Source organism: Rhizorhapis sp. SPR117, from assembly GCF_021742065.1.
The window spans coordinates 1-56,201 of the sequence record NZ_JAKKIE010000025.1 but is presented as its reverse complement, the minus strand read 5'-3'; the positions used below and the strand labels follow the sequence as shown (position 1 = coordinate 56,201).

The following is a 56,201-nucleotide window of genomic DNA, read 5'->3' as shown; positions in this document are numbered from 1 at the left end:
TCTGGGCGGCACCTGTACCCTTCTGGGAACCTCGACAAACATTCTGGTTGACGGTGTGGCACGCAAAACCGGGCTTGCGCCTTTCTCGATTTTTGAAATTGCGCCGGTAGGCATAGTGGTGGCGATCATTGGCGTCCTCTGGCTCGTCATCGCTCATCGCTGGCTACCCGTTCGCCAGACGGTGGCTGGATTAAGCGCCGTCAACGACACCAAACGGTATGTCGTTTCCATATTCATCGAAACCGGTTCGCCCTATATCGGCCTCAACCCCACCGGGATCGACATATTGAATCGGGGCGAGCGGCAACTCGTCGATGTTCTGCGTGGCGATGAATCGCTCAGGCGCGACTGGGGCAGATGCATCCTTCAGGAAGGTGACATCATTGTTTTGCGGACCTCTGCGAATGATGTCCTTACACTGAAGGAACAGGGGCGAGTAGCGCTGAAGAAAACAGCGAAGAACCCGCATTTGGTGCCGCTGACGTCACGCAATTCGATTCTCGTCGAAACGCTCCTTGCGCCTGGCGCCAATATCATTGGTCATACCTTGAACAGTCTCCGCCTGCGCCGTCGCTATGGCGTTTATCCCATCGCGCTGCACCGCAAGGGGACAAATCTGGACGAACGGTTCGAAGCCACGCCTTTGCAAGTAGGCGACACCATGTTGATCGAAGGCGCCCAGGAAGATCTTCAACGGTTGCTTGACGATCAACAACTGATGAACATTGCCGAACCCTCCTCACGCGGGTTCCGCAGGAACAAGGCGCCCATTGCCATTGCGGTGATGGTGAGCATCATCGTAGCCGCCGCCTTTAATTTCATGCCTCTTGTCGGGCTTACCATTTTGGGTGTGGCGATCGTGCTCGGAACGCGCTGCATTGAACCTGAAGAAGCTTTCAGGGCTGTCGACTGGCGCATTTTGGCCCTGATCATAGCTATGCTTGCGATTGGCACCGCCCTGGAACGCACCGGATTGGTTGAAATGATCGTCGGGACGATCGCTCCTTTCCTGGGCACCGTTTCCCCCGTGATCGCATTGGCCGCCATTTACCTGCTCAGCCTCACCCTGACAGAACTGGTCACCAATAATGCCGTCGCGGTTGTCGTAACGCCCATTGCCATCAGTTTGGCCAATGCGCTGGGCGCAGACCCCCGCCCCTTCGTCGTCGCGGTCATGTTCGCGGCCAGTGCGAGCTTTTTGACGCCCATAGGCTATCAGACCAACACGCTGGTTTATGGTGCTGGCGGGTATCGGTTCTCGGATTTTTACAAGCATGGCTTGCCGTTGACCATCATCGTGGCGGTCGTCACCATTGTCATGATCCCGATGATCTGGCCGCTATAGCCTGCCCTGTGCGCCATATGCCTTGACTCCGGTCTTGCCCGATGCCAACGGAGCAACCTCTTCCGCCACAGGCGGGCGCGTAGCTCAGTGGTAGAGCACACCCTTCACACGGGTGGGGTCGCAGGTTCAATCCCTGCCGCGCCCACCACTGACAGCATCGAAAAATGACAAAAAAAGCGCACTCCCGCAGGAGCGCGCCTCTTGTTGAGCGATGTGGAATGTCGATTACATCAGCTTCCAGGTAAATGGCAGAACCACCGAAGTCGATCCGCCGGGAGGGGCCGGGAATTTGCCGACCTTTGCGGGTAGCGCCAATGCTTCGCGGTCAAGAACCGATGAACCCGATGGCCCGACCAGTTCCACCGAACCAAGCGAACCGTCAGCAGCCACCGTCAATTTGACCTTCGCCGTGCCTTCATCACCGCGCATCTGGGCCGCACGAGGATAGGTCTGTTTGGCAGCGATCATCCTGGCGATGTTGCGCTGCCAGTCGGCGGACTGGGCATGGGCTGGCGCGGCAACGATCATTGCACCAGCAAAAACAGCAATCAGATTTGCGAATATTCTTTTGGACATCTTATACCTCGGCTTTCTCTTTATAATGCCCGCTTGCACTGCGGTAATTCCTGTAATCCACTGTTTTATAGGGTATTATTTTCACAAAACCTTGCCTTTGTTCACATGTTCTCCCATTCATCCTCCCGATGTTTAAGGGCGAGATTGCCATGCTGCATCGGCACCGGCGCCCGGGATACCCTTGTCCTTTCGTGTCTGGCGTTCTGACCCAGTTCGAAGAAAGAAAGCTGTTCGAAAAGCCGCTCTGTCTCGGTGGACAGATTGCGCGCACCCGCTGTGCTTTGCTCGACCATCGCGGCGTTCTGCTGTGTGACCGTATCCATGGAAGCGACCGTTGCACTGATTTCATGCAGGCCACTGGCTTGCTGTTCAGCCGCCGTAGCGATTTCTTCCATCAGGCTTGAAACATGCGTGACTTCGGCCACGATCTGTTTCAGCGCCTCGCCGGAATTTTCGACCAATGCCACTCCATCGGCAACCTGCGCACCCGATGTCGCCACCAGTGCGCGGATTTTGGCCGCAGCTTCCGCCGATCCTTGTGCCAGCAGGCGAACTTCTGCCGCGACAACACCAAAGCCTGCACCCGCGTCACCGGCCCGCGCCGCCTCCACGCCCGCATTGAGCGCCAGCAGGTTGGTCTGGAAAGCAAGCGCATCGATCGTTGAAATGATGGCGTTCATTTCGTTGCTCGATGCCTCGATATGCCGCATCGCTTCCACCGCGCGCTTGGCCGTCGCATCAACCTCCTCAGCCGATTTACGAGCAATGCCCACGCGCTCGCTGGTCTGCCGCGCATTGTCCGCAGCCAATTTCACAGATGCCGTAAACTGTTCCAGCGTGGTTGAAGTCCGGGCAAGCGATTCCGCCTGCCTTTCGGTACGGCGTGAAAGGTCGTCAGAAGCCTGCGCGATTTCGTTGGTGCCGATGCGGATGGTGCTGCACCCTTCCACGATCTCGCTAAGCGCAGCTAACAGGTGCCTGACCGCTTCATTGAAATCGACGTGCAGCTTGGCAAGCGGCCCATCGGCATCGTCAGCGACCTCATGTGTCAGGTCTCCCTGCGCCAGAGCGGCCAGTCCCGCGCCGATGGCGTCGATCGTTATCTGGGTCTGGCGGGCACGTTCATGTTCAGCCGCCGCGCGTTCCTTGTCGGCCGCAAATAGCGCCTTGAAACCGTCCAGCGCTTTTGCAAGCTGGCCGATTTCGTCCCGGCGCTCCATGCCGGGCACCTCAACCTGCAGGTCGCCCTCCACGACACGGGAAATGACTTGGCTCATGCGCTTCAACGGTCGAGCAATCACGCGCATCATCAACAGGCTGAGCAGAAAGGAAAGCACCAGTGCGCCGCCCAGCGACGCCAGGATCATCGTGCGGGATTTCTTGAAAATAGCATCGCTCGCAGAGGAATTGGCATTGCCGCCCTTCACGTTAAGATCGATGAGCTGGAGAATGTCGTCCTCGACCAGATAGAACATGTCGAGGGATTCACCCTTGAAAAGGTCTGTCGCACCCGCTGTGTCACCCGCGTTGGACAACGCGATCATTTGATCGGTCAGCTTGCCATATTCGGCCCAACTGGTGCGGAGATTGTCATAAAGCGCCGTTTGTTCAGGCGTGAACACATGTGGCTTGTAATCCGTCAGCAGGCCGGTGATGGCCGTCCGGGCGTTTTTCAGCTGGATTTCCGCCTTGCGCTTGCCGCTTGTATCGGTCGCCATGACGTGACCGCTTTGGGCAATGCGATATTGCGACGTGTAGGCGTGAAGATCACCAATCAACTGCGTCGCCGGTAACCAGTTCGTGCGCATCTGTGCCGACAGATCATTGACTTGCGCAATTTTTACCACAGCAAAAGTCCCGATTCCGGCGATCATTGCCAACAAGCCGGCAAACGCCATCATCATTTTTGCTGAGATGCTTAGATTTTTCCTCATCTCGAATTCCCTTTGTCATGGCCTTCCACGCACAAAACGGACCCAAGCTGATAAAGTTAAATGGAAAAATCGCGCGGACGTCATACATCGGAAGCCAGATGCACCGCCTCGCTGAAATCGCTGAAAGTTCAAACCAAGGATATACAGGTCACGGTGTCTTAACCGCTTCTCATTGGCCGGATATTTCGGTTGCGAACCAAAAAACACCTAATTTCACACGCACTTACCATCAACAAACCATAAAAAACTTGTTGCAATTTAGTAGGTGAAAAGAGATTTAGGATTTGGTGGGGAAGCCAAAACCAGCATGACTAACGGTATATAGTGGTGGATAGAGCGTTGCAGTGGGGGTCGGTCCAGCATTAATGACTATTTCGTGGAAGCCAGAAGCTGTGGCGGGGGAGCCACTGGAACACATCGTCATCGGGGACAGCGCAGCCATATGCAAGGTCAGGGATCTGATCCGGCAAGTCGCAAAATCGGACGCTTCGGTCATGATTACGGGACCATCGGGAAGCGGTAAGGAGATTGTCGCAACTGCCATTCATGGTGAAAGCCAGAGGGCAAGGAACCGTTTTGTCGCGGTCAATTGTGGCGCCATTCCCAGGGACTTGCTGGAATCAGAGCTGTTCGGTCATGAAAAGGGCAGTTTCACCGGAGCCATCGCCCAACGACGAGGCCGCTTCGAGGATGCCCATTCGGGGACATTGTTTCTTGATGAAATCGGTGACATGCCCGCCGACATGCAAGTCAAGCTGCTTCGCGTGCTTGAGGCTCGACAAATTGAACGGGTTGGCGGCAACGGTGCCATCGATATCGACACGCGGATCATTTCGGCGACACATCAAAATCTGGAAGAGCGTATCGACACGCGCCAATTTCGTGAAGATCTTTATTACAGACTCGCGGTCTTTCCCATCCAGTTGCCAGCTCTGAGCGAACGGCCCGAGGATGTCCCCGCACTGATACAATATTTCCTGAAAAAAATGTCGACGCCTGAAACCGTACTGGGCTTCACTTCCGCCGCCATGGAACGTCTTATCACGCATGAATGGCGGGGCAATGTGCGGGAACTGCGCAACGTTGTCGAACGCGCCATTATCCTGTTTCCCAACATGCAGATCAATTCCGATCAGGTCGATACGCTGTTTCGGCGGCGCTACAGCAATGCCCCGACGACCGAAACCGGCGCCGATCCTGTCCGCAACGACGTGAACAAAAACAGTTTAGCCGGACATGCTGTTTCAGCCGAAAACTGGGCCGATGGCGATACTGCCATAGATCTGAAACAGCATCTTGCTGAAATCGAACGCCGATATATCGCCGCCGCGCTGACCAAAGCCGAAGGTGTGATCGCCGACGCCGCTCGTCTGCTTTCCATGCAACGCACGACGTTCATTGAGAAAATGAGGCGGCTGGACATACAGAAGGACGAAGCGCGCCTCAACGCCTGACATTACATCCGGTCAATTCGCGCGGCTGTCCGCCATCGCAAGGATATGGTCGAATTCCGCTTGCGTAAGCTGCGCCACGGACAACCGCGATTGACGCAGCATCTTCATATCCGCAAGCGCCGGATCAGCCTTCATTTCCTTCAATGTCACACCACGCGGCAATTTGCGTTTCGGCGCAACATGCACAGCGACCCAGCGCCCACTGTCATCGGTGCTGTCGGGCTTGGCTTCTTCAACGACTTCCATGATGCCAACCGCTTCCAGACCTGTCTGGCTATGATAGAAGAGCGCCAGATCGCCGTTTTTCATCGCTTTCATGTTGTTTGACGCCTGCGCATTGCGCACACCATCCCATTCCGCCTTCCCCTTTGCCACCAGATCATCCCAGGAAAAACAATCCGGTTCCGATTTCATCAGCCAATATTGCCGCTTGCTCATCCTCGTTCGCTCCTTTCCGGTGACGGCGCATGACAGGTGCGCGCCGACGCGATAAACATATCCCGGTACAAAGGAAAATACATGGCCATTATCGACCAGGTGCCGGTTCTTTCGATGGACGAAGGCGCTACCCCCGCTTTTGCCCGCGCCATCGGCGAATCTTTCGAACGATTTGGTTTTGCCATGGTAAGCGCTCACGGCCTCGACCCTGCCTTGGTCCAAAAGGGCTGGACGCTCGCCAAATCTTTTTTTGCGCTGCCTGAGACAACCAAACGGACCTATCGGATCGAAGGCGGCGGAGGGCAGCGCGGCTATACTGCCTTTGGCGCCGAAATTGCCAAGGATGCGACCGACAACGACCTTAAGGAATTTTGGCACGTTGGCCGTGATCTACCCAATGGCCACCTGTTTTCCACAGCGATGCCCGCCAATATCTGGCCATCGGAAATTACCGGCTTCAAGCCGCTGTTCCAGGATCTGTTTGCGGACTTCGACCGTGTCGGTAGTCAGATCCTGTCGGCCATAGCCATCTATCTGGGGCTTGCGGCCAACTGGTTCGATGATCCTGTCCGTGATGGCAACAGCATTTTGCGCCTTCTCCACTATCCGCCGGTATCGTCTGACGCATCGGGCATACGGGCTGGCGCGCATGAAGATATCAACCTTATCACACTGCTTTTGGGCGCGGAGGAAGCGGGGCTGGAGTTGCTCGACCGCGATGGCAACTGGCTGCCCGTCAATCCGCCTGAGGGCGCTCTGGTCGTCAATGTCGGTGATATGTTACAGCGTCTGACCAACCACCGCCTGCCCTCAACCACCCATCGTGTCTGCAATCCACCGCCAGAACGGCGTGCCCATTCGCGCTATTCCATGCCTTTCTTCCTGCACCTGCGCCCTGACTTTGTAATTGAAACGCTCACGAGCTGCGTGGACGCCGTGCATCCTGACCGCTACCCCGAACCGATCACCGCCGACGCTTATCTGATGCAGCGCCTGCATGAGATCGGATTGCTATAAATCGGATTGTTATAATAGGGCCGGAGCAGGTTTGTCGCTCAACAGAATGATCTGTCCCGTCACCATTGCCGCCCCGGCGAACCAGTCTATCGCAAGCGCCAGCCTGTCTGTCTGCGCCGATTCCACCACAATGGCATTTATCCTGCGCGCAGGCGCCTGCGCCACGGCAAGTCCTTGCACCTGGAGCGAAAGTTCGGACAAATAGAGGTGCGTCGTCGCAGGCGCCACCAGAACAACCGAACCTTCGCCATCCCCGGCCTGAAAATCGGCAGGCGGCAGCGCACCGGCGCGCAAAAATTCTACCCGTATATCGGCATTGACCTTATCCCCGACAGTCCAGCCCATCGCCTTCAACCCTCGCGCGACTTCACGTGCCAACGGCAGTTGGGCATCGCTCAGCCACGCCTGTTTCATTTGCGCGCGCGCCCCATAGTGATGCCAATCGATTCTCCGCGCTCCGACAGGGCCAGCTTCACGATTTTTACTTCGACATGCCGGACCTTGCGATCCTGAAGGAGCACCGTCTCAATGATATGATCTGCGACTGCCTCGATCAGGGTGAAATGCCGGTCGCGCGGCAAGGCGGTGGATGCCGCGTGCTTCAGGTCCATATAGTTTTTGGATTGGCTGAGCAGCGTATCGGGCGTGTAATGCGCCGCCATTTCCAATGTTGCACGCACGCTGATGCGCAACGGTTGCGGCAGATGGGTCTCCTCCGAGTAAATGCCGGTCAGCACATCGACGTCAAGATCGCTCACTTCAAGGACCAGATAGTCTCTATGCTCATTCATGCCGCCCATCGTCCTTCCAATGGAATTACCGCTTTTCATTTGTGCCAAAGGCGCTAAAAGCCGCGCCCTCGCGGCGCTGATGCACGCGAAATACTGGAACTGCAAGAATTGACGCACATAATAGCCCTCGCCACCCAAAGTGACAGCGCCATTGAGGCCTTGCTCGACGCGGCTTTTGGCCCTGACCGATTCAAACGGACGGCCTATGCGATCCGCCGTGGCATGGAACCCCTGCGCCATCTGAGCTTTGCCGCACTCGACACTGACGGTACATTATCCGGCCTGCTGCAAAGCTGGCCCGTCGCGTTGCGCGATCACAGCGGCAAGGAATGTCCGCTCGTCATGGTCGGCCCCGTAGCGGTATTGCCTGCGCTTCAGCAGAGCGGCATCGGCAAGCTTTTGATGCAAAGATTAATGGCTGAAGCGCGCCAACAGCAGAGTGATCCGTTGATGATGATTGGCGATCCGGAATATTATGGCCGCTTTTTCGGTTTTTCAGCGGCAGAAACAGGCGGCTGGAAAGCCCCCGGTCCAGTCGAGCCGCACCGGCTGCTAGCTCAGTCCGTTGATGGCAGTCCGCTGCCGCCAACAGGCACGCTTGGTCCGCGTACAGGCTTGTCTCGCGTAGCATGATGCGGCGATAAGTATTTACTTATTCCCACCTGAAAAACGTGGCAAACGGTGTTAAGTTTAGGCTTAACACCGGGCAAGCTTTCCCTTATCACCGACAAATGGCCAACATCACCCTTCGTCAGCTCGAAATCTTTGTTCAGGTTGTCCAGCATGGCAGCTTTCGAAGCTGCGCCCGTCAGGTCGGCGTGTCGCAAGTGGCCATCAGCGACCATATCAGGCAACTGGAAGAACGGTTGGGCCATGCATTGTTTAAGCGTGTTTCTGGTGGCCCATCCACTCTGACCCCAGCAGGCGAACGCGCCTTTCGTCACGCATCGCAGGTGCTTTCAGCCATGGCCGGACTGATGCAGGACATGACGGGCGCAGAGGCGGATACATCGGACAGCAAGCTGGTCATCGCCGCACACAGTGCTGTTTTGCGCTATTTTCAAGAAACCCTTGCCCAGTTTGAAGAGGATCATCCGAACATCGGCATCGAACTGGACCTCGACACTTTTACGGCAGCGCCCCTCGCTCAAAAAATGCGGGAAGGCACTGTCGATATCGGCTTTTTCTACGCTCTGGAGGCTTCACCCCAACTGGAATCAACGCTGATGTGGCATGAACCGCTCGCCCTTTTCGTATCGCGGGATCATATATTGGCACAGCAGGAGCAGGTATCTGTCGACGACCTGCTGAATTTTCCGGTCATCCGGCTTGGCGCGACCAATCCTCAAGGTCTGTTGATCGATGAAGCGATGGAACAGGCTGGGCTGAGCCGCTGCGCCATAGCTCTTGAAACCGACAATTATGGTGAGATCCTGACCGGCGTGCGCAACGGGCTGGGCTTTCTCTGCATGTTTGAATCGTCCGCGGGCGATCTACTCAACCTTGGCGGTATGAAGCGCATCGCATTCAGTGGAGCTTTACCCGATATAGAAGTCCGCCGGGCCATAAGGCCGCCCTGGCGCGATGACCCGGTTGTCGCAAAACTGTTGCAAAGCCTGTGATATAAAAAGGGCGCCGCAATGGGCGCCCTTTTCCTTAACCATATTGGCTGGTTCAGCCTTTTTTGAGGGTAAGGCCGCCAAAGCGCTTGTTGAAGCGCGCGACCTGGCCACCCGCGTCCAGAAGACGTTGATTGCCGCCCGTCCATGCCGGATGCGACGTTGGATCAATGTCGAGCGTCATCGTATCGCCTTCCTTGCCCCATGTGGAGCGCGTCTGGAACGACGTGCCGTCGGTCATCTGGACGGTGATGAGATGATAGTCGGGATGCGTGTCTTTTTTCATGTCGATCTGCTCCGAGTGTGGCTGGTTTCCGACCAGCCGGTGGATGCGTAAAATTCAGCGAAGAGCGGCCCCTAGCGGCAAATGCCGCCAAAGGCAAGTACCCGGATCAATGGCGCGTCAGGCTGGTGCGTCGGCAATCATCGCGGTGAATTCGGCCTCTGCGGCCAATTTGCCTTCAACCATCGCCTTGCCCGCAAATTTACAGACGGAACCGCGATCCTTGGTGATTTCGACATGGAAATCCACTAGACATCCCGGTTCAACGGGTGAACGAAACTTCGCGCCATCGATCGCCATGAAATAGACAAGCTTGCCTGATCCAGCCAGTCCCAGCGATTCAATAGCCAATACTGCCGCTGCCTGCGCCATCGCTTCAACCAGCAATACGCCCGGCATGATGGGTCGTTCAGGGAAATGCCCCTGGAAAAAAGGTTCATTGATCGACACTGCCTTGACCGCATGAATGGACTTTTTCAACTCCATCGTCACCACGCGGTCGATCAGCAGCATCGGGAAACGATGCGGCAATGCTTGCATCACCGACCGAATATCCATGGGCCCCTTGACGACGCCTTCTGTCGCAACCTGCTCCGTCACAAATACTTACCTGCTGGGGGCGTTTGCGGCGGGCTGCTGCTGCTGTTGTTGACCGGGCTGCCAGCCTGCGGGCGGGACGATCTGCGCGCTGGGAACCAGCGTGTTGAGTTCCGCCGTCACTGCATCGGTAATGTCGGCTGTGGGCTGGTAAGACACAGTTGCTTGTGGCTGCAGCACCAGATCAACCTTGCGCTTGACCATCGCCGTCTTCAGCGCATCGTTCAGTTTTGCCGTAATCTGTTCTTCGACATAAGCCTGGGCCAGACCAATCGGGCGTCCCAGCGTCGCAAGTTCCTGCTGGATAGCTGCACGGCGCTGTTGGAACGCCTCAACCTTGGGCTGTAACGTGGCGCTGTTCGCACCTGCCGTTTTCTGCAACGACTGGATTTCATTGGCCTTGGTCTGCAACTCGCTGTCCAATGTCGCCTTGCGCGCATTGAATGCATCGATCTGCGCCTTGTATGTCGTTTGCATGGACGTCATTGCGTTGGTGAATGCATTTGTCTTGCCGACCGCCTGTTCCAGATCGGCCACTGCTATGCCCATTTTGGACTGAGCGACCGCAGGGGTCGTCATAACGGCAATACCGGCAATCGGTGCCACGGCCAGCGCCGCAGCCTTCAAAATCATCTTCATCAGAATTGTGTCCCTACATTGAATGTGATCAATTTTGTGTCGTCGCCCGGCTCTTTTAACAAAGCCTTGGCTATATCGATCCTGAACGGACCGAAAGGTGAGTTCCAGTTGACGCCAAAGCCCACAGAAAGGCGGGGCTTGAGCGTATCACCGAAATATTCTTCTTCGAATGCGCCTCCTGCGTAAGTTGCGTCGTATCCCGAAGGTGGTGTATCGCAACTCCCGATGGCTGGCGCGCGCACCGTAGACGTCGTTCCCGTGGTCCCTGTCATCGGCGATACCGTGCAATAACCGGCAAAATTGGTCAGCACCGGATTTTTGAGGCCCGCGACCGCGCCGGCATCGACGAATATGGATGGCCGCAGCCCCATTTCCTTCGCGCCAGAACCCAACGGAATTTCCAACTCCGCCCGGGCCTGATAATATATCTTGCCACCCAGCGCATCGTCCTGCGTGTTATTGCCAGAGGCGCGCTCGTACACCCCATCGCCATCGGCGTCGCTGAGAAAGAACCTTTTCACTCGCGGTCCGATACCACGAATATCAAAGCCCCTCATCTGCGGCTCGCCAAGGAAGAAGCGGTCGGTCAGACGCACCTTGTCAATCGGTTGGTTCGCATCGTCAAACCGCTGCTTTTCCAGCGAATGAATATATCCAGCCTCACCACTCAGCGAGAAGATAAAGCCGCTGCCGACATTCCAGAATTTGTCCGCATCGATCCGGGTGCGCACATATTTGACGCTGCCACCCAGACCCGCCACATCTTGCGATAAAGTGACGCTATGCCCCTTGGTGGGACGAATGCGGTTATCCCGCCTGTCATAGATCAGCGAGTAGCCGAGCGAAGATGTCGTCCGTTTACCAATAGCATCGCATAGATAGCGGCCGGCAAGGATGGGGTCGCATTGCAGCACGCCGTTAGCATCGGGCGAATAGAAAGTGTCCTTATCGAGCGTCACATCATCGAAGCTCAGGCCATATCGCAACGCCAGCGACATATATTCGGTCAGTGCCAGACCTGCGCGGATCTGGAATCCGGTCGTGGTCTGCTCATAGGTGGTATTGCGGTCGTTATTATTGAGATAATTGAAGCTGTTCAAATCCCGCCGGAAAATATCGCCGCCCAGCGCAATGTTTCGATCGAACAGATAGGGTTCTGTAAAGCCAAGTTCGACGGATTTGGAATAGTTGGAGTAATTGACGCTGGCGCGCAATTCTTGACCTTTGCCGCGGAAATTGCGTTGACGGATGGACGCGGAAACGATGAAGCGTTCAAGGCTGGAAAAGCCCGCCGACAATTGCAGTTCGCCGGTCGATTTTTCCTCTACATTGGTTTCAAGCACGATGCGGTCAGGCGCGGAACCGGGCTTTTGTTCAACCTCCAGCTTTTCCTGGAAATAGCCCAGCGATTTGATGCGATCGGCCGAACGCTTCACCTGAAAACTGTTGAATGCGTCCCCTTCATGCAAGCGGAATTCGCGGCGGATCACCTTGTCCTGCGTCAGTGTATTACCGTTGATGTCGATCCGTTCAACATAGACGCGGGGCGCTTCGTTCACACGGAAGACCAGCGACATTGTCAGATCGTCTTTGTTGCGTTGAAAATCCGGGTTGATGTCCGCAAAGGCATAGCCGAACAAACCCGCCGTTTCGGTCATGGATGTGACCGTATCCTCGACTTGCTTGGCGTTGTACCAGTCGCCTTTCTTCATCGGCACCAGCTTTTGAAGCGTTTCGGGCTGCAGATCACGAATCTCACTTTGCACCGATACATCGCCAAATTTGTAGCGATCCCCCTCCTCCACCACATAAGTGATGATGAAGTCGCGCTTGTTCGGCGTCAGTTCGGCAACCGCGGAAATGACGCGGAAGTCGGCATAGCCTTCGGTCAGATAAAATTGCCGCAATTTCTGCTGATCATAGGCAAGACGATCGGGGTCATAACTTGTGCCTGAACTGAAAAGACGAAAGAAGCGCGCCTGCTTGGTCGCCATCTCGCTGCGCAGATCACCGTCAGAAAATTTTTCGTTGCCGATGATGTTGATCTGCCGGACCTTGGATTTCGGTCCTTCGTTGATTTCAAAGATGATATCGACGCGGTTCTGGTCAAGTTGCACCATCTTGGGATCGACACTGGCCGCAAACCGCCCTTGCCGCCGGTACAGTTCAACGATGCGGGCAACATCAGCCCGCACCCTTGACCGCGTAAAAATCTGGCGCGGGGCCAACCTGATCTCAGGCTGGATCTTGTCGTCCTTCAGGCGCTTATTGCCCTCCAGAACAACACGGTTGATGACGGGATTTTCCTTGATCTCAATCGTCAGATTGCCCTGATCGTCACGAATCTGGACGTCTGCGAATAATTCAGTTTCGAACAAATCCTTGAGTGCGAGATCAAGCGATTCGCGGTTATAGGGCTGCCCCACACGCAGCTTGGTGTAAGACAACACCGTGTCGGGTTCCAAGCGCTGTGCCCCTGTGACCGATATGGAACGGACGGTACTCGCTTGCGCAACGGGTTGAGCCGCGGCGGCGGGAGTCTGCGGCGGCGGAGCCAGTGCCGGTTGGGCGAATGCTGATCCGGTGAAACCCGCCAATACGGTGCCGGTCAACAAGGCAACTGTCAGACGTTGGTTGAAGTTGCTGCATAGTGTCGCTGTCACGCGTTTTTCTACCTTCAAAAACAAAAATCCGGCCTGCGCCGAAATGCCCGAGCCTTCCCTGCCCGATGCACGTCAGCCAATCAAGCCGGACAAACCCTTCCAGACACCGAAAGACGATAAATCGTTAAATGTAACAAACAGCATCAGTGATAACAGCAATGCCAGGCCGGAACGATAGGCCCATTCCTGAACCACCGGACTGACCGGTTTGCGCGCAATTGCCTCGATCCCGTAAAAAAGCAGATGACCGCCATCGAGCATAGGGATTGGCAATATGTTGATGAACCCCAAGTTAATCGAAATGAGCGCCATGAAGAAGATAAACTGCTCTGCCCCTCGCCCTGCCTGTTCGCCCGAAATTTGCGCGATCTTCAACGGCCCGCCCAGTTCGTCGAGCGATCGACGCCCGCTAATCACCTGGCCAAGCGTACTTACCATCAGCCGAACGATCGCGCCTGTTCGCTCGATGGCAACGCCGGGTGCCTCAATGAGCGATACATCGCGCAATTCCGATGCGGGACTTTGCACCCCGATCAATCCGATCCGGTATTCATTGCCGAACCGGTCGATCTCGGTGCGTACACCGATCCGGACAGGGAGGTGGACCACCGCTCCGTCCCGTTCGATGGTGAAATCCGCATTTTCGTCCGGGCGATAAAATACTGCCTGCGATAGTTGATCAAAACGTTCGATCTTGCGGTCGTCGATCGCCAGAATACGATCGCCAATCCGCATCCCTGCCTGCTCGGCCGCGGCCCCTTCGATCATCGTATTGACGACAGGCGGCGTAACGTTCTGGCCATAGAACATGGCAAAACCGGCCAGTATGACGATCGCGAACAGGAAATTGATTGCCGGACCCGCCGCAACGATCAACGCGCGTTGCCACAAAGGTTTTGCGGGAAAGCATTCCGCGCGTTCATCGGGCGACAGATGAAGCCATTCCGTGCCGGGCTGGCTGGCCGCGTTCATGTCTCCTGCAAATTTCACATATCCGCCGAGGGGAAGCGCCGCGAGCCGCCAACGTGTACCGCGCTTGTCGACCCAGTGGGCCAATTCCTTGCCTACACCGATTGAAAAGGTTTCGGCCTTTACGCCAAACAGGCGCGCTACCAGATAATGCCCCAGCTCATGCACAAAAACGAGTGGCCCGATCACGGCGATAAACGCCACAATAGTCAGCACTATGCCGGGACTGTCGGTCAATTGCGCCCTCTCTCTAAAATCGTGTCCGCAACTTTGCGCGCCTCACGATCGATCATGAATATGTCCTCCACCCCCTGCGGCAGGGCGGGACTGTAGCGATTAAGCGTTTCGGTCACAATCATGGCAATTTTAAGGAAAGATATTTTTTCCCGTAGGAATGCTTCGACCGCGACTTCATTGGCGGCATTCAATATCGCAGGGCAGGCGCCGCCCGCCACGATGGCCTCCCGTGCCAACTTGATGGCGGGAAAGCGTTCCTCATCGGGCGCTTCGAAATCGAGTCTGCCAATGGCGATGAGGTCCAGCGGCGCACAAGGCGTTGCAATCCGTTCCGGCCAGGCAAGTGCATGCGCAATCGGGATGCGCATATCGGGCGATCCGAGTTGCGCCAACGTCGAATGATCGCGAAATTCCACCAGCGAATGAATGACCGATTGCGGGTGCACCATGATCCCGATGCGATCCAGCCCGACAGGAAAAAGATGGTGCGCTTCAATCAGTTCCAGGCCCTTGTTCATCATTGTCGCGCTATCGACGCTGATTTTCGCACCCATCGACCAATTGGGGTGTTTCACCGCCTGTTTCGGCGTGACTGTAGCCATTTGTGCACTGGTAAAGGTACGAAAAGGGCCGCCGCTCGCCGTCAGGGTAATCCGTGCGACCTCTTCTATCCGACCGCCGGCGAGGCACTGGAAAATGGCGTTATGTTCGCTATCCACGGGCAAAAGCGTGGCACCCGAAGCCTGAGCTGCTTGCATCATCATCGCGCCGGCCGACACCAGGGATTCCTTGTTGGCAAGCCCCACCGTGCGTCCGCGCTTCAATGCCGCCAAAGTGGGGGGCAGACCAGCACAGCCGACAATCGCGGCCATGGTCCAATCCGCTTCCAGACCAGCGGCATCGACAAGCGCCTGCGCCCCTGCCGCAACTTCTATGCCGGTGCCTGCAAGAGCGTCCCGGAGCGCTGGATAACAGCTCTCATCGGCAATGACAGCGATCTGCGCCCGATGGTGTCGTGCCGCCTGCGCCAGTGCTTCAACATCACGATTCGCGGTCAGCGCAACAATGTCGTAATTTTCCGGATTGCGGCCAATCAGGTCCAGCGTCGATTGCCCCACCGAACCGGTGGCGCCAAAAATGGAGATGCTCCTGGCTTTCATCGTCACACGAAATACCCGCTGGCGACCAGAAGGGCCGCGACAGGGGCAACAGAGACAACGCCGTCCAACCGATCAAGGACACCGCCATGCCCGGGCAACAGACTGCCGCTGTCTTTTACGCCTGCCCTTCGTTTGAGCCAGCTTTCATAAAGGTCGCCCAATTGCGCGACGATCGCCAGTAGCCCGCTTGCAGCAGCCAATGGGAGAGGAAGCCCAAGCCAGCCGTGCAGAATGAACCCGAACAGCAACGCAGCCAACACGCCCCCAGCAAGTCCGGACCAAGTCTTGCTGGGACTGATCCCCGGCGCAAGCTTGGGACCACCCAGACTCCGACCGGCAAAATAAGCGCCAATGTCCGTCATCCACACAAGCCCCAGTGCCCAGAACGTCAGCAACAGACCATCCGGGCGATCCCGCAAAAACAGCAGCGCCAATATCGGTAGCCCGGCATAAAAAACGCCCGCGCCCAAACGCGGCGACTGCCCAGTCACCGTTACGAACAGGAACGCACCCGCAAGCAATCCAATGGCGAGATAAGACGGCCCAGCGGCGAGAGGCGCCATGATTGCCAGCGGCACGCAGATCGCGAACATGGAAAGCCGTTTGTCATGATCCGGTGCCTTCGCCAGATCCGCCCACTCGCCTTGCATTAACACACCCGCTAATGCCGCAAGCATCCAGAAAATGAATCCTCCGGCAACCAGCGCGCCAACCGCAAGGGTGATCAGTGCAACACCGATCACAGCCCGCGTCTGCAATTCTCCTGATGACTTGGGTACTGGCTCAACCATGTTCAAAACCGGTCATAGACCACCATAGCGCCGCTCGCGCTGGCCAAATTCCACCAGTGCCTGTTCCAGAATGTCGCCATTGAAATCAGGCCAGAGCGTGTCGGTAAAATACAGTTCGGCATAGGCCGCCTGCCACAACAGAAAGTTCGACAGGCGTTTTTCGCCCGACGTGCGGATCAACAGGTCTAGCGGCGGCAAATCTGCGGTATCGAGTTGCGCCGCTATATCATCCGGACCGATGGTCGCGGGGTCCAGCTCCCCAGCGATGGCTTTGCGCGCCAATGCCTGCGCCGCACGGGCAAGTTCGTCCTGCGCGCCGTAATTGAGTGCAATGGCAACGGTGGTGGGACCATTGCCGGCGGTGCGTGACACCGCACTGTCGATCATCGCAACAATCGATGGCTCCAGCGCCCGATAATTCCCGATGACCTTCAAACGCACATTATTGGCTTCGAACTCGGCCAGATCCCGTTCGATGAAGTGGCGCAGCATACCCATGAGGTCGCTGATCTCGCTTTCCGGCCTTTTCCAGTTTTCAGAGGAAAACGCATAGAGGGTCAGCGTTTCCAGCCCCATGTCCCGCGCCGCACGCGCCGTCCGCCTGACCGCTTCCACGCCTGCCTTGTGACCCGCAACGCGCGGCAGGAACCGCTTTTTTGCCCAGCGGCCATTGCCATCCATGATGATGGCGACATGGCGCGCACCGTGCGTGCGATCGGCGGGAACAGGATCGGAAGAGTGTTCTTCGGCCAATTGTACAAAGCGCCGCCTATTGGCCAAGGATTTCTTTTTCCTTGGCCTGGGTTACAGAATCGATATCGGCGACGGTGCTGTCGGTCAACTTCTGGACCTCGGTTTCCAGGCGCTTGCGCTCATCCTCGCTGATTTCGCCTTTCTTCTCGTCCGCCTTCAGACTGTCCATACCATCGCGGCGGACATTACGCACCGCGATACGCGCCTTTTCAGCATATTGGCTGGCAAGCTTTGCCAGTTCCTTACGCCGTTCCTCGGTCAGGTCAGGTATAGGCAGACGGATATTCTGCCCATCGACAATCGGGTTCAGGCCCAGCCCCGCTGAACGGATAGCCTTGTCCACCGGCCCCACATTGTTTTTATCCCACACCTGAACGGTCAGCATGCGTGGTTCGGGCGCGGAAATGGTGGCCACCTGATTGAGCGGCATCGACGCACCATAAACCGTGACATTGACGGGTTCCAGCAAAGCCGTATTCGCCCGTCCGGTACGCAGGCCCGCCAGATCGCCCCTCAGCGCCTCGACCGCGCCAAGCATACGACGTTCCAGATCGGCCTTGTCATATTGGGCCATGTTCAGCTCTCCTCATTTCGCACGATCGTCGCCGTGCCGTCCCCGCTGAGAACCTTGGCAAGATTGCCGGTTTCGCGGATGTTAAACACAACGATGGGAATATCATTTTCACGGCACAGGGCAACGGCACTGGCATCCATGACTTTCAGATTATCGGAAAGCACCCGGTCAAAGCTCAGGCTTTCATAGCGCGTCGCGTCCGCCACCTTCTTGGGATCGGCGTCATAGACACCGTCCACGCTCGTTCCCTTGAACAACGCGTCACACCCCATTTCGGCCGCGCGCAAGGCAGCGGCGGTGTCGGTCGTGAAAAACGGATTGCCGGTCCCCGCGGCAAAGATCACGATCCGCCCCTTTTCCATATGGCGGACAGCGCGACGGCGAATATAGGGTTCGCACACGGACGACATCGGAATGGCCGATTGCACACGGGTTTCATGTCCCATGCGTTCAAGTGCGTTCTGCACCGCAAGCGCGTTCATTACGGTCGCCAGCATTCCCATATAGTCGGCGCTGGTGCGGTCAAAGCCTTTGGCAGCCGCTGCAAGGCCGCGAAAAATATTCCCGCCGCCAACCACCATGCACAGCTCATGCCCTGCTTCTTTGGCGGCAGCGATTTCTCCGGCAATGCGATCGACCGTTTCGGGGTCGATGCCGAACTGACCGGAGCCCATCAGGACTTCGCCTGACAATTTCAGCAGGATGCGATGGAAGCGCGGGCGAGTCATGCGGGAAAAGTCCATGTACCGATAAAGGAATGGCGCGCACCTTAGTCAGTGCGCGCCATAGTGCCAAGCGTTGTTACACGCCTTTTTTCCGTTATCGCAATCGTTCAGGCAGCGCCGACGGCAGCGGCCACTTCCGCAGCGAAATCGCTTTCTTCCTTCTCGATACCTTCGCCAAGCTGGAAGCGGACATAGCCGGTCAGCGCGATGGCTGCACCAGCGTCCTTGCCCGCCTTGGCAACCACGTCCGCAACCGGCGTCTTGTTGTCCATGACGAACAACTGGCTGAGCAGTGCATTTTCCTTGGCGAACTTGGCAATCGCGCCGTCCACCATCTTGGCGACGATTTCGGCGGGCTTGCCCGATTCGGCGGCCTTTTCAGCGGCAATGGCGCGTTCACGCTCGATGAGGTCGGCATCAATGTCGTCGGCCTTCAGCGCCAGCGGAAAAGCAGCGGCAATGTGCATTGCGATCTGCTTGCCCAATGGCTGCAGCACGTCGGCAGGCGCTTCGCTTTCCAGAGCGACGAGCACGCCGATCTTGCCAAGACCGGGGGCGGCGGCGTTGTGAACATAATCCACGATCAGGCCCTTGCTCACCGACACTTGCGCCACGCGGCGCAGCGACTGATTTTCACCGATAGTCGCGATGTTGTTGGTCAGGACGTCCTGGACCGAACCACCGCTGGGATGGGCCTGATTGGCCAAGGCTCCAGCATCGGCCACACCTGATTCCAGCGCAATTGCTGTTACGGAGCGGACGAAATCCTGGAACCGCTCGTTCTTGGCGACGAAGTCGGTTTCACTGTTGACTTCAACAGCAGCGCCCTTCGTGCCAGCGACAGCAACGCCGACAAGTCCTTCAGCGGCGGTGCGGCTGGACTTCTTGGCGGCAGCGGCCAGCCCCTTGGTGCGCAGCCAATCGACCGCGGCTTCAATGTCGCCATGGGTTTCGTTGAGCGCCTTTTTGCAATCCATCATGCCGGCGCCCGAGCGTTCGCGCAGTTCCTTTACAGTTGCGGCGGTAATCTCGGCCATCGTTTATTCCTTCATATTCAATGGTTGTGAATGCAGGCAGGACGCCCATCAGAGCGCCCTACCCACCAAGCATTGCAGTTTTGCGAAGCCGTTCAGGCTTCAGCGGCAACTACGACTTCTTCTTCAGCCGGCGGTTCGGCCATCGCGCCCAGATCCACGCCTGCATCGGCAGCCGCGCCCTGACCGCCACGGGTGGCGGCGGCGGCGACGGCATCGCAATAGAGGCGGATTGCGCGGCTGGCATCGTCATTCGCCGGAATCGGGAAGGCAATGCCGCTTGGATCGACATTCGAATCGAGGATCGCAACGACGGGGATACCCAGCGTGTTGGCCTCCTTGATCGCCAGCTCTTCCTTGTTGGCGTCGATGACGAACATCACGTCGGGAATGCCGCCCATGTCACGGATACCGCCCAGAGACATCTCCAGCTTGTCACGTTCGCGGGTGAGCTGCAGGATTTCCTTCTTGGTCAGGCCCTGAATATCGCCTGAAAGCTGTTCCTCAAGCGTCTTGAAGCGCTTGATCGACTGCGAAATCGTCTTCCAGTTGGTGAGCATTCCGCCCAGCCAGCGATGGTTGACGAAGTGCTGCCCCGACCGGCGAGCTGCCTCGGCAATCGGGTCCTGCGCCTGGCGCTTCGTGCCGACGAACAGAACCTTGCCGCCACGGGCCACGCTCTGCGACACGAAATCGAGCGCGCGCGCGAACAGCGGCACCGACTGCGACAGGTCAAGAATGTGAATGCCGTTCCGCTCACCGAAAATATACGGCTTCATGCGGGGGTTCCAACGGTGGGTCTGATGGCCGAAATGTGCGCCGGCCTCAATCAATTGCTGCATCGTGACGACAGGTGCCGCCATAATCTTTCTCCTTCCGGTTAAGCCTCTGGGAATCAGTGACCGCGCTTACGCCCGGCACCGGGATGTGCGATTCCCATGTGGAATAGGAGGCGGGCCTTAGCCCCGAGCGTCGACAAAGGCAAGACTTGACATGCGCAATAAAATAGAACAAACCATGAACACAGTTGCTGAAGCGAGAATGTTCGGCCTTTCAGGCGCGAAAATCCGCCGGTCAGCAGAATGATTGATGAAAGGGACGCATATGTTTCATATCGTGGCTTCATGCATTTTCGCAGGCGCATTCGTCGCAGCCATGACGGTCATCACCGTCATGTTTTCTACTTATCGGGAAAAAATGATCGCGGCCCTGACCTTTCAGGCCCAACCCCGCCGCATCGCCCTTTGGCAGGTCCCGGCGCGCCGCGCGCCCCGTTCTGCCCGCCCGATGATACGGGCGCGAACACGCTTCAGTCGCCCCAAGACAGCCCGCCTCAATCCCGCAGCCGCTTGACCTTGGCATAGCTGGCAACGCCAAGGGGTATCAGCGCCAGATACAGAATGCTGATCCCCAGCAACGTCAGCCAGGGCGCGGTGATCAAGGCCGCGCTCAAAAGGCCGGCCAGCGCAATGGCCTCCAGCCGTATATTCTTGCGCAACCGGAGCGAACTCCAGCTATAGGTCGCGACATTGGATATCATCAGGAAGGCGATCAGGGCGACCCAGGGCGCCACCACATAGGAAGCCCTGAAAATGTCCAGCCCTGTAGAAAGCCACAGATAGACCGGCACAAAGGCAAGGCCAGCCCCCACAGGGGCCGGAACACCTGTCATGAAGCCCGCCGATTTATGCGGCTGATCGTCCGCATCGATATTCGCGTTGAACCGCGCCAGCCGAAGCGCACAGCACACGGCATGGGCCAATGCAATGATCCAGCCGAATTTCGGCAGATATTGCAAGGACCAGAGATAGATGACAATCGCTGGCGATACGCCAAAGGCAATGACATCGGACAAGGAATCAAGTTCCGCTCCAAACCGGCTTTCTCCCTTGAGCAGCCGCGCAATGCGTCCATCCAGCCCATCCAGCACGCCGGCAAACACAATGACAGCCAGCGCCTTTTCCCATTCGCCCGCAACCGCGAATCTGACGCCGGTCAGGCCAAAACACAGCGCCATGGCCGTCACTGCATTGGGCGCCACTTGCCGCAGACTGATGCCGCGTCGCGTTCCCCGCATGAAACGGCGCTCTGGCCCAGTCACTGCGACACGCCCATCACCGGCGTTCCGTCACCAAGCTTTGCCAGCACTGTTTCTCCAGCCACCGAGCGTTGACCCAATGTCACGCGCGGCGCGGTTCCATGGGGCAAATAGACATCGACCCGGCTGCCAAACCGGATAAGCCCGATCCGTTGCCCCCCTGCGACGATATCGCCCGGTTTTACAAAGGGCACGATCCGCCGCGCGACCAGACCCGCGATCTGGGTAAAACCGATCCGTACACCATCGCTGCGTTCAACCAATATATGCTGCCGCTCATTATCCTCGCTCGCCTTATCCAGATCGGCGTTGAGAAATTTGCCCGCAATATAGATGACCGCCTTGATCGTCCCGCCAATCGGCGTGCGATTGATGTGCACATCGAACACGCTCATGAAAATCGAAATGCGGGTCATTTCCGCGTCACCCAATCCATCGGGACCCAACAGTTCGCGCGGTGGCGGTACATTCTGGATCAGGGTGATCAGTCCGTCCGCAGGGGCGATGATCAGGCTGTCGTCCAGCGGCGTTGACCGCACGGGATCACGAAAAAAAGCAAGGACCCAGACGGTCAAAATGATCAGAGGCCATGTCAGCAACGGCACGAAAAGCCAGGCCAATACCGTAATTGCCGCTGCGATCGCACCGAATTTGCGCCCCTCGGGATGGACGGCCGGAAATCGCCATTTGACGCTGCCAGTCGGTGCTACATAAGTATTTTTTGCTGTCATGGGCATTCTTTAGGGACTCATCTGCGCATATACAACGGCCCACAGCACCGGCGATGGCAGGAATCTTTGGACGTTGAACGGGAAGTTTGGGTCTTGGTGTTGATCATTGCACAGGCTTTGCCTAGACGCCTTTGCAAACTCCTGTCCCCAGTAGAAAGCGAAGAAGACGAATGGCGAAGATCAAGGTAAAGAATCCGGTTGTTGAAATTGATGGCGATGAGATGACACGGATCATCTGGCAGTGGATCCGCGAACGCTTGATCCAGCCTTATCTGGACATCGACCTGCATTATTACGACCTGGCCGTCGAAGAGCGCGACCGCACCGACGACAAAATCACTGTCGATGCTTCCAATGCAATCAAGAAGTATGGCGTCGGCGTCAAATGCGCCACGATCACGCCTGATGAAGCTCGTGTCGAGGAATTCAAGCTCAAGAAAATGTGGAAATCGCCCAACGGCACCATCCGCAATATTCTGGGTGGCGTTGTTTTCCGCGAACCCATCGTCATCAAGAACGTGCCCCGGCTGGTTCCGGGCTGGACCGATCCCATCGTCATCGGTCGTCATGCCTTTGGCGATCAGTATCGCGCGACCGATTTCCTGGTCCCCGGCTCTGGCAAGCTGCGCCTGGTGTTCGAAGGCGACGACGGCAAAACCATCGACGAGGAAGTGTTCCAGTTCCCATCCTCGGGCGTCGCCATGGCCATGTACAATCTCGACGAATCGATCCGCGACTTCGGTCGTGCTTCAATGAACTATGCGCTCGAACGCCAATGGCCACTGTACCTTTCGACCAAGAACACAATTCTGAAAGCCTATGACGGCCGCTTCAAGGATCTGTTCGAAGAAGTCTTTCAGGCCGAATTCAAGGCCAAATTCGACGCCGCCGGTATCGTTTACGAGCACCGCCTGATCGACGACATGGTCGCTTCCGCCCTGAAATGGAGCGGAAAATTCGTTTGGGCCTGCAAAAATTACGATGGCGACGTGCAATCCGACACGGTGGCGCAGGGCTTCGGCTCATTGGGCCTCATGACCTCGGTGCTGATGACGCCGGACGGAAAAACCGTGGAAGCCGAAGCGGCGCACGGCACCGTCACACGTCATTATCGCATGCATCAGCAAGGCAAGCAGACATCGACAAACCCGATCGCGTCGATTTTCGCATGGACCGGCGGCCTGAAATATCGTGGCAAGTTCGATGAGACGCCATTGGTCACGAAGTTCGCTGAAACGCTGGAACGCGTTTGCGTCAAGACCGTGGAAGACGGCCATATGACCAAGGATCTGGCCATCCTGATCGGTCCTGATCAGCCCTGGATGACGACCGAACAGTTCTTTGAACAGATCCGCGTCAACCTGGAAGCTGAGATGGGAAGCTGGGCCTGAATGCCCCAACGGATTGATCCTGCATGACCACTACCGGACGGAAACGCCTTGAAGTACGCAATGCGCTTCCGTCCGATGTGCGCGCCATCTTGCGGCTGATCGAGCGCGCCTACCCCAATCTGCCTAATTATTCCGCCGCCACTGTGCGCGGCCAGATCAACAATTATCCGCAAGGCGCCTTCCTCGCCCTCTACGACAACAAGGTCGTGGGATATTGCGCCGCCATGCGCGTCAGCAAGGCCATGGCCTTCGGCCCGCATGACTGGGAAGAAATTACCGCCAATGGTTTTGGGACGCGCCATTCACCTGCGGGTGAATGGCTCTATGGCTATGAAATGTGCGTCGATCCTCGGCAACGGGGTCTACGCATCGGCCAGCGGCTCTATGACGAACGCAAAGCACTGGCTGAAGAGCTTGACCTGCATGGCATCGTCATCGGTGGTCGGATGCCCGGTTTCCAACGCAACAAGCGCAAAGTGGACGGCCCGGAAGACTATCTGGACAAGGTCGTTCATGGGAAGTTGCGCGATCCGGTTATCAGCTTTCAGCTCAAAAACGGCTTTGAAGCCCTTGGCATATTGAAAAATTATCTGCCCGAGGATACCGCTTCCAATGGCCATGCCGCCCATCTGGTGTGGCGCAATCCCTATATCAATCCCGACGAACCGCCGGAATTTCGTGTCCCTCGCGGCGTTGAAAGCGTGCGCCTCGCCACCTGTCAGATGCAGGCTCGCGCCGTGGAAAATTTTGAGGAGTTCGTCCGCAACATTGAATATTTTGTCGATGTCGCCGCCGATTACCGATCGGACTTCATTGTCTTTCCAGAACTTTTCACATTACCATTGCTGTCCTATGAAAAGAAAAAGCTCGATCCCAACGAAGCGATCGACCGTCTGACCGCCTACACGCCCCGGCTGACAAAAGAGCTTAGCCGCATGGCGCTGGAATATAACATCAACATCATCGGCGGATCGCATCCGACGCGGGCTGATGACGGCGACATCCAGAATGTAGCCTATGTGGCGCTGCGCGATGGATCGATCCATTCGCAGGAAAAAATCCACCCAACCCCGAATGAATCCTTCTGGTGGAACATCAAGGGCGGGGATTCACTGGATGCCATTCAAACCGATTGCGGTCCGATCGGTGTCCTGATCTGCTATGACAGCGAATTTCCCGAACTGGCCCGGCGACTGGTGGATCAGGGTGCGCGCATCATCTTCGTTCCCTTCTGCACAGACAGCCGTTCAGGCTATATGCGCGTGCGCTATTGCAGTCAGGCCCGCGCCATCGAAAACCAGTGCTATGTCGTCATGTCGGGCAATGTCGGCAATCTGCCCAATGTCGATAATATGGACATACAATATGCCCAAAGCTGCATCCTGACGCCATGCGACCTGCCCTTTGCCCGTGATGGTATTGCGGCTGAAGCGAGTGAAAATGTCGAAACGCTGACCATGTCGGATGTCAACCTTGCCGACCTGAGCTGGGCGCGGGCCGAAGGGACGGTGCGCAACCTGCGCGACCGCCGGTTCGACCTCTATCACATCGATTGGGACAGTACACCATCAGGCCATGACCATCCCACCAGCGGCCCTGCCCCGGCTGGCACACATAATAGTCCGGGCGGCGGCTAATCCGGATTTCTACATCATCAGGCGCTGACAAACCCGGAAAAACCCGCTTTAAGGGAAAACATGGCCCTTGAAGTCAGCAATCACGGATTTAGCGACGCTCTGGTGATATTGGGCGCGGCGGGACTTGTCATTCCCGCCTTTGCCCGTTTCCGTATCAGCCCGGTCATCGGCTTCATCCTGGTCGGACTGCTCGTTGGGCCCGCTGGGCTGGGTTCACTGACCGCACAATTTCCGTGGCTCTATTACATCACGATCACAGATGCGCATGCGATTGAGCCCTATGCCGAATTCGGTATCATTCTGCTGCTTTTCTCCATCGGTCTCGAACTCAGTTTCAAACGCCTGTGGTCAATGCGAACATTGGTTTTCGGCGTCGGCGCGGCAGAATTACTCATATCAGGCATCGTAGTCGGCCTGGTGCTGAACCAGATGGGGCAGAGTGCCGCCGGGGCGATCGGTCTGGGTCTTGCCCTTGCCCTGTCGTCGACGGCGCTGGTGCTGCCCATGGTTGGTACGCGATCGGCAGTGGGCCGATCCGCTTTCGCCATGCTGCTGTTCGAAGATCTCGCCATTGTGCCCATCATATTCGCGCTGGGCGCGATGGCGCCCAATGCACAGGACATGGGCTGGGGCGGCTTTGGCAGCACTTTGTTGAAAGGCGGGCTGACCATCATCGTGATGTTTATCGCCGGACGCTTCTTTCTGCCCCGCGTCTTTTCACAGGCGGCGCGCACCAAAAGCCCCGAGATATTCCTCGCCGCCAGTTTGCTGGTCGTCATTGCCGCAAGTCTGGCCACCACGATTGCCGGCCTGTCGCCCATTGTTGGCGCGTTGCTTGCCGGATTGCTGATTGCGGAAACCGAATATCATGGCGAAGTGGAAGTCATCACCGCGCCGTTCAAAGGGCTGGCGCTTGGCGTATTCCTGATCACCGTAGGCATGAGCCTGGATATCCGGATCATCATCGCCAATTGGATCAGTCTGGTCGCGGCGGTCGTCGCCGTCGTACTGATCAAGACTATTGTCACGACCACCTTGCTGCGGATCAGTGGCGCACGACGCAGCACCGCTCTGGAAGCGGGCGTGCTGATGTCATCCCCATCGGAGACGACTCTGATCGTATTGTCTGCGGCGACCGCGGCGCAACTGATCCTGCCGTCAACCGCCGCATTCTGGCAGATCGTTACGGCCATTGGCCTGACGATCACCCCGCTTTTGGCAAGGGTGGGACATGACATTGCCCGGCGCATCGACATGGGTGATGAACCTGCCTTCATTGCAGAAGGCGATGGCCCGGTCGCTATCATCATCGGTTTTGGCCGGGTGGGTCACATGGTCGCCGATATGCTGAAAGTCCATAATCAGCCCTATATCGCCGTTGAATCCGATGTTGACGCCGTCGCCGAAGCCCGGCGCGAGGGCTACCCGATCATATTTGGCGATGCTTCGCGCCCTGAATTACTGGACAAGCTGCGGCTGGGCCACGCAACGGCGCTGATCCTGACGATGGACGATCCGGTTCTGTCGGTGCGCCTTGTCAAACGGGTGCGTGGATGGGTGCCTGACCTAACCATCGTCGCGCGTGCCCGTGACACGGAACATGCCGCTGAATTGTATAAAGCCGGCGCCACCGACGCTGTGCCCGAAACACTGGAAAGTTCGCTGCAACTATCCGAAGCGGCTTTGGTCGATCTGGGCGTCGCCATGGGGCCGGTGATCGCGTCCATCCATGAAAAGCGCGACGAACTGCGGAAAAGGATCAAGGCTGCGGGCAATCTCGACCGCGACCCGATACTGCGGCATTTGCGAATCGATGAGGCTAGTTAGCCGCCGCTATATCTTCGTCTTGCTTCTTGCTTGACCTGCGATCGGTGAACCAGATTGCAACAAGCGTGATTTCATAAAGCAGGATCAGCGGCACCGCCAACATAAGCTGTGAGACGACGTCGGGCGGCGTCAACACGGCGGCCACGACAAACGCGAACACGATCATGTAACGGCGCAAACCGACAAGCTGTTCCCGACTGACCAAGCCCGCACGATTAAGCAGCATCAACAACACCGGCATCAAAAAACTGATGCCAAAAGCGAGAATGAACTGCATCACCAGCGACAGGTAGCTGTCCGCGCTGGGCAACGCCTCTATAGCAAGCCCGCCAGTCGTGCCTTCAAAGCTCAGGAAAAAGTGAAAGGCCGTCGGCATAACGACATAATAGGCCAGTGCCGCACCCAAGAGGAACAGCACGGGCGTTGCAATCAGGAAGGGCAAGAACGCCCTTTTTTCCTTTGTATAAAGACCTGGCGCCACAAAGGCCCAAAGCTGATTGGCGATGATCGGAAACGACACGAAAAAAGCCGCGAACAGCGCCACTTTCACGTCAACGAAAAAGGCTTCGTAAAGCTTCGTGAAGACCAACCGCCCCTTGCCTTCGCCAAAAGCTTCGGTGAGGGGGTAAACGAGGAAACCGAATATCGCACTGGCGAAATAGAAACATACGGCAAAGGAGACCAGCAGGGTTCCCACACACCAAAGCAGCCGCGTGCGCAGCTCGATCAAATGGTCGAGCAACGGCGCGCGGCTGTCGTCAATATCGCTCATACCGCCGAACCATCCTTTGCTGCCGGGCTTGAAGGCGCGGAAACGTCATAGGGATCGGCCGACGGCAAGTCGCCAGCAACAGGTGCTTCTTCACCCTTGGCAGGAATCCTGGTTACATCGGTCGACGGCTCGGCCAAAGAGTCTGTAGCGTCCGTTGAACCTTCATCGGTTGGCCATTGCTGCATGATCCGCTTATTCTCAGCGGCCCATTTCTTTTCCATTTCTTCCAGTTCAGCTTCCCGGACCATCGTATCGAGGCCGGTGCGGAAATGTCGCGCCATGCCTCGCGCCTTGGCAACGATCTGTCCGACTTTATAGAGCGCGCGCGGCAAATCCTTCGGGCCTATGACAATGATGGCCACGATTGCGACGAGCAGAAGCTCGGTTGAACCGATATCAAACATCTGGCTCTGTTATCCGATAATGTGACGGCGTAAAGCCGATCAGCCCTGCTTGTGCTCTTCCGTTACCGATTGCGCCGTTTTTTCCGAAGCGGATTGGGAATCAATGCGGCTGGCGGGTTTTACAGGGGGGCTTTCCTCGTCATCGGTAAGCCCCCTTTTGAAGCTTTTCAAACCCTTGGCCACATCGCCCATCATGTCGGAAAACCGGCCTTTGCCAAACAGCAGCATCACGACGATACCCACAATCAGCCAATGCCAGATGCTAAGGCCACCCATTTCAATTCTCCTTGTGCGTGTGTCCTATCTAGGCGTCTTCGTCGTCACTTTCCAGTGCCGATTGCCCAGCCGCCCCCTCAAGCGCCAGATCGACCGGGTCAAGCAATCCGGCTGCCCGCAGGTCATCGATACCCGGCAGGTCGCGGCGGCTGGCAAGGCCGAAATGCGACAAAAATTCGCTCGTGGTTGCAAACAGCAATGGCCGCCCCGGCACTTCGCGGCGGCCAGCAGGCCGGACCCAGCCTGCCTCCATCAACACATCGAGCGTACCCTTGGCAACCTGCACACCGCGTATAGCCTCTATTTCAGCGCGGCTGACCGGCTCATGATAAGCGATGATCGCCAGAGTCTCCATGCCTGCGCGGGAAAGTTTGCGCGGTTCTTCTTTTTCCTGACGCAGAATATGAGCCAGGTCAGGCGCGGTCTGAAAATGCCAGCGCCCGCCGCGCTCGACCAGATGGATACCGCGGGCCGCATAATCCTCCGCCAATCGGGCCAGCGTCTCTGCAATATCTCCCTGATCTCCGGCATAGTGCCGAATTTCGGCGATAGTCAGCGGCTTGTCGGAAGCGAACAGGGCTGCTTCGATCGCACGCGCAAAATCGTCGGGCTGGATCATGGCGCAGCCGCCTCAATCCCCACAGAGCGCAGGAACAGCGGTTCGAAGATACCATCCTGCATGATGTCCACCCGCCCCTGCCGCGCCAGCTCCAGCGCCGCGACGAAACTGCTCGCCAGCGCCGATTTGCGCAATGCAGGCGTGGCTCCATCGGGAAGGAAGCTTTCCAGTTGCGTCCAATCCAGACGCGTGCCGACCAGCCGTCCAACCCGCTCGATCGCTTCCTCCAGTGTCATCACCGCACGGCGGGCAACGATGTGCATCGCGGGCTGGGTCCGCGCACGGATCTGTCCATACGCGGCCAGCAGGTCGAAAATCGAAGCATCCCACGCGGTCTTGCGAACCGTGCGCAGCCCTTCTGGTGCCGGACGAACGAACACGTCCCGGCCAATCCGGTCGCGTGCCAGCAATCTGGCCCCCGCCTCTCGCATTGCATTCAGCCGCTGCAACCGCAATTGAAGACGCAACGCCAATTCTTCAGGCGATGGATCAACTTCGGCGTCCCGTGGCAGCAACAGCCCGGATTTAAGGTAAGCAAGCCAGGCCGCCATCACCAGATAATCCGCCGCCAGTTCCAGCTTCAGCTCGCGTGCGCCCTCGATGAAGGCCAGATATTGCTCGACCAATGCCAATATGGATAGTTCCCGCAGATCCACCTTCTGCGTGCGGGCCAGCGCCAGCAAAAGGTCCAGCGGCCCTTCCCAGCCGTCGACGTCGACCGTCAGAACATCCGGTGATCCCGGCATCATCGCAGGGCGGTCCATTATATCCGCCCAATCGGCCGCAACATCATTCATGCGAGCGCCAACAGCGCGTCGCGCTTTGCGACAAGTTCCGCAAAGGGACGCTCCTCCATCGGTTGGGCGATAGCCGCCATCGCGCGATCAAGGCGCGCGCGCGATTCCGGACGAATCTCGTCGAGCGCATTGGCAATGCCCTGCATCTCATCCATCCGGCCCCAGCAATTAAGCGCCAGATCGCACCCCGCCGCAACGACTCCGGCTGCCAGCGCGGGAATGTCGCCCTTCAATGCTTTCATGTCGAGATCGTCCGACATCAGCAGGCTATCAAAACCGATGCGGCCGCGGATGATGTTTTCGATAACCACAGGCGACAGGCTGCAGGGACGTTCCTTGTCCCAGGCAGTATAGATGATGTGCGCCGTCATTCCCATCGCGGCGTCATTCAGCGCGCGGAACGGCGATATGTCAATTTCCAAAGCGGCCTCATCGGCATCCACGACCGGCAAATCCAGATGGCTGTCGACCATGGCCCGACCATGTCCGGGCATATGTTTGACGATGCCGCTCACCCCGCCGCGCTGCAGCCCATCCAAAATGGCCCGACCCAGCGCCGCGACCCTCAAAGGCTCGCCGCCCAGCGCACGGTCGCCGATAATATCATTGGCGCCCGGTTGCCGCACGTCGAGCAATGGCAGCGCATCCACGTTGATCCCGACTTCACGCAACATGACGGCTATTGCCTGCGCATTATTGCGCGCGGCCTCTATCGCACTGACCGGAGCGATGTCGTACAATCTGTCGAATGCTGCGCCAGGAGGGAAGGCAGGCCATAGAGGCGGCTGCATCCGCGCCACGCGGCCACCCTCCTGATCTATCATGATGGCGACATTTTCGCGCCCATGCAGCGTGCGCAGCGTATCGGTCAAAGCACGAAGTTGGTCCGCATCCCCCACGTTGCGCTTGAAAATAATATAGCCCGCAGGGTCCGCCTCCCGAAAAAGCGCGCGTTCATCATCGGTCAGCACCAGGCCGGAAAGACCGAAAATGACGGGTTTCATATGACGCGATTACTTTCCAACAGGACGGATCGAATATTCAGTTCGGCACTACCAGACAATTTTCGCCTGCCACCTTCAACTTGCCGCAAAGCGTTTTCGCCTGCGCATTGGACGTGGCCGCGGCACGCAAACGGTACAGGGTCGCACCATTGACGTCCACGGGAGAGATCGATTTTCCCATCTCTGCAAGATAATCGAAACGTTTTGATAATGCCGTCCACGCCTGTTCCGCCCCACTGTGCGATCCATAGGCGCCAAGCTGGATCATCGCGCCGCCAGCGGCGGCAGGCTTTTGTGCGGTTTTGGATGTTGTGGGCACAAGCTTCGTGTTGTCCGCAACCTGTGCCTTCACCTTGGCCGACGGAGCCGCTGGCGCAGCAGATTTGGGAGCGGGCGGCGGCGCAGGCTTGGCCGCTTCGGTCACTGGCGTTTCGGGAAGTTGCCCCGGATCGATCTTGCCGCCGCCTTCCAAGCCTTCGCTCGTTGCAAAACTGGTATCGCCTTCGCCCTGAAATTGCCGGGCATCGGGGTTTTCCGCAGGAATCTTGTAGGCCCCCTCCGGGGCAGCGATCAGCGTGCCGTCACCATCAGCGGAACGATCGGATTGCAACCAGTATATGCCACCGATAACGCCCCCCAGAAACACCAGGCCCGCAACGATCAGCAGGACAAGGCGGATGATAGAAACCCCCTCCTCGTCATCGGCATCGTCAACAGCCTCCAGCCAGGGCAACCGGTCTTCATCCTGAAGATCCAGACTCTCACGGTCGTAATCGGTCATTACTGCATCTCCGAAAGGGCCTGCACCCCCATAAGCGCCAATCCGTTACGCACAATCTGCCCTATTCCACCGGCCAGGAAAAGCCGTGCCGAAGTAGTAGCTGCATCACCCACAATGACCATCCGCAATTCAGGCCGGTCATTGCCCATATTCCAGAATGCATGAAAGGCCGCCGCCAGATCGCCCAGATAGAAGGCAATACGATGCGGTTCATGACTTTGCGCCGCAGATTCCACAATCCTGGGGAACTGCGAAGCCAATTTTATCAGCGCCAACTCCTCTGTCCCAAGCAGGGACAGCTCAGGCGGCGACAGGTTCATACCCGCCTCCCGAGCCTTGCGTTCCAGCGAACAGATGCGTGCATGGGCATATTGCACGTAGAAAACGGGATTGTCCTTCGACGCTTCAACCACCTTGGCGAAATCGAAATCCATCTGCGCATCAGCCTTGCGCGTCAGCATGGTGAAACGGACGACATCCTTGCCGACTTCTTCGACAACATCCGCCAGCGTCACGAAATTTCCCGCCCGCTTCGACATCTTGACCGGCTCGCCATCGCGCAACAGACGAACCATCTGCACCAATTTGACGTCAAAGGGCACAGTGTCATGGGTCAGCGCGCGCACGGCCGCCTGAATCCGCTTGACCGTACCGGCATGGTCCGCACCCCATATGTCGATCAACTGATCGGCGGACTGCGCCTTTTGATAATGATAGGCCAGATCCGCGCCGAAATAGGTCCAGCCGCCGTTCGATTTCTTGATCGGCCGGTCCTGATCATCGCCAAATTGCGTCGAGCGGAACAGCGGCAACTCGACCGGTTCCCAATCCTCAGGCGCTTCCCCCTTGGGCGCTTCCAGCACCCCGTCATAGACGAGGTCCCGCGCGCGCAATTCCGCTGCGGCCGCTTCCGGCTTGCCCGCCGCCTGCAATTCCGCCTCGGACGAGAAAACGTCATGATGAATGCCAAGCAGGGCCAGATCCGCGCGGATCATGTCCATCATCGCCGCGACCGCTTGCATACGGAACAGCGTCAGCCATTCGGTTTCAGGCGCGGCAACATAGGCACGTCCATATTCGGCAGCCAGTTTTTCGCCTACCGGCTTCAAATAATCGCCGGGGTACAGTCCTTCAGGAATCTCCCCGACATCTTCGCCCAACGCCTCGCAATAACGCAAATGCGCGGAGCGGGCGAGCACATCCACCTGACCGCCCGCGTCGTTGATATAATATTCACGCGTAACCTTGTACCCGACATATTCCAGCAGGGTCGCCAGCGCATCGCCCACCACCGCGCCTCGGCAGTGGCCCATGTGCATGGGTCCGGTAGGGTTGGCCGAAACATATTCGACATTGACCCGCACGCCCTGGCCCATGTCGGAACGGCCATAATCCTCACCCTCGGCATGGATAGCGGCGAGTTCCGCCCGCCAGGTCGAATCGGTCAGGCGCAGGTTGATGAAACCGGGTCCTGCAATCTCTCCGCTCGCCACCTCGCCAAGTGCGGTCAGTTTTTCGAGAATTTTTTCAGCCAGCGCGCGAGGATTGGTCTTTGCGCCCTTGGCGAGCACCATCGCGGCATTGGTGGAAAGGTCGCCATGTGCTGGATCGCGCGGCGGTTCGACCGCCACGGACTTGCGTGGCAGGCCCGGCGGCAATGTGCCGTCCAGTTCCAGAGCATCGAGCGCCGCATTCACATGCGCGGCGAAACGGGCGTAAAGTGTCAAAGCATGGCCTTTATATCTGCCGGCTGGCGACAGAGCAGGACGCCGCCTAGCCGCTGAAAATCAACGCGTCACATTATATTTGAGCTGGTCCTGGGTCAGATTGAACCCGACGAGCAACTCAAAACTGGTTCGTTGCAACGCCGCGCGAACCGCAGGATCAGCCATGGGATCAACCGCGGCATCGGAATCGCCCGCCTTACGCTTGCGCGTGATGCGTTCCTGTATGTCCGCAGGCAATGTGGCCTGTCCCTTGTCCACATAGGATTGCGCCGAATCACTTGCGCTGGCGCGATATTGGCCATCTTCGAAATGCACCGTGACCTGACCGACACGCTTTGACACCACGGCCGTTCCGCCGCGCATGACCGTTGCGAAATAGGGCAGGGTCACGTCGCGCGCGCCAGTGGGGTCGCTGCGTCGGGCCAGCACGTCGAATGTCGCCTGGGTGTAGATTTGCGCGCCGCTGTCATCGCAGGTCGACCGCAGGTTCGTTATATTGGCGACTATGTCAATCGCCCGCGCCTCGCGACTTTCGGGTGGGTTGAACAGCGTAATGTCCCCGGTATAATTAGGAATCCCGACCATGGGGCAGGCCGAGCGCGCGGCGACAATGCCGCCTGTAACATCGATGTCGCCAACCTTGGCGCAGCCGCCAAGCGACAAAAGGACGAGGCTGGCGGTGAAGGCTTTTTGAACTGACACACTATATCCCTTGCAAAGGCGTTCGGGCTTCTTATCCGCGCGGCAAGAGACACGCAACCGAAAGGAACCGGCTTTTGTTCATGCGCAGAACAGACTACAGGCTCTTCCCATGATCCATTGCGAAAGCAACCACCCTTCCCTGAACATTTTGATCGCGGCGCCGCGCGGCTTCTGCGCCGGCGTTGATCGCGCCATTACCATTGTCGAACGCGCCATCGAGAAATATGGGACACCCGTCTATGTTCGGCACGAAATCGTGCACAACAAATATGTGGTCGACAATCTGAAGGCCAAGGGCGCAATATTCGTGGAGGAACTGGACAAGGTTCCTGATGGCGTGCCCGTGGTTTTTTCCGCGCATGGCGTGCCCAAATCCGTACCGGCCACAGCAGAGGCGCGGGGACTATCCTATCTGGACGCGACCTGCCCGCTGGTATCGAAGGTGCATCGGCAGGCCGAACGACAGGTAGAGGGCGGACGCCATATCCTGTTCATCGGTCATAAGGGTCACCCTGAAGTTATCGGAACCTTTGGTCAGGTGCCCGATGGCACGATGACGTTGATCGAAACCGTGGACGACGCCAGGGCCTTCATGCCCAAGGATGCCGAAAACCTGGCCTTTCTGACCCAGACCACCTTATCGGTTGACGACACGGCGGCCATTGTGGCGACACTGCAACACCGTTTTCCAGCCATCGTCGCGCCCAAGGGGGAGGATATTTGCTATGCTACATCCAACCGTCAGGCCGCGGTCAAGGCGATCGCTTTGGCTTGCGACCTGATGCTGGTGATCGGCGCACCGAACAGTTCCAATTCTCTGCGCCTGGTCGAAGTCGCCGAACGCGAAGGAACCCCGGCCCATTTGATCCAGCGCGCAACAGATATCGATCCCGCCTGGATGACTGGCGTGCGCACATTGGGCATCACCGCAGGCGCGTCGGCGCCAGAGACTTTGGTGCGCGAAGTCGTCGACCATCTGGGCGAACGCTTCGCCGTTACCGAGAAACAGGTGGAAACGGCGCGTGAAAATATCGCCTTCAAACTGCCTCGCGGGCTGGAGGCGGCGTAAGCGCGCATGGCAGTTTATACGCATGTTCCGGCCGAAGATATGGCCGCATTCCTGACACGCTATGATGTTGGCGAGTTGCTGTCGGCCAAAGGCATTGCCGAAGGCGTGGAAAACAGCAATTACCTGCTTGAAACCACCCGGGATCGCTTCATTCTGACTCTCTATGAAAAGCGGGTGAATGAAGCGGATCTGCCCTTTTTCATGGATTTACTCGATCATCTGGCGGTGCGCGGATGCAAGGTGCCACGGTTCATTGCCGACCGTGAGGGCAATCAACTGCAACAGCTTGCGGGGCGCCCGGCCTGTCTCATCGAATTCCTGACCGGGATTTCGGTGACCGAGCCAACTCCCGCACAAAGCCACGCCGCGGGCTGCGCTCTTGGCGAACTGCACACAGCAGCAGCCGATTTTTCAGGGCGCCGCGCAAATGCTCTCGACCTTGTCGGCTGGCACGATCTGGCGGACAAATGCGGTGTGCATTTCGATGACATAGCACCCGGTCTTGCGCGCCGCGTAGCAGATGAGCTTGTTTATCTGGACGCGCACTGGCCAACCGGCCTGCCTCGTGCGGTTGTCCACGCCGATCTGTTTCCCGATAATGTGCTGATGCATGGCGATGAAGTGACCGGCATCATCGACTTTTATTTCAGTTGCACCGATGTGCGCGCCTATGACGTTGCCGTGACCCACGCTGCCTGGTGCTTCGATTTCGACGGTCGCAATTATCATGCGGATCGCGGTGCGGCGCTGGTTCGGGGCTATGAGGAGGCATTTGGTTTGAGCGCAGAAGAACGGCAGGCTTTTTCTACATTATGCCGGGGAGCAGCGCTGCGTTTCCTGCTCACGCGGGCCTATGACTGGATCAACACGCCGCCCGGTGCGCTGGTGACACGCAAGGACCCGCTCGCCTTTCTGCGCCGGCTGGATTTCTATGCCGGTGCGAAGCCAGGTGAATTGACCGGCGCATGACCGTAGAGATATTCACCGATGGCGCGTGCAAGGGCAATCCGGGCCCCGGCGGCTGGGGCGCCCTGATCCGCTATGGCGACAAGGAAATGGAACTGTCGGGCGGAGAGAGCAACACCACCAACAACCGCATGGAACTGATGGCCGCGATCGAGGCGCTCAACGCACTGAAACGTCCCTGTCAGGTCGTTCTGTCGACCGACAGCAATTATGTGAAGGACGGCATCACCAAATGGATCTTCGGTTGGCAGAAAAACGGCTGGCGCACCGCTGATCGCAAGCCGGTCAAAAATGCCGATCTGTGGCAGGCGTTATTGGAAGCGACCCGACGCCATAGGATCGAATGGCAATGGGTAAGGGGCCATAACGGCCACCCGGAAAACGAACGTGCAGATCAATTGGCCTGCAACGCGGCAATGGAAATGGTGCGCTAACCGCCGAAGATCATCCGCTCAAAGACGGATTATCGCCCCTTGCGCCACTTGGTCCATAAGTGCCGCGCCAGCATCAGCGGCGGCATGCGCAGCCAGTGCGAGCGCACATAGAAGGCAAGCCGCGCCAGCTTTTGCGTTTCCCGGCCCCACTCATCACGGGCGAGCAAGCGACGGATATAGAATCGGTCGGAGAGAGTCAGGTCCGCTCCGGCACCATAAAGATAGGACGACAGCCTGACAGCGCGCTTCAGATGCGCCGCAAGCTGATGGCGCGCCGCCCGTTGCTCCAGTCGCTCCGCAAATGCGGGGTTAGTGCCAAAATCATCCAACAGGCAATGCAGATCCCATAAATTCCGCAAGCCCCCGGCTAGGTCGCCATCAGCAAACAGGTGCGCAATGCAATGCAGCACCATATCCTCGGGCGCCAGGACGGACAGGCCGTTGTCCAGTTTCAGACGGTCGGCGATCATCGCATCGGCATCGGGCCTCTGTCGCGCGGTCAATGGCAATATCGTATGATGCACATCGATCATCCGGTCGCGCTCCTTGTGGATGAGCGGCGGCAATTCATGCATCCAGCGGCGATAATATTGATCGTCATAAGGATCGGGCTTCACCCATTCCCAACCGGCGGAGATCAACGCCTTTTCCACCCTCGTTAGCGCCGGGCGCGGGACCATGATGTCAAGATCGCCAATATGTCGGCCCACTCCGGCCCGCAATCCGGCGGCCACATACGCCGTGCCTTTCAGCAGGATGACCGGCGCATCGACCCCAGCCAGCGCGACGCGGGCACGATCGGCTTCCCACAACGCCTGCCGCCTCACAAATGTGGCATGGCGGCGCGCATCCAGCATCATCCGCTCAACAGCGGCAGGCAGGGCAAGACCGCCAAATCGATAGGCAAGACTGCCGATCAATTGTTCCGCCCGTGCCATGGCGATCAAGCCGTTCCACCCCGCCATATCGAGATCCGTGACCGACGCCGGGTCGCGCAGTGCCTGTACCAGCACAAGCGCACTCATGTTGCCGCATCCCATAACCGTTCGACCAGCGACAGCGCCTCTTCCCCCGATCCATAATCGATGGCGTGCGCTGACACGGTTTCGACAAATCGGGCCAACGCTGTAAAGCCTGCTTCGCCCAGTGCGACATAATTGGTCGACGCCTGCGTCAAACGAATGAAGCTTTCGCTTTTCATCACTGGCCGGACCGCGGGTGAAAAACCGAATCGCGGAAAAAGCAGCATGGCGGGCATAGCGCCCTCCCCCATCCGTGCAATTGCATCAGGACAGGGGACGAGGTGGCGGATGTCGCCCTTCGGCGTGGCTTTCATCAATGGGCCAAAGCGCGACGGATCGGCACACTGCCCCATCACGTTTATGGCGCCGTTCTTCAGTGAAATAAGGCGGGGAAATGCAAAAATTTCGCCTTCTTGCACATCAAGCAACGCGAATTCGTCGCCCATGAGCCGCCAGCCGCGTTCACCCAACATCGCGGCCAGCGTGGACTTGCCCGATCCCGATGCCCCGGTCATCACCAGCGCGCGCCCGTCCTTTTCCACACAGGACGCATGCAGCAACATATGCCGCCGCCAACCAAGCGCCATTTGCAGGTTCATGCCCATTTCCGCCGCCAGCAAGCCCTGCGCGAGCGGCAGTGGCGCGGCATCAGGCAGCATATAGTCGCCCGCAATGGCAACCGATGGCCGCAACCACCGCCGCAACGGCGTTGCGGGCTCCAGACGCACGGAAAAATCGACCAGCCCGCCCTCTGGCGCGGGATAGCTCTCATATAACCGGCGCAAATGTTCGACAGGCGCAGCCCAGGCCGAACCAATGCGAAAGGAAGCAGGGCCTATGCGGACGGAAAACTCATATCTCACAGCCGTTCCACCAGCCCCAGCCCGGCCAATTCCTCCAGCCGTGCCGCAATGACCGCAACCTGTGATCCCTCTTCTTCCAAAGCGAGGTCGAAACGGTCGGACAGGCGCGACAGGATTTGGGGTGCGCTCAACGCCTCATCCCCCATCGCCGTCAGTATTTCCGGCACTGGTGCGCTCACCATATGAGTCATGCCCGATCGCCGATGATATATCAGCGTCAGATCATCAAGCCGCCTTACAAGAAGGTGCTTGGCACCTTCAGCCCGATAAAGATGCTGCCCATCATCCTCCGCCATGACATGAGATCGCAACGCGCTCAGCGTGGCATTTGCAGCGAGGCGTAGCAGGTAAAGCCGCTATTCCCGGCCTGCAACCGGCGAATATAGTTCATATAGGCCTTGCTCTGTTCATAGCTGGTGCCCGGCAGTGTGCGTCCGTGCATGGCGGCCTTGACGTCCTCACCCTTGAAGGCGCGACCAGTCGGGGGAAAGGCGCCGGGCGTGTCAGGTGCGACCAACTGGCCATCGCTGGCGATATAATGACCGGCGCGGCCCATGTCGGGAACCGGGATCTCGCAATTCATCACTGATCCCGCCGTTTGCGCCAATGCAGGCCGAATGGAAACAATGGCCGACGTCGCCACAGCGCCCATCATCAACATCTGGCGGCGCGATGGCGCTGTCAGGCGGCTCTGCTCTTCAGCCTGCCCGGGCTGCTTCTCATGCTTTTCCATCTCGCTCATCTGTATATTTATCCGCGATTTCCCTTACAGAAGCGTAAACCTGTGCAAGCTTCTGAAACACATGCCTATAACCATCGCAGCCCGGCAAAAAATAATCTAGGTCGATAACCATGAATCGTACATCGGTCCTTCAGTTCACAGCAGCGATGTTCATCATCCTGATCGGCGCAACCGGATCGCTGGTTTTTGGCGGAAGCTGGGAAACCGCGCTGATAGCCATCGTCGCGGGTGTTTTTGCCCTGTCGATCATGATCGACCGCCACCCGGAAACAGCCGCAAATGTCGTCCGCGACCCGGAACCTTCGCTGGACCTGTTGGACAATCCCGATTTCGACGGGATGATGGAAGGCATTATCGAACCGCTGCTGATCGTTGCCAATGAGCGGGTCGTGCGCGCCAATCGCACCGCGTTGCGCCTGTTGGGATCACATATCGTGGGAGAGGATGTCCGCATCGCCCTTCGTCACCCTGCTGCGGCCGAACGGCTGACCCATCCCGGCGCCTCGACGCCGGGCGGCTCGATCAACCTTGTTGGGCTGGGCCAGCGGGAACAACGTTGGGAAATGCGCACGGCTTCCATGAGCAAGGGACGGATCATGGTGCACCTGATCGACCGGACCGGCAGCTATGCAGCCGAACGGATGCGCGTCGACTTCGTCGCCAATGCCAGCCATGAACTGCGCACGCCCCTTGCCGCCATATTGGGTTTCATAGAAACGCTGGGCGATCCCAAGGCGGGCGGGGATCGGGAAACGCGCGATCGTTTTTTGAAAATCATGTTCGATGAGGCACGGCGGATGCAGCGTCTTGTCGACGATCTGATGTCTCTGTCGCGAATTGAGGCAGAGAAATATCAATTGCCCGATACACCCGTCGATCTGGCAGAACTCATTGGCGAAGTGGAGAAAATCTTTCACGAACGCCATGGCAAGCGCGGCATGGATGTCGTCTGCGAAATTGAATCCGGGCTGCCGCCCGTGAATGGCGACCAGGCGCAGCTATCGCAACTGCTCCACAATCTCGTCAGTAATTCCGTCAAATATGGAAGACCCGATACGCCCATCGTCGTTCGATTGACACATGGGTCGGGGGCCATGGTCAAATTGACCGTGACCGATGAAAGCGAAGGTATAGATCCTGATCATCTCCCACGCCTGACCGAACGATTTTACCGTGTCGATTCGGGTCGCAGCCGGGCGATGGGAGGCACCGGTCTGGGCCTTGCCATCGTCAAGCATATCGTTGAACGGCATCGCGGCCGGATGGATATCAGCAGCATCGTTGGCAAGGGCACCAACATCACCATCCACCTCCCACCTGCAGATTCAGCGAACCATCCGGCTGCATTGTCATCAAACTGAAACCCAACTGTCACAATGGGCATATGAATCGCTGCTAGAGGCCGCAATCATCATCGGCAGGCCGATGGGATTCATGGAGGAACAATGATTAGGAATATAGCCATTCTCGCCGTTTCGGCGCTTGCCCTTGCGGCATGTCAGGATCAGGCGGGCGGAGATTCGGCCGCTGGCGCACGCGACCAGATTCGCGCCGTCGGATCATCGACAGTCTTTCCCTTTTCTACCGCCGTTGCCGAACAGTTCGTCAACAACAATCCGGGCATGAAGTCGCCGATCATCGAATCGACAGGTACTGGCGCCGGCATGAAGCTATTTTGCGCAGGCGTCGGCGCGGGTCATCCCGATATCGAGAACGCTTCGCGGCGCATGAAGCCCGGCGAATTCGAGATGTGCCAGAAAAACGGCGTGACCGAGATTGTCGAGGTTCAGATCGGCTATGACGGACTGGCCGTGGCCCAGTCGAAGACCGGCACCCCGATGAAGCTGACCCTGGCCCAGATGTATCAAGCGTTGGCAGAAATGCCTTTTGGAAAGCCGCAGACCGCGCAAAAATGGTCGGACATCGACGCGTCGCTTCCCGCCACCCCGATCGCGGTCTTTGGTCCACCCTCGACATCTGGCACGCGCGACTCGCTCGCCGAACTGATCCTTGAAAAAGGCTGCGACACCGATCCGGCGATGAAAGCGTTGAAGGAAAGCGATGCGGACAAGCACAAGGAAATCTGCACCAAGGTGCGTGAAGACGGCAAATATGTCGATTCGGGCGAGAACGACAATCTGATTGTGCAGAAGCTCGCCGCCAATCCCAATGCCGTTGGCGTCTTCGGCTACAGCTTCCTTGAAGAGAATCTCGATAGCCTGCGCGGAATTGCTCTTAATGGCGTGGACCCCACGTACGACACCATCGCCAGCGGCAATTATCCAGGCGCACGGGCCATGTTCATCTATGTGAAAAAGCCGCATGTAACCGCCATTCCGGGTCTGAAGGAATATATGGCGGCCTATGTCAATGCATGGGAGCCGGGTGGTCCGCTCACAAAGCGCGGCCTGATCGCGTCAGTGGATGCAGAGCGCAAGGCCGCAGCAGCCAATGCCGCCAACCTGACAGTGATGAACGGGGCGGACCTGAAATAAGCCGCCCATCGGCACGCCCGTCCACCCATAGGGGCGGGCGTGCCGGACATGATATTAATCGTTTCAACCGGGGGATAAACGTCGCGTGACCGGCCCTGCCATCCTATTGCTCGTCATCGGCCTTGGCCTGATCGCCTGGATCAGTGCGCGCGCCAAGGCTGCTCGTTTGCGGGTCGGAGGAACTGTGCGGCTGCACAGCCTGCCCGGCCATCATGGCTGGTATGTGGCGCTGTGGACGGTTTTGCCCGCATTCCTGTTCCTGGCCGTATGGAGCAACGTGTCGCCCGGCCTTGTCACCCAGGCGGTACTGGCGGACCCCGCCGCGTCGGAATTGCCGCAGGATTCCTTCGCACGCGGCGCGATCCTGTCGGAAGCGCGCAATCTCGCCACCGGCAGGCAGGCGACCGCCTTCAATCCGCAGGCTCAGGCCTTCGTTCCGCTCTATGAACAGGCGCAGGCGCGCTATAATTCGGGCAAGGTATTTCTGGCGCTGATCCTCGCCTTTGCCGGGGGCGCCTATGCCTTTACCCGCATCCGACCCGATTTCCGCGCCCGGACCAGGGTTGAACGGCTGGTGATGATGACGCTGCTTCTTGCCTCGCTGATCGCCATCGTCACGACGGTCGGCATTGTCGCCTCCTTATTGTTCGAATCCGGACGGTTTTTCAGCACGGTTTCGCCAATCGACTTCTTGTTCGGAACCAATTGGAGCCCACAATCGGCAGCCATGGGTTTTGGCCATAAAAATGCCTTTGGCGCGCTTCCGCTCTTTTGGGGCACCGTCTTCATCGGGGCGATCATCGCCATGATCGTGGCCATCCCACTGGGCCTGATGAGCGCCATTTACCTGACCCAATATGCGAAACCTGTTGTGCGCAAGTGGATGAAACCGACACTGGAAATGCTCGCCGGGGTGCCGACGGTGGTTTATGGCTATTTCGCCGCCCTGACCATTGCGCCCGCGCTACGCGACTTCGCCGTTTCCATCGGTATCAGCGGCGCATCATCCGAAAGCGCGCTGGCCGCCGGTCTTGTTATGGGCATCATGATCATTCCCTTTGTCAGTTCCATGGCCGACGACAGCATCGCTGCCGTGCCGCAATCCATGCGTGATGGTTCACTTGCCATGGGCGCAACGACCAGTGAGACGATCAAGCGCGTATTGATCCCCGCAGCACTTCCCGGCGTGGTCGGCGGCGTTCTTCTGGCCGTCAGCCGGGCAATCGGCGAAACGATGATCGTGGTGATGGCCGCGGGCCTTGCCGCCAACATGACTCTCAACCCCTTCGCCAGCGTCACGACGGTTACCACGCAAATCGTGCAGTTGCTCACGGGGGATCAGGAATTTGACAGCCCCAAAACGCTCGCCGCTTTCGCCCTTGGGCTGGTGCTGTTCATCGTCACGCTGCTGCTCAACATCGTCGCCCTGCGCGTCGTCAAAAAATACCGGGAGGCCTATGACTGACATGGCACTCGACCGCGCTCCCATTCCCAGTCCCACGGTTGCCGAAACGCGCACGCCCACCGACTGGGCAGCCCAACCGATGCAGCAACGCATCCGCAGCCGTTATGCTGCTGAACGGCGGTTCCGTCTGCTTGGGCTGGTGGCCGTATTGCTATCGGCTGGTTTCCTCGCCTTTCTGTTGATCACCATGATTGGCAATGGCGCGCGCGGCTTTACCCAGACCAATGTGCAACTGCCCGTTGATTTTCGCACAGCGCCGGTGATGATCGATCCCGCGATGCTCAAGGATGGAAATGCCGATCGCATCCTGTCCAATGCCAATCTGCCTGCGGTCACGGCACATGCGGCAAAGAAGGCCCTGGGGGATGATTGGGACAGGCTGATTTCGCCCAACAGCTGGCTCGAACTGCGTAAGGCGATCAAGGCCGATCCAGCAATATTGACGCAGGCGGTCACCATTGCAGTCCCTGCTGCCACGGAAATAGATCGCGCCGCAAAGGGCGATAGCAGCGCTGATGCGGAAGCCGCCTATAAGAAATTAAAGGCTCAAGGCCTTGTTTCGACCGAGTTCAATACCGGTTTTCTGACCGAAAGCGACGCCACCGATCCAACTCAGGTCGGTATATGGGGTGCGTTCAAGGGGTCGCTGCTGACGATGCTGGTAACCTTGGTGCTCAGCTTTCCGGTGGGGGTGCTTTCCGCGCTCTATCTGGAGGAATATGCGCCCCGTAACCGGTGGACCGATCTGATCGAAGTATCGATCAACAATCTGGCAGCGGTGCCATCCATCATCTTCGGTCTGCTCGGCCTCGCCATTTTCCTCAACATCCTCCATTTTCCGCGCTCCGCGGCGCTGGTCGGCGGATTGACGCTGGCGTTGATGACCATGCCGGTCATCGTCATCGCCGGACGCAACGCCATCAAGTCTGTCCCACCTTCGATACGCGACGCAGCGTTGGGCGTGGGCGCAAGCCCCGTTCAAGTGGTGTTCCACCATGTTCTGCCGCTGGCATTACCGGGGATATTGACCGGCACGATCATCGGCATGGCACGCGCGCTGGGTGAAACCGCGCCGCTGTTGATGATCGGCATGCGCGCCTTCATAGCCACGCCTCCCGGTGGTATTATGGACCCGGCCACAGTGCTTCCCGTGCAGATTTTCCTCTGGTCGGATGAGGTCAGCAAGGGTTTTGTCGAAAAAACCTCTGCCGCCATCATTGTCCTGCTTGCTTTCCTGCTCGCCATGAACGGGTTTGCCATTTATCTCCGCAACAAATTCGAAAAGCGCTGGTGACATGCATATGATCAAAACCAACGACGCCCCGGTTCTTCAAAAATCGAAGATGACAGCGCGAAATGTGAACGTCTATTACGGGGACAAACAGGCCATCAACGATGTGTCCATCGATGTGGACATGGAGAATGTGACGGCCTTCATCGGCCCCTCCGGTTGCGGTAAATCAACGTTCCTGCGGACATTGAACCGCATGAACGACACCGTCGCCAGTGCCCGCGTGGAAGGCGAAATCACGCTTGATGGAGAAAATATCTACGCTTCATCCATGGACGTGGTGCAATTGCGCGCACGTGTCGGCATGGTATTTCAAAAGCCCAACCCCTTTCCCAAATCGATCTTTGAAAATGTCGCTTATGGTCCGCGTATCCATGGCCTTGCCAACTCAAAGGCCGATCTGGAGGTCATTGTCGAAAAGTCCCTGCGGCGGGCGGGCTTGTGGGAAGAAGTCAAGGACCGGCTGCATGAAAGTGGCACCGCATTGTCTGGCGGCCAGCAACAGCGGCTGTGCATCGGCCGCGCGATTGCGGTAGAGCCTGAAGTCATCCTGATGGATGAGCCATGCTCTGCCCTGGACCCTATCGCCACCGCCAAGATCGAGGAATTGATCCACGAACTGCGCGGCAATTACGCCATCGTCATCGTAACCCACAATATGCAGCAGGCCGCTCGCGTGTCGCAACGCACCGCCTTTTTCCATTTGGGAACGCTTGTGGAATATGGCGTAACATCCGACATATTCACCAATCCACGTCAGGAACGGACGAAGGATTACATCACTGGCCGCTATGGTTGAAGTGAACGAGAAGGAACAAAGTCATGGCTCTTGGTAACGAACATACCGTCAAGGCTTTTGACGACGACATCGACAAGCTGCGCGGCCTGATTTCCGAAATGGGCGGACGCGCTGAAGCCGCCATTTCGGAAGCGATGACCGCTCTGACCCGCAGGGATCTGGAACTTGCCGCGCATGTGGTGGAAAACGACCGCAAAATCGACGAGATGGAAACGGAAATCGAAAAGCTCGCCGTCCAGACCATCGCCCTTCGTGCGCCGATGGCGGACGATCTGCGTGAGGTCGTGGCCGCTCTAAAGATCGTCGGCATTATCGAACGCATTGGCGATTATGCCAAGAACATCGCAAAACGGGTTCCGCTGGTTACGGAAAATAGCGGCATACAGCCCAGTTCGTTGCTGCCCTCCATGGCGCAGGTCGCCAGCGAAATGGTCCATGACGTACTCAACGCCTTTGCCGCGCGCGATGCCGATCTGGCCGATGCGGTCTGCCATCGGGACAAGGTGGTCGACGACTTCTACAACAGCATTTTTCGCACACTCGTCACCTATATGATGGAAAACCCGCGGCATATTTCAGAATCGGCCCATCTGCTGTTCATCGCCAAGAATATTGAACGCATTGGTGATCATGCGACCAATATCGCCGAAATGGTTTATTTCGCCGCCACCGGCCAACATTTGCCTGAGCGGGAACGCGGCGAAAATCCATCGGAACCGCACGAAGGATAATCATATGGCACGTGCGAAAATGTTGTTGGTGGAGGATGATGCCGCCCTTGCGGAATTGCTCATCTGGCACTTCAAACGGGAAGATTTCGAAGTCTCCCATACGGTCGATGGTGAAGAGGCGCTGTTGTTGGCGCAGGAAAACACGCCTGACATCGTCCTGCTCGACTGGATGGTCGAAAGCCTGTCCGGCATAGAGGTCTGCCGCCGCCTGCGCCGGATGACCGAAACCGCGAATGTGCCGATCATCATGCTGACCGCGCGCGGCGAAGAGGAAGACCGCGTCCGCGGCCTTGAAACCGGCGCGGACGATTATGTGACCAAGCCCTTTTCTCCACGCGAACTGGTCGCGCGGGTCGGTGCGGTACTCCGCCGTGTACGTCCGGCACTGGCAGGCGAAACGCTGAGTTTTGCCGATATTGAAATGGATACGGTAGGGCACAAGGTACGCCGCAGCGGTTCCATGGTCCCGCTTGGCCCCACAGAATTCCGCCTGCTCAAGCATTTTCTGGAGCATCCGGGCTGGGTCTTTTCCCGTGAGCGACTGCTCGACAGCGTATGGGGTCAGGACAGCGATATCGAACTGCGCACCGTGGATGTCCACATCCGCCGCTTGCGCAAGGCCATTAACGTCAACGGCGCCCACGACATCATCCGCACCGTGCGTTCGGCAGGCTATGCGCTTGATACCGATGGAGCGCTTTAGAAATCAACTTTCGCTTGTGCGCCAGCGCGCCGCGCGCGCATCGTCTTCCCCACGCGCTTCGACCCAGTTTGTGCGCCCGTCAGCGTAACGTTCGCGTTTCCAGAATGGCGCACTGGTCTTTAGCCAATCGATCAGGAACGCACAGCTTTCCAGCGCCGCCTGCCGATGCCGCGCCGCCGTTGCGACAAAAACGATGCGGTCGCCCGGTGTCAGCGGCCCGACACGGTGGATGATTCTGACGCCCAATAGCGACCAGCGCGTCGCGGCTTCGTTTGCCAGAGTTTCAAGCTGCGTCTGTGTCATCGCCGGATAATGGTCAAGATGCAGTTCGACAAGACCGCCATCGCCCCGAACAAGGCCGGTAAAACTCGCCACTGCGCCGCCGCCGCTCTTCTCCAGCGCGGTCTGCTCCCGGCCTGGATCGAAATCTTCGTTCTGGACAGAAACGCTGATCATCCGCCTGTTACCGGCGGAAAGATCGCCAGCTCCCGTGCATCGCCAATCGGTGTATCGGTCGAAACAAAATTTTGATCCAGTGCGGCGCGCAATCGAGTCGGATCGGCCAACGCCTCCGCATAACCACCGCCACGTGCAGCCAGCATCGCGACAATATCCCGCACCAGCACCTCTTTGCCCGGGTGGTCGATGGTTTCGCCACCTGAACCAATTTGTTCACGCACCCAGGCGAAATAGAGAATGTCGATCCTGCCTGTCACTGTCAGTCCATATGCTTGATGCCAACGCGCAGATAGTCCCACCCGGTAATCAACGTCAGGATAGCGGCGGCCCACAATGTCGTAAGGCCCGTCAGTTTAATGAAGGCAAAATGCGGCAATGCACCCGCGAGAATCAATGCGCCGAGGGCAATGAGCTGGAAAGTCGTTTTCCATTTGGCAAGATTCGACACCGGCATCGACACCCGTAATTCGGCCAGGAATTCCCGCAAGCCAGACACGGCGATTTCGCGCAGCAATATGATGATGGCCGCGATGATGTGAATGCCCGCTATATCGCGTGTAGCCGCCAGCATGACGATGACCGCCGCCACCATGATCTTGTCGGCAATGGGGTCAAGAAAAACGCCCATTTTCGACACCGCACCGTTTGCGCGCGCCAGATAGCCGTCGAAATAATCGGTGATGCCCATCAGACAATATAGCGCGAACGCAAAGGCATACCCTGTCTGCCATTGCGGGAACCAGAGCAGCCCCATCAAGAGGGGAACCGCAAAGATTCGGGATAGGGTCAATATGTTGGGTAAGGTCAGCATAGTCTTTCGTTCGGCATAGTCTTTTTCTCCGCCGATGGAAATGCATGCCGTGAATATCGCTGACAGGTATAAATTCTGTTGGCCCCGACGATGCTTTTGGCTACATGCGGCCCCGCACCCTTCGTCGCAACAACGAGAACAGCCCCAATATGCAGGTATCCCTTAGGCTTCTTGGCAAGCGAAGGTTCCTGCCAATTTTCGGCACGCAGTTTTTGGGCGCGTTTAACGACAATCTGTTCAAGACGGCGATGGTGCTGTTCGCCACCTACACCATCTACAGCGATCCGCGCATGGAATCCAATTTCAACGCGCTTTCGACCGGCCTGTTCATCCTGCCCTTCTTCATCCTCTCGGCCCTGTCGGGTCAGCTTGCCGACAGCATGGACAAGGCGCGCATCATCCGCATCGTAAAGATAGCGGAAATCGGAATCATGGCAGTGGGATCGATTGGCCTGATGCTGAAGAATATCCCGCTGATGCTCGTCGCCGTGTTGGCCATGGGTGTGCATTCCACTTTTTTTGGCCCGATCAAATACGCCATCCTGCCTCAGCATCTGAAAGAGGATGAAGTGCTGGGCGGTACGGGCCTCGTCGAAGCGGGAACCTATCTCGCCATCCTGGCTGGCACCATTGCGGCGGGATGGATGAATGCCGAAGTTACTGCCGCGACCGTCATGTGCATCGCCATCGCCGGCTATTATTGCGGACGACAGGTCCCCCCCGCCCCGCCAGTGGGTGACCCTATAAAGATCGACCATAATCCGCTGCGATCGTCCTGGCGGCTGATCAGCATCACCATGCATATTCCCCGGCTGTTCCTCGCCATCTGCGCCATCAGCTTTTTCTGGATGATCGGTTCCATCCTCATCATCATCTTTCCGCCATTGGTGAAAAATGTCTTCACTGCCAGCAAGGAAGTCGCCAGTCTTTTCCTTGCCATTTTCTCCATTGGCGTGGCCATCGGATCAGTGGCGATCAACCGGCTGCTACGGGGTAATGTATCGGCGAAATTCGGTCCCGCCTCGGTCCTGGCAATGGGGGGATTCATTCTGTATCTTTATATTATGGCACATAGCTGGGCTGGTGCGCCGTCGGGGCAGTATTACGACGTTTCTACCTTCATTGCCCATCCCGGCGCATGGCATGTGGTGACAGCATTGCTGGGCATAGCGATCAGTGGCGGCATGTTCGTGGTACCGCTTTATGCCTTCCTCACCACCACCGTCAGCAAAGGTGAAACCGCACGGACTGTGGCCGCCAATAATGTGGTTAATTCAGGCGCCATGACCATCGGCGCCTTGGCGATCCTCGCCGCGACCAATGCCGGACTTTCGGTGACAGGCGCATTGTTGCTGGTGGCGGCTATGTGCCTTGCATCGGCATGGCTTGCCTGGAAACTCCATTGCGCCTGCGACTAAGGTCGATGCGGCGGCACCTGTTTCACAATATGAATGTGTAAAACACCGTGAAAAAGGCGGAAAAGCTGAGCATGAACAGCTTCCAGTCCTGATCGTCCGACTTCCGTCTGCTCTTGGGGTCCACCACGAACACTTGCATCGGCAGGCTTTGCCGAAACGGGTGACGCGCGGCTTCGGTGGTCAGGACAAATCTTCGTTTCATGAAAGAAGTGTTAACGGATTTTTAACGATTTAGGCTAGTGGGAAAGGTGGTTAACACGCCGGCTGTACCGCTGCGGGACATTCCCTTCATGTTCAAACCGATCCCTCCGATGAGCGGACGGCAAACTACGTCAAAATAATCTATTTACCTCTATTGATATGTTGTAACATTAAATTTATGAAGCCTGTCACCTCATGAAATTCAAGGTTGCTGCTCATATGCCAAAACATCTCCTGCTTACCGGTTCTGCTTTGCTGCTGTTCGCGCCATCTGCCCATGCGCAGAGCGATCCTGCTCCACAGCGACGCGATTATCATGCGGAAGTTCCAAAGGAAATTGTCGTTACCGGCGCTTTTCAGCGGAACCAGGAGGACATTTTGTCGGGCACATCCGTGCTGACCGGCACTGACCTGGTTCGCAACCTGAAAACCACCATTGGCGATACGCTGACCAGTCAGCCGGGCGTGTCGGCGACATCCTTTGGTCCCAATGCCTCCCGTCCTGTACTCCGCGGTTTTCAGGGTGAGCGGGTGCGGGTGCTAACAGATGGCATTGGCAGTTTCGACGTTTCCAATACATCGGTCGACCATGCCGTCGTCATCAACCCGTTGACCGCGGACCGGATCGAGGTCCTGCGCGGCCCATCGGCGCTGATGTTCGGATCGGCAGCTATCGGCGGCGTGGTCAATGTGGTCGATAGTCGCATTCCGCGTCGCATTCCCGATGAGCCAGTTCATATCGACGGCATGGCGACCTATGGCAGCGCCGCCAATGAACGTTCAGTCTCTGCTGCGGTCGATGCGCCTGTGGGCGGCAAGATCGTATTTCATGTCGACGGCACCTATACCAAGAGCGGCGACCTCGATACCGGCAGTTATATATTGACGCCCGACCTACGCGCGCAGGCAGCGGCAAGCAGCGATCCCGATATTGCGGCGCTGGCCGATCTGAAAGGCAAGCTGCCCAACAGCGCGGGGCGGACATGGGACGTGGCGGGCGGCGTCGCGCTGATCACCGACACAGGCAATCTGGGCTTTTCGGTCAGCCATTTCGACAGCCTTTACGGCGTGCCTGTCCGCTATTCGCTCGACCCCAATGTCGAGGCCGAACAGGTGCGGCTCGACATGAAACAAACGCGCGCGGATGTCCGCGGCGAAGTCGATACCGGCGGCAGTTTCCTGGACAAGATTCGTTTCCGTGCGGGCTTTGCCGATTATCAGCATAGCGAACTGGAAGACACCGGCGCAGTCGGCACCACATTCTATAGTCAGGGCCTCGAATCCCGGCTGGAACTGGTGCAGCAAAAACATGGCGGCTGGCAGGGCGCGATTGGTGCACAGATGCTGATGCGAGATTTCCATGTCGTTGGCGATGAGAAGTTCCTGCCCAAGAACGCAACGCAACAATATGGACTTTTCACTTTGCAATCTGTCGATTTCGGCAAACTGCGGGCTGAAGCAGGGGCCAGGATCGAACATAGCATCGTCAATGCGGATGCGGATGCTGATATCGGCAATCCCGCCTATCGCCGCACATTCGATGCGGTTTCAGGCTCGATTGGCGCCAGCTATACACTGGCTGATGGCTGGCGCATCGGCGTGAATGGATCGCATAGCCAGCGCGCACCGGCAGCCGAGGAACTGTTCGCCAACGGGCCGCACGCCGGAACGCAGGCATTTGAGATAGGCGATCCTGACCTGAAGCTGGAAAAGAACTGGGGACTGGAAGCGACCCTGCGCGGTTCAGGCGATGGCTATCATGTCAGCGCATCCGCCTATCATAGCTGGTTCGACAATTATATTTACGACGTGCGGACCGGCGCGGTCGAAGACGACCTGCCTGTCTTCCAATATTATCAGGGCAAAGCGCGTTATTACGGATTTGAAGCCGAGGCATCGGTCAAGCTTGCGCAACTGGGTGATTATACCATCAACGCTGATGCTTTGGGAGATTATACCCATGCCCGCATCACCGGCGTTGGCGCGGCGCCGCGCATCCCGCCGCTGCGCCTTCTGGGCGGACTGGAGGCGCAGAGCGAACGGCTTCAGGGCCGGATAGAGGTAGAGCATGTCTTCGACCAGAAACGCATTGCGCTGAACGAAACACGCACCAACGACTATACGCTGGTGAATGCCTCGCTGTCCTTCAATCCTTTTGCCGGGAATGGAACAAGCGTGGTGCTATCGGCCAACAATATCTTTGACGTAGAAGCGCGGCGGCACGCAAGCTTCCTGAAGGATTTTGCGCCTCTGAGCGGGCGGGATTTCCGGGTGAGCACGCGCTTTACGTTCTGAACTCACGCAATGGGCGAGGCGGCCAGGTGCATTTTACTTTGGCCTGTCCGGCCTCGCCCGAAGGAACAACCTGACAGTCAGGCTTCGCTCTTAGCCGCCGTATTGCATCGATCGTGCAGTGCCTGACGGAATATTTCACTTTGCATCGCCCGGGCGGCATTGGGCCATCCTTCGCTGATCAAGGCCCTTTCAATCTCCAGAACCGTGGTGAACCTGGCGCTGTCGGCCAAGGCGAAGGCTCTGTCTCGCATCGCGCGATCAGCCTTGTTCTCTGTGATATTCATAATCCCCTCCATCGATGGCATAGGACATTTCATTAACGTTCGAGCAGGGGAAGGTTTCCACGATAAAGGGAAAACCGGTCGCTTCACCCCACCCTGTCGTGACAGGAATCAACCATATCAGAAATCAGGGATTCCCCCTAACCGCCCTTTATAATAGGGTTCCGTACATGACCGACTATTCCGATCTGATAAAGCCCGACACCGGGCAAGCCGCCCGCTCCATCCACCTTGTCGACAGCAAGACATTCGATAACTGGTTGAAGGACCAGTCCGAACGCCGCCGCGCTGCGGTCGCTGCGCAAAAATTTGCGGGCAAAGGATATGAGCTGGCCATACTGCCGGACGAAAAACCCGATATATGGTCGGTGGTCATAGGTGTCGCCAATGTCAATTCACTGTCGAGTTGGTGCCTTGCCAAGGCCGCCGAAGCCCTGCCCGAAGGAACGTACCGGATCGAGCACCATCAGCCCGGACCTGCCATGTTCGGCTGGCTGACCGCACAATATCGTTTCGAACGCTATCGCAGGCCGGATAGCCGCACGGGACCACGCATCCTGCTCACCAACGAAGTCGGCAAGATCGAGGAAACTGTCCGTCTGGCCCAGGCGACAGCGCTTGTCCGCGACCTTGTAAATACGCCTACCGCCGACATGGGACCATCCGACCTGCAGGCCGCGACAGAAGCGACTGCCAAGGAATTTCATGCAAAAATCACGGTAACGCGCGGCGATGATCTGGAGACCGGTTATCCCATGATTCATGCCGTAGGGCGGGCAGCGGGTAAGGATTTTGCGCCACGCCTTATCGAAATGACCTGGGGCAATGCCAAAAACCCGAAAATCGCCATTGTCGGCAAGGGCGTCTGCTTTGACAGTGGCGGCCTGGACATCAAGCCATCATCGGGCATGCGTTTGATGAAAAAGGACATGGGCGGCGCGGCGCACGCGCTGGCGCTGGCGCGACTGGTCATGGCCGCACGGTTGCCCGTCCATCTTCACCTGCTCATCCCTGCGGTTGAGAACGCGATCGGTGGCAACGCTTTTCGCCCCGGCGACATATTGACCAGCCGCAACGGATTGACCGTTGAAATCGGCAATACCGATGCGGAAGGCCGGCTCGTGCTTGCCGACGCACTGACAAAAGCGGGAGAGGACAGCCCAGAGCTCATCCTCGATTTCGCAACATTGACCGGCGCGGCGCGGGCGGCATTGGGGCCGGACATCCCCGCTCTTTTCGCCAATGATGATGATCTGGCACAAGCGCTTTTGAAAGAGGGCGACGAAATCGACGATCCGGTGTGGCGACTGCCGCTTTGGGCCGCCTATGCCGACATGCTGAAATCGGATATTGCCGACATCAACAACGCAGCCGAAAATGGCTTTGCCGGTGCGACTACCGCCGCGCTTTTCCTGCAGAAATTTGTGCCGGAGGGTACAAAATGGGCGCACTTCGACACTTTTGCCTGGCGCCCCGTCGCCAAACCCGGACGTCCCAAAGGTGGTGAGGCGCTGGGCCTGCGGGCCGCGTGGGCGATGCTGGCCAACCGCTATGGCGGCGGCTAGAGGAAAGCCCCTCAGACTTCCTCCATCTCCCGCTCGGACGCCTGACGCGCCCACATTGCAGCATACAGTCCGCCACGCGCCATCAGTGCAGTATGACTTCCGCGTTCGGCAACCTTTCCCGCATCCAGCACAATAATCTCGTCCGCATCCACGACCGTGGAAAGACGGTGCGCGATGATGATTGTGGTGCGCCGCTGGGCTATGGTGCTCAGCGTTGCCTGAATGTCCGCCTCGGTTCGGCTATCGAGCGCGCTGGTCGCTTCATCGAGAATCAGGATCGGCGGGTTCTTGAGCAGCGTCCGGGCAATGGCCACGCGCTGCTTTTCTCCACCTGACAGCTTCAACCCCCGTTCGCCAACGCGCGTGTTCAGGCCCTGCGGCATGGCATGGACGAAGCCTGCGATCGCCGCGCCGCGCATGGCGGCCTCAATCTCATCCTCGCTTGCTTCCGCACGGCCATAAGCGACATTGTAACCAATGGTGTCATTGAACAGCACGGTATCCTGCGGAACGATGCCGATCTGTTCACGCAGGGAGGCTTGCGTCACCTTTGATATATCTTGTCCATCGATCAAAATCCGCCCGCTCTGAACATCATAAAATCGGAACAACAGGCGAGCGATGGTCGATTTTCCCGCGCCGGATGGACCGACAATGGCAAGCGTCCGGCCCGACGGAATATGAATGTCGAGGCCATGGAGGATCTGTCGATCGGCGCTGTAGCCGAAATGTACATTTTCAAAGCGCACCTCGCCCGCCTCCACGTGCAAAAGCGGCGCATCGGGTGCATCGGCAATGTCAGTCGGCGTGTCGATCAGGGCGAACATCGCCTCCATGTCGATCAGACCCTGACGAATGTTGCGATAGACCATGCCAAGCATATCGAGCGGACGGAACAGTTGCGCCAACAGCGTATTCACCAGCACGACGTCACCTGTGGTGAACATGTTCCGGCTCCAGCCCCAAACGGTATAGCCCATGGCTCCAGCCATCATCAGGTTGGTAATCAGCGCCTGCCCGACATTCAGCAGCGCCAGACTGTTTTCGCTCTTGACCGCCGCATCGGCATAGGTGCGAACCGCCTTGCTGAACCGCGCCTGTTCCCGCGCCTCCGCATTGAAATATTTCACGGTTTCGAAATTCAACAGCGAGTCGACGGCATGGGCATATGCCGTCGTATCCAGATCGACCATATCGCGGCGCAGCTTCGTCCGCCATTCGGTGACGGTCCTGGTGAACCAGATGTACAGCACGACCATCACCAGCGTCAGGCCCACTATGCCAGCGCCGAATTTGAGGAAGAAAATAACGCAAACCGCCGCCAGTTCAATGATTGTGGGGGCGATATTGAACAGCAGAAAATAGAGCATGACATCGATGCTCTTGGTTCCCCGTTCAATGATCTTGGTGACTGCGCCCGTCTTGCGATTGAGGTGAAAACGGAGAGAAAGCTGGTGAAGATGGCCGAACAGATGCTCGGTCAGGCGCCGCGTCGCCTCCTGCCCCACCCGTTCAAAGGCGACGTTGCGGACATTGTCGAACATGACGGACGCGAAACGCGCGCCTGCATAGGCCACGACCAGGGCGATTGCCAGTCCAACGGCAGGTTCCATCCCCGGCGTCATCCGATCGATGACCCCCTTATACGCAAAGGGCATGACGAGACTGACTGCCTTGCCCAACAGCACAAAGACCAGCGCCACAACCACCCGGCGGCGCAGCGCAGGAGCATCGGCGGGCCATAGATATTTCAGGAAACGCCGCAACGTCGCCAATACGGGCGGAATGGGCTGATCGTCGGCTGGTGGTTCAGGTGGCATGGCAAGGCATGTAGTACGCGGCGCGACAAAGTCCAATCACCACTGCCCCGAACGGCCATTCTATAAGGCGGCGGAATGTCGCCTGAGCCGGAGACAGCACTGTGGGGAATGCTGTCGCCGGCTCAGGGAAGGTCGTAGGCAAGTCCTTTACTCAGCCGTGTGGGGTTCGGCTGTGCACAGGACATATCTGCCTACTCGCACGAACCGCTCCAAATCCCGTGTCGGAGTGCGAGACCAGATACACAACCCGACGGCAGGACCAACGAGAGATCCGTGTTCATTGTTAACGGCGTTCCCGACATCAGCCAGGGATGACAAGGACGCGACCCGCTGAATGACTGACCGGCTGATGCCGGTAGGATCAAGTGGAGGGGCTGAAGCCGTTTCTGTGGGAATGCCGGTCCAG

At 57.8% G+C, this 56,201-nt stretch carries 59 protein-coding genes and 1 tRNA gene (1 of these 60 running past the window's edge); 22 read left to right on the top strand and 38 right to left on the bottom strand.

Annotated elements, in window-relative coordinates; genetic code table 11:
* Together L3X40_RS11345 and L3X40_RS11340 are read left to right on the top strand one after the other, a co-directional pair.
* Window positions 1–1,345, top strand: the 3' portion of a protein-coding gene (locus L3X40_RS11345) for an SLC13 family permease (protein WP_237365755.1). The gene continues 449 nt to the left of window position 1, outside the view; the window shows 1,345 of its 1,794 coding nt (coding positions 450–1,794); its start codon lies off the left edge, out of view; it ends in the stop codon at window positions 1,343–1,345.
* 73 nt (window positions 1,346–1,418) lie between these two features.
* Window positions 1,419–1,493: transfer RNA gene (locus tag L3X40_RS11340), tRNA-Val, on the top strand.
* 77 nt (window positions 1,494–1,570) lie between these two features.
* On the opposite strand, the gene L3X40_RS11335 is transcribed toward L3X40_RS11340, so the two are convergent.
* Window positions 1,571–1,921, bottom strand: coding sequence for an energy transducer TonB (locus L3X40_RS11335; RefSeq protein ID WP_237365754.1), 351 nt, complete (start codon window positions 1,919–1,921; stop codon window positions 1,571–1,573).
* A gap of 101 nt (window positions 1,922–2,022) precedes the next feature.
* Entirely contained in the window at window positions 2,023–3,855 is a 1,833-nt protein-coding gene (locus tag L3X40_RS11330) for a methyl-accepting chemotaxis protein (RefSeq protein WP_237365753.1), read from the bottom strand.
* Between the two features lie 392 nt (window positions 3,856–4,247).
* Here L3X40_RS11330 and L3X40_RS11325 point away from each other — a divergent pair, with 392 nt between their 5' ends.
* Window positions 4,248–5,309, top strand: coding sequence for a sigma-54 interaction domain-containing protein (locus L3X40_RS11325; protein WP_237365752.1), 1,062 nt, complete (start codon window positions 4,248–4,250; stop codon window positions 5,307–5,309).
* Window positions 5,310–5,321: 12 nt separating this feature from the next.
* On the opposite strand, the gene L3X40_RS11320 is transcribed toward L3X40_RS11325, so the two are convergent.
* Entirely contained in the window at window positions 5,322–5,747 is a 426-nt protein-coding gene (locus L3X40_RS11320) for an EVE domain-containing protein (RefSeq protein WP_237365751.1), read from the bottom strand.
* An 81-nt stretch (window positions 5,748–5,828) separates the two neighbouring features.
* Between L3X40_RS11320 and L3X40_RS11315 the strand changes: the two genes are divergently transcribed.
* Window positions 5,829–6,764 (top strand): isopenicillin N synthase family dioxygenase, encoded by a 936-nt coding sequence (locus L3X40_RS11315; protein WP_237365750.1) that lies wholly within the window; start codon window positions 5,829–5,831, stop codon window positions 6,762–6,764.
* 9 nt (window positions 6,765–6,773) lie between these two features.
* Here L3X40_RS11315 and L3X40_RS11310 read toward each other — a convergent pair whose 3' ends face one another.
* Together L3X40_RS11310 and L3X40_RS11305 are read right to left on the bottom strand one after the other, a co-directional pair.
* Window positions 6,774–7,178, bottom strand: a complete 405-nt coding sequence (locus L3X40_RS11310) for a Rossmann fold domain-containing protein (protein ID WP_237365749.1) — start codon at window positions 7,176–7,178, stop codon at window positions 6,774–6,776.
* Window positions 7,175–7,555 carry a dihydroneopterin aldolase gene (locus L3X40_RS11305; RefSeq protein ID WP_237365748.1) on the bottom strand — a complete coding sequence of 127 codons (381 nt, stop codon included), beginning with the start codon at window positions 7,553–7,555 and terminating at the stop codon, window positions 7,175–7,177. The genes L3X40_RS11310 and L3X40_RS11305 overlap by 4 nt, the downstream gene beginning before the upstream one ends.
* Window positions 7,556–7,663: 108 nt before the next feature.
* Here L3X40_RS11305 and L3X40_RS11300 point away from each other — a divergent pair, with 108 nt between their 5' ends.
* Together L3X40_RS11300 and L3X40_RS11295 are read left to right on the top strand one after the other, a co-directional pair.
* Complete coding sequence (locus tag L3X40_RS11300; RefSeq protein WP_237365747.1) at window positions 7,664–8,188, top strand: GNAT family N-acetyltransferase; 525 nt, start codon at window positions 7,664–7,666, stop codon at window positions 8,186–8,188.
* 98 nt (window positions 8,189–8,286) lie between these two features.
* A complete protein-coding gene (locus L3X40_RS11295; RefSeq protein WP_237365746.1) occupies window positions 8,287–9,177 on the top strand; it encodes a LysR family transcriptional regulator in 891 nt (296 codons plus the stop codon).
* 52 nt (window positions 9,178–9,229) lie between these two features.
* On the opposite strand, the gene rpmE is transcribed toward L3X40_RS11295, so the two are convergent.
* From rpmE to L3X40_RS11225, 14 genes are all read right to left on the bottom strand, one after another.
* Entirely contained in the window at window positions 9,230–9,460 is a 231-nt protein-coding gene (rpmE, locus tag L3X40_RS11290; protein WP_237365745.1) for a 50S ribosomal protein L31, read from the bottom strand.
* Window positions 9,461–9,577: 117 nt separating this feature from the next.
* Complete coding sequence (gene fabZ, locus L3X40_RS11285; RefSeq protein ID WP_237365760.1) at window positions 9,578–10,015, bottom strand: 3-hydroxyacyl-ACP dehydratase FabZ; 438 nt, start codon at window positions 10,013–10,015, stop codon at window positions 9,578–9,580.
* 48 nt (window positions 10,016–10,063) lie between these two features.
* Complete coding sequence (locus tag L3X40_RS11280; protein ID WP_237365744.1) at window positions 10,064–10,693, bottom strand: OmpH family outer membrane protein; 630 nt, start codon at window positions 10,691–10,693, stop codon at window positions 10,064–10,066.
* Complete coding sequence (bamA, locus tag L3X40_RS11275) at window positions 10,693–13,356, bottom strand: outer membrane protein assembly factor BamA (RefSeq protein WP_237365743.1); 2,664 nt, start codon at window positions 13,354–13,356, stop codon at window positions 10,693–10,695. Before bamA ends, L3X40_RS11280 begins: the two co-directional genes overlap by 1 nt.
* 72 nt (window positions 13,357–13,428) lie before the next feature.
* Complete coding sequence (gene rseP, locus L3X40_RS11270) at window positions 13,429–14,562, bottom strand: RIP metalloprotease RseP (RefSeq protein WP_237365742.1); 1,134 nt, start codon at window positions 14,560–14,562, stop codon at window positions 13,429–13,431.
* Window positions 14,559–15,722 carry a 1-deoxy-D-xylulose-5-phosphate reductoisomerase gene (locus L3X40_RS11265; RefSeq protein WP_237365759.1) on the bottom strand — a complete coding sequence of 388 codons (1,164 nt, stop codon included), beginning with the start codon at window positions 15,720–15,722 and terminating at the stop codon, window positions 14,559–14,561. The genes rseP and L3X40_RS11265 overlap by 4 nt, the downstream gene beginning before the upstream one ends.
* Window positions 15,723–15,724: 2 nt before the next feature.
* On the bottom strand, window positions 15,725–16,513 hold the full coding sequence (locus L3X40_RS11260; RefSeq protein WP_237365741.1) for a phosphatidate cytidylyltransferase: 789 nt from the start codon (window positions 16,511–16,513) through the stop codon (window positions 15,725–15,727).
* 12 nt (window positions 16,514–16,525) lie between these two features.
* The gene (locus L3X40_RS11255) at window positions 16,526–17,266 is read right to left on the bottom strand and encodes an isoprenyl transferase (protein ID WP_272907945.1); all 741 of its coding nucleotides are present in this window, start codon (window positions 17,264–17,266) and stop codon (window positions 16,526–16,528) included.
* A 16-nt stretch (window positions 17,267–17,282) separates the two neighbouring features.
* On the bottom strand, window positions 17,283–17,840 hold the full coding sequence (frr, locus tag L3X40_RS11250; RefSeq protein ID WP_237365740.1) for a ribosome recycling factor: 558 nt from the start codon (window positions 17,838–17,840) through the stop codon (window positions 17,283–17,285).
* A 2-nt stretch (window positions 17,841–17,842) separates the two neighbouring features.
* The gene (gene pyrH / locus L3X40_RS11245; RefSeq protein WP_237365739.1) at window positions 17,843–18,568 is read right to left on the bottom strand and encodes a UMP kinase; all 726 of its coding nucleotides are present in this window, start codon (window positions 18,566–18,568) and stop codon (window positions 17,843–17,845) included.
* Window positions 18,569–18,672: 104 nt separating this feature from the next.
* Entirely contained in the window at window positions 18,673–19,602 is a 930-nt protein-coding gene (tsf, locus tag L3X40_RS11240) for a translation elongation factor Ts (protein WP_237365738.1), read from the bottom strand.
* A 92-nt stretch (window positions 19,603–19,694) separates the two neighbouring features.
* Window positions 19,695–20,462, bottom strand: a complete 768-nt coding sequence (gene rpsB / locus L3X40_RS11235) for a 30S ribosomal protein S2 (RefSeq protein ID WP_237365737.1) — start codon at window positions 20,460–20,462, stop codon at window positions 19,695–19,697.
* Window positions 20,463–20,932: 470 nt separating this feature from the next.
* Window positions 20,933–21,676 carry a CDP-alcohol phosphatidyltransferase family protein gene (locus tag L3X40_RS11230; RefSeq protein WP_237365736.1) on the bottom strand — a complete coding sequence of 248 codons (744 nt, stop codon included), beginning with the start codon at window positions 21,674–21,676 and terminating at the stop codon, window positions 20,933–20,935.
* A 20-nt stretch (window positions 21,677–21,696) separates the two neighbouring features.
* Window positions 21,697–22,434 (bottom strand): phosphatidylserine decarboxylase, encoded by a 738-nt coding sequence (locus tag L3X40_RS11225; RefSeq protein WP_445177179.1) that lies wholly within the window; start codon window positions 22,432–22,434, stop codon window positions 21,697–21,699.
* Between the two features lie 164 nt (window positions 22,435–22,598).
* Between L3X40_RS11225 and L3X40_RS11220 the strand changes: the two genes are divergently transcribed.
* The 3 genes from L3X40_RS11220 to L3X40_RS11210 are packed head-to-tail and all read left to right on the top strand — an operon-like array spanning window position 22,599 to window position 27,283.
* Window positions 22,599–23,819, top strand: coding sequence for an NADP-dependent isocitrate dehydrogenase (locus L3X40_RS11220; RefSeq protein ID WP_237365734.1), 1,221 nt, complete (start codon window positions 22,599–22,601; stop codon window positions 23,817–23,819).
* 23 nt (window positions 23,820–23,842) lie between these two features.
* On the top strand, window positions 23,843–25,456 hold the full coding sequence (locus L3X40_RS11215; RefSeq protein ID WP_237365733.1) for a GNAT family N-acetyltransferase: 1,614 nt from the start codon (window positions 23,843–23,845) through the stop codon (window positions 25,454–25,456).
* A gap of 60 nt (window positions 25,457–25,516) precedes the next feature.
* A complete protein-coding gene (locus tag L3X40_RS11210) occupies window positions 25,517–27,283 on the top strand; it encodes a cation:proton antiporter domain-containing protein (protein WP_237365732.1) in 1,767 nt (588 codons plus the stop codon).
* Here L3X40_RS11210 and tatC read toward each other — a convergent pair.
* The 9 genes from tatC to L3X40_RS11165 are packed head-to-tail and all read right to left on the bottom strand — an operon-like array spanning window position 27,276 to window position 34,365.
* Complete coding sequence (tatC, locus tag L3X40_RS11205) at window positions 27,276–28,055, bottom strand: twin-arginine translocase subunit TatC (RefSeq protein WP_237365731.1); 780 nt, start codon at window positions 28,053–28,055, stop codon at window positions 27,276–27,278. The genes L3X40_RS11210 and tatC overlap by 8 nt on opposite strands.
* Window positions 28,052–28,459 carry a Sec-independent protein translocase protein TatB gene (gene tatB, locus L3X40_RS11200; protein WP_237365730.1) on the bottom strand — a complete coding sequence of 136 codons (408 nt, stop codon included), beginning with the start codon at window positions 28,457–28,459 and terminating at the stop codon, window positions 28,052–28,054. The genes tatC and tatB overlap by 4 nt, the downstream gene beginning before the upstream one ends.
* A gap of 39 nt (window positions 28,460–28,498) precedes the next feature.
* Window positions 28,499–28,735, bottom strand: a complete 237-nt coding sequence (locus L3X40_RS11195; RefSeq protein ID WP_237365729.1) for a twin-arginine translocase TatA/TatE family subunit — start codon at window positions 28,733–28,735, stop codon at window positions 28,499–28,501.
* A gap of 28 nt (window positions 28,736–28,763) precedes the next feature.
* The gene (gene scpB, locus L3X40_RS11190) at window positions 28,764–29,354 is read right to left on the bottom strand and encodes an SMC-Scp complex subunit ScpB (protein WP_237365728.1); all 591 of its coding nucleotides are present in this window, start codon (window positions 29,352–29,354) and stop codon (window positions 28,764–28,766) included.
* Entirely contained in the window at window positions 29,351–30,100 is a 750-nt protein-coding gene (locus tag L3X40_RS11185) for a segregation and condensation protein A (protein WP_445177180.1), read from the bottom strand. Before L3X40_RS11185 ends, scpB begins: the two co-directional genes overlap by 4 nt.
* Window positions 30,101–30,147: 47 nt before the next feature.
* A complete protein-coding gene (nagZ, locus tag L3X40_RS11180) occupies window positions 30,148–31,155 on the bottom strand; it encodes a beta-N-acetylhexosaminidase (protein ID WP_237365727.1) in 1,008 nt (335 codons plus the stop codon).
* A gap of 37 nt (window positions 31,156–31,192) precedes the next feature.
* Window positions 31,193–31,936, bottom strand: a complete 744-nt coding sequence (locus tag L3X40_RS11175; RefSeq protein WP_237365726.1) for an SPOR domain-containing protein — start codon at window positions 31,934–31,936, stop codon at window positions 31,193–31,195.
* Complete coding sequence (gene argS, locus L3X40_RS11170; protein WP_237365725.1) at window positions 31,936–33,663, bottom strand: arginine--tRNA ligase; 1,728 nt, start codon at window positions 33,661–33,663, stop codon at window positions 31,936–31,938. The genes L3X40_RS11175 and argS overlap by 1 nt, the downstream gene beginning before the upstream one ends.
* Window positions 33,664–33,723: 60 nt before the next feature.
* Window positions 33,724–34,365 carry a hypothetical protein gene (locus L3X40_RS11165; protein ID WP_237365724.1) on the bottom strand — a complete coding sequence of 214 codons (642 nt, stop codon included), beginning with the start codon at window positions 34,363–34,365 and terminating at the stop codon, window positions 33,724–33,726.
* Between the two features lie 109 nt (window positions 34,366–34,474).
* On the opposite strand from L3X40_RS11165, the gene ispH reads away from it, so the two are divergent.
* Genes ispH through rnhA form a run of 3 tightly spaced genes read left to right on the top strand, consistent with a single transcriptional unit; the run spans window position 34,475 to window position 36,834 of the window.
* The gene (gene ispH, locus L3X40_RS11160; RefSeq protein ID WP_237365723.1) at window positions 34,475–35,434 is read left to right on the top strand and encodes a 4-hydroxy-3-methylbut-2-enyl diphosphate reductase; all 960 of its coding nucleotides are present in this window, start codon (window positions 34,475–34,477) and stop codon (window positions 35,432–35,434) included.
* A gap of 6 nt (window positions 35,435–35,440) precedes the next feature.
* Window positions 35,441–36,403, top strand: coding sequence for a homoserine kinase (gene thrB, locus L3X40_RS11155; protein WP_237365722.1), 963 nt, complete (start codon window positions 35,441–35,443; stop codon window positions 36,401–36,403).
* Entirely contained in the window at window positions 36,400–36,834 is a 435-nt protein-coding gene (gene rnhA / locus L3X40_RS11150; protein WP_237365721.1) for a ribonuclease HI, read from the top strand. Before thrB ends, rnhA begins: the two co-directional genes overlap by 4 nt.
* A gap of 29 nt (window positions 36,835–36,863) precedes the next feature.
* Here rnhA and L3X40_RS11145 read toward each other — a convergent pair whose 3' ends face one another.
* The 4 genes from L3X40_RS11145 to L3X40_RS11130 form a co-directional block, all read right to left on the bottom strand.
* A complete protein-coding gene (locus L3X40_RS11145; RefSeq protein ID WP_237365720.1) occupies window positions 36,864–37,859 on the bottom strand; it encodes a nucleotidyltransferase domain-containing protein in 996 nt (331 codons plus the stop codon).
* Entirely contained in the window at window positions 37,856–38,719 is an 864-nt protein-coding gene (locus tag L3X40_RS11140; protein ID WP_237365719.1) for an HprK-related kinase A, read from the bottom strand. Before L3X40_RS11140 ends, L3X40_RS11145 begins: the two co-directional genes overlap by 4 nt.
* Window positions 38,716–38,910, bottom strand: a complete 195-nt coding sequence (locus tag L3X40_RS11135; protein ID WP_237365718.1) for an HPr-rel-A system PqqD family peptide chaperone — start codon at window positions 38,908–38,910, stop codon at window positions 38,716–38,718. The genes L3X40_RS11140 and L3X40_RS11135 overlap by 4 nt, the downstream gene beginning before the upstream one ends.
* Window positions 38,911–39,035: 125 nt before the next feature.
* Entirely contained in the window at window positions 39,036–39,452 is a 417-nt protein-coding gene (locus L3X40_RS11130; RefSeq protein WP_237365756.1) for a hypothetical protein, read from the bottom strand.
* 119 nt (window positions 39,453–39,571) lie between these two features.
* Here L3X40_RS11130 and L3X40_RS11125 point away from each other — a divergent pair, with 119 nt between their 5' ends.
* The 7 genes from L3X40_RS11125 (at window position 39,572) to phoB (ending at window position 46,945) form a co-directional block, all read left to right on the top strand.
* Entirely contained in the window at window positions 39,572–40,822 is a 1,251-nt protein-coding gene (locus tag L3X40_RS11125) for a sensor histidine kinase (protein ID WP_237365717.1), read from the top strand.
* 84 nt (window positions 40,823–40,906) lie between these two features.
* The gene (locus L3X40_RS11120) at window positions 40,907–41,956 is read left to right on the top strand and encodes a substrate-binding domain-containing protein (protein ID WP_237365716.1); all 1,050 of its coding nucleotides are present in this window, start codon (window positions 40,907–40,909) and stop codon (window positions 41,954–41,956) included.
* Between the two features lie 85 nt (window positions 41,957–42,041).
* The gene (gene pstC, locus L3X40_RS11115) at window positions 42,042–43,421 is read left to right on the top strand and encodes a phosphate ABC transporter permease subunit PstC (RefSeq protein WP_237365715.1); all 1,380 of its coding nucleotides are present in this window, start codon (window positions 42,042–42,044) and stop codon (window positions 43,419–43,421) included.
* On the top strand, window positions 43,414–44,715 hold the full coding sequence (gene pstA / locus L3X40_RS11110) for a phosphate ABC transporter permease PstA (protein ID WP_237365714.1): 1,302 nt from the start codon (window positions 43,414–43,416) through the stop codon (window positions 44,713–44,715). The genes pstC and pstA overlap by 8 nt, the downstream gene beginning before the upstream one ends.
* A 7-nt stretch (window positions 44,716–44,722) precedes the next feature.
* Entirely contained in the window at window positions 44,723–45,511 is a 789-nt protein-coding gene (gene pstB, locus L3X40_RS11105; RefSeq protein ID WP_237365713.1) for a phosphate ABC transporter ATP-binding protein PstB, read from the top strand.
* A 23-nt stretch (window positions 45,512–45,534) separates the two neighbouring features.
* On the top strand, window positions 45,535–46,242 hold the full coding sequence (phoU, locus tag L3X40_RS11100; RefSeq protein ID WP_237365712.1) for a phosphate signaling complex protein PhoU: 708 nt from the start codon (window positions 45,535–45,537) through the stop codon (window positions 46,240–46,242).
* A 4-nt stretch (window positions 46,243–46,246) separates the two neighbouring features.
* On the top strand, window positions 46,247–46,945 hold the full coding sequence (phoB, locus tag L3X40_RS11095; RefSeq protein WP_237365711.1) for a phosphate regulon transcriptional regulator PhoB: 699 nt from the start codon (window positions 46,247–46,249) through the stop codon (window positions 46,943–46,945).
* A gap of 3 nt (window positions 46,946–46,948) precedes the next feature.
* On the opposite strand, the gene L3X40_RS11090 is transcribed toward phoB, so the two are convergent.
* Genes L3X40_RS11090 through pgsA form a run of 3 tightly spaced genes read right to left on the bottom strand, consistent with a single transcriptional unit; the run spans window position 46,949 to window position 48,215 of the window.
* On the bottom strand, window positions 46,949–47,401 hold the full coding sequence (locus L3X40_RS11090) for a molybdenum cofactor biosynthesis protein MoaE (RefSeq protein ID WP_237365710.1): 453 nt from the start codon (window positions 47,399–47,401) through the stop codon (window positions 46,949–46,951).
* Entirely contained in the window at window positions 47,398–47,661 is a 264-nt protein-coding gene (gene moaD / locus L3X40_RS11085; RefSeq protein WP_237365709.1) for a molybdopterin converting factor subunit 1, read from the bottom strand. Before moaD ends, L3X40_RS11090 begins: the two co-directional genes overlap by 4 nt.
* A 2-nt stretch (window positions 47,662–47,663) precedes the next feature.
* Window positions 47,664–48,215 carry a CDP-diacylglycerol--glycerol-3-phosphate 3-phosphatidyltransferase gene (pgsA, locus tag L3X40_RS11080; RefSeq protein WP_237365708.1) on the bottom strand — a complete coding sequence of 184 codons (552 nt, stop codon included), beginning with the start codon at window positions 48,213–48,215 and terminating at the stop codon, window positions 47,664–47,666.
* Window positions 48,216–48,364: 149 nt separating this feature from the next.
* On the opposite strand from pgsA, the gene L3X40_RS11075 reads away from it, so the two are divergent.
* Window positions 48,365–49,633, top strand: a complete 1,269-nt coding sequence (locus L3X40_RS11075; RefSeq protein ID WP_237365707.1) for an MFS transporter — start codon at window positions 48,365–48,367, stop codon at window positions 49,631–49,633.
* Window positions 49,634–49,655: 22 nt separating this feature from the next.
* Here the strand turns inward: L3X40_RS11075 and L3X40_RS11070 are convergent, their stop codons facing one another.
* Window positions 49,656–49,835 carry a hypothetical protein gene (locus tag L3X40_RS11070; RefSeq protein ID WP_237365706.1) on the bottom strand — a complete coding sequence of 60 codons (180 nt, stop codon included), beginning with the start codon at window positions 49,833–49,835 and terminating at the stop codon, window positions 49,656–49,658.
* A 218-nt stretch (window positions 49,836–50,053) separates the two neighbouring features.
* Here L3X40_RS11070 and L3X40_RS11065 point away from each other — a divergent pair, with 218 nt between their 5' ends.
* On the top strand, window positions 50,054–52,129 hold the full coding sequence (locus tag L3X40_RS11065; protein ID WP_237365705.1) for a TonB-dependent receptor: 2,076 nt from the start codon (window positions 50,054–50,056) through the stop codon (window positions 52,127–52,129).
* Between the two features lie 77 nt (window positions 52,130–52,206).
* Here the strand turns inward: L3X40_RS11065 and L3X40_RS11060 are convergent, their stop codons facing one another.
* Window positions 52,207–52,413, bottom strand: a complete 207-nt coding sequence (locus L3X40_RS11060; protein ID WP_237365704.1) for a hypothetical protein — start codon at window positions 52,411–52,413, stop codon at window positions 52,207–52,209.
* Window positions 52,414–52,580: 167 nt separating this feature from the next.
* Between L3X40_RS11060 and L3X40_RS11055 the strand changes: the two genes are divergently transcribed.
* Window positions 52,581–53,975: a leucyl aminopeptidase family protein gene (locus L3X40_RS11055; RefSeq protein ID WP_237365703.1), complete on the top strand. Its 1,395-nt coding sequence runs from the start codon at window positions 52,581–52,583 to the stop codon at window positions 53,973–53,975.
* Window positions 53,976–53,986: 11 nt separating this feature from the next.
* On the opposite strand, the gene L3X40_RS11050 is transcribed toward L3X40_RS11055, so the two are convergent.
* Window positions 53,987–55,795 carry an ABCB family ABC transporter ATP-binding protein/permease gene (locus L3X40_RS11050; protein WP_237365702.1) on the bottom strand — a complete coding sequence of 603 codons (1,809 nt, stop codon included), beginning with the start codon at window positions 55,793–55,795 and terminating at the stop codon, window positions 53,987–53,989.
* Window positions 55,796–56,201 lie beyond the last annotated feature (406 nt).

What these genes read in the sequence shown, in the direction of transcription:
- L3X40_RS11335 (WP_237365754.1), bottom strand. Translation starts at nt 1,921, where the DNA reads ATGTCCAAAAGAATATTCGCAAATCTGATTGCTGTTTTTGCTGGTGCA.
- L3X40_RS11330 (WP_237365753.1), bottom strand. Translation starts at nt 3,855, where the DNA reads ATGAGGAAAAATCTAAGCATCTCAGCAAAAATGATGATGGCGTTTGCC.
- L3X40_RS11320 (WP_237365751.1), bottom strand. Translation starts at nt 5,747, where the DNA reads ATGAGCAAGCGGCAATATTGGCTGATGAAATCGGAACCGGATTGTTTT.
- L3X40_RS11315 (WP_237365750.1), top strand. Translation starts at nt 5,829, where the DNA reads ATGGCCATTATCGACCAGGTGCCGGTTCTTTCGATGGACGAAGGCGCT.
- L3X40_RS11310 (WP_237365749.1), bottom strand. Translation starts at nt 7,178, where the DNA reads ATGAAACAGGCGTGGCTGAGCGATGCCCAACTGCCGTTGGCACGTGAA.
- L3X40_RS11305 (WP_237365748.1), bottom strand. Translation starts at nt 7,555, where the DNA reads ATGAATGAGCATAGAGACTATCTGGTCCTTGAAGTGAGCGATCTTGAC.
- L3X40_RS11295 (WP_237365746.1), top strand. Translation starts at nt 8,287, where the DNA reads ATGGCCAACATCACCCTTCGTCAGCTCGAAATCTTTGTTCAGGTTGTC.
- rpmE (WP_237365745.1), bottom strand. Translation starts at nt 9,460, where the DNA reads ATGAAAAAAGACACGCATCCCGACTATCATCTCATCACCGTCCAGATG.
- fabZ (WP_237365760.1), bottom strand. Translation starts at nt 10,015, where the DNA reads ATGGATATTCGGTCGGTGATGCAAGCATTGCCGCATCGTTTCCCGATG.
- L3X40_RS11280 (WP_237365744.1), bottom strand. Translation starts at nt 10,693, where the DNA reads ATGAAGATGATTTTGAAGGCTGCGGCGCTGGCCGTGGCACCGATTGCC.
- L3X40_RS11265 (WP_237365759.1), bottom strand. Translation starts at nt 15,722, where the DNA reads ATGAAAGCCAGGAGCATCTCCATTTTTGGCGCCACCGGTTCGGTGGGG.
- L3X40_RS11260 (WP_237365741.1), bottom strand. Translation starts at nt 16,513, where the DNA reads ATGGTTGAGCCAGTACCCAAGTCATCAGGAGAATTGCAGACGCGGGCT.
- frr (WP_237365740.1), bottom strand. Translation starts at nt 17,840, where the DNA reads ATGGCCCAATATGACAAGGCCGATCTGGAACGTCGTATGCTTGGCGCG.
- pyrH (WP_237365739.1), bottom strand. Translation starts at nt 18,568, where the DNA reads ATGACTCGCCCGCGCTTCCATCGCATCCTGCTGAAATTGTCAGGCGAA.
- tsf (WP_237365738.1), bottom strand. Translation starts at nt 19,602, where the DNA reads ATGGCCGAGATTACCGCCGCAACTGTAAAGGAACTGCGCGAACGCTCG.
- rpsB (WP_237365737.1), bottom strand. Translation starts at nt 20,462, where the DNA reads ATGGCGGCACCTGTCGTCACGATGCAGCAATTGATTGAGGCCGGCGCA.
- L3X40_RS11230 (WP_237365736.1), bottom strand. Translation starts at nt 21,676, where the DNA reads ATGCGGGGAACGCGACGCGGCATCAGTCTGCGGCAAGTGGCGCCCAAT.
- L3X40_RS11225 (WP_445177179.1), bottom strand. Translation starts at nt 22,434, where the DNA reads ATGCCCATGACAGCAAAAAATACTTATGTAGCACCGACTGGCAGCGTC.
- L3X40_RS11220 (WP_237365734.1), top strand. Translation starts at nt 22,599, where the DNA reads ATGGCGAAGATCAAGGTAAAGAATCCGGTTGTTGAAATTGATGGCGAT.
- L3X40_RS11215 (WP_237365733.1), top strand. Translation starts at nt 23,843, where the DNA reads ATGACCACTACCGGACGGAAACGCCTTGAAGTACGCAATGCGCTTCCG.
- L3X40_RS11210 (WP_237365732.1), top strand. Translation starts at nt 25,517, where the DNA reads ATGGCCCTTGAAGTCAGCAATCACGGATTTAGCGACGCTCTGGTGATA.
- tatC (WP_237365731.1), bottom strand. Translation starts at nt 28,055, where the DNA reads ATGAGCGATATTGACGACAGCCGCGCGCCGTTGCTCGACCATTTGATC.
- tatB (WP_237365730.1), bottom strand. Translation starts at nt 28,459, where the DNA reads ATGTTTGATATCGGTTCAACCGAGCTTCTGCTCGTCGCAATCGTGGCC.
- L3X40_RS11195 (WP_237365729.1), bottom strand. Translation starts at nt 28,735, where the DNA reads ATGGGTGGCCTTAGCATCTGGCATTGGCTGATTGTGGGTATCGTCGTG.
- scpB (WP_237365728.1), bottom strand. Translation starts at nt 29,354, where the DNA reads ATGATCCAGCCCGACGATTTTGCGCGTGCGATCGAAGCAGCCCTGTTC.
- L3X40_RS11185 (WP_445177180.1), bottom strand. Translation starts at nt 30,100, where the DNA reads ATGCCGGGATCACCGGATGTTCTGACGGTCGACGTCGACGGCTGGGAA.
- nagZ (WP_237365727.1), bottom strand. Translation starts at nt 31,155, where the DNA reads ATGAAACCCGTCATTTTCGGTCTTTCCGGCCTGGTGCTGACCGATGAT.
- L3X40_RS11175 (WP_237365726.1), bottom strand. Translation starts at nt 31,936, where the DNA reads ATGACCGATTACGACCGTGAGAGTCTGGATCTTCAGGATGAAGACCGG.
- ispH (WP_237365723.1), top strand. Translation starts at nt 34,475, where the DNA reads ATGATCCATTGCGAAAGCAACCACCCTTCCCTGAACATTTTGATCGCG.
- thrB (WP_237365722.1), top strand. Translation starts at nt 35,441, where the DNA reads ATGGCAGTTTATACGCATGTTCCGGCCGAAGATATGGCCGCATTCCTG.
- rnhA (WP_237365721.1), top strand. Translation starts at nt 36,400, where the DNA reads ATGACCGTAGAGATATTCACCGATGGCGCGTGCAAGGGCAATCCGGGC.
- L3X40_RS11145 (WP_237365720.1), bottom strand. Translation starts at nt 37,859, where the DNA reads ATGAGTGCGCTTGTGCTGGTACAGGCACTGCGCGACCCGGCGTCGGTC.
- L3X40_RS11135 (WP_237365718.1), bottom strand. Translation starts at nt 38,910, where the DNA reads ATGACTCATATGGTGAGCGCACCAGTGCCGGAAATACTGACGGCGATG.
- L3X40_RS11130 (WP_237365756.1), bottom strand. Translation starts at nt 39,452, where the DNA reads ATGGAAAAGCATGAGAAGCAGCCCGGGCAGGCTGAAGAGCAGAGCCGC.
- L3X40_RS11125 (WP_237365717.1), top strand. Translation starts at nt 39,572, where the DNA reads ATGAATCGTACATCGGTCCTTCAGTTCACAGCAGCGATGTTCATCATC.
- L3X40_RS11120 (WP_237365716.1), top strand. Translation starts at nt 40,907, where the DNA reads ATGATTAGGAATATAGCCATTCTCGCCGTTTCGGCGCTTGCCCTTGCG.
- pstA (WP_237365714.1), top strand. Translation starts at nt 43,414, where the DNA reads ATGACTGACATGGCACTCGACCGCGCTCCCATTCCCAGTCCCACGGTT.
- pstB (WP_237365713.1), top strand. Translation starts at nt 44,723, where the DNA reads ATGATCAAAACCAACGACGCCCCGGTTCTTCAAAAATCGAAGATGACA.
- phoU (WP_237365712.1), top strand. Translation starts at nt 45,535, where the DNA reads ATGGCTCTTGGTAACGAACATACCGTCAAGGCTTTTGACGACGACATC.
- phoB (WP_237365711.1), top strand. Translation starts at nt 46,247, where the DNA reads ATGGCACGTGCGAAAATGTTGTTGGTGGAGGATGATGCCGCCCTTGCG.
- L3X40_RS11090 (WP_237365710.1), bottom strand. Translation starts at nt 47,401, where the DNA reads ATGATCAGCGTTTCTGTCCAGAACGAAGATTTCGATCCAGGCCGGGAG.
- pgsA (WP_237365708.1), bottom strand. Translation starts at nt 48,215, where the DNA reads ATGCTGACCTTACCCAACATATTGACCCTATCCCGAATCTTTGCGGTT.
- L3X40_RS11075 (WP_237365707.1), top strand. Translation starts at nt 48,365, where the DNA reads ATGCAGGTATCCCTTAGGCTTCTTGGCAAGCGAAGGTTCCTGCCAATT.
- L3X40_RS11070 (WP_237365706.1), bottom strand. Translation starts at nt 49,835, where the DNA reads ATGAAACGAAGATTTGTCCTGACCACCGAAGCCGCGCGTCACCCGTTT.
- L3X40_RS11065 (WP_237365705.1), top strand. Translation starts at nt 50,054, where the DNA reads ATGCCAAAACATCTCCTGCTTACCGGTTCTGCTTTGCTGCTGTTCGCG.
- L3X40_RS11060 (WP_237365704.1), bottom strand. Translation starts at nt 52,413, where the DNA reads ATGAATATCACAGAGAACAAGGCTGATCGCGCGATGCGAGACAGAGCC.
- L3X40_RS11055 (WP_237365703.1), top strand. Translation starts at nt 52,581, where the DNA reads ATGACCGACTATTCCGATCTGATAAAGCCCGACACCGGGCAAGCCGCC.
- L3X40_RS11050 (WP_237365702.1), bottom strand. Translation starts at nt 55,795, where the DNA reads ATGCCACCTGAACCACCAGCCGACGATCAGCCCATTCCGCCCGTATTG.